Consider the following 57,671-nt stretch of genomic DNA (forward strand, 5'->3'; position numbering starts at 1 on the left):
GTCGATTATCCACATTTACGGCTGGGGCTTTTCTCGCCATATTGTTGTTATTGCTCAGTGGTGTGGTGAAAGAGGTGCCGATGGGTGCACTCGTAGGTGTCATGTTTATGGTGTGCATCGGTACGTTTGACTGGGGTTCTATCAAGAACATTGCGCGTGTGCCACGAGCGGAAGCCATTGTTATGGTAGTCACAGTTGCTATTGTGGTGTATACCCACGATCTGTCTATCGGTGTAATGGTCGGCGTTGTACTTAGTGTGCTTCATTTTGGTTGGAAACAGACCAAGATTCGTGTTCAGGCAAAGGAGGAGCAGGGGCAGAAGGTGTACCGTGTCCACGGACCGTTCTTCTTCGGTTCATCTTCCCGCTTCGTTGATGAGTTCAATGCGGAGACTGATCCGCAGGAAATCATGATTGATTTTGGCGGATCACATATTTGGGATAACACGGCGGTCGTCGCCATTGGTAAAGTGAAGTTCAAATATGCGAAGCTGGGAAAAACAGTGCATCTGCGTGGACTGAACGAGGAAAGCTCTCGTTTGCTTGAGAAGAGCGGATTTGCCACGGTGCAAGGGCACAGTTCGTAACTTGGTTGCAACGAAGTAGACCACATAAATAGTTATTCAACATAAATAGTTATTTTTTTATCAGCGGCGCATTGTTTTCCGGATTTAATTCGGGAGAGGGCGCCGCTGTTTTGATTAGATTAAATTCTAACGAACCTGGCATGTCTTATATGGGGTTATTTCATGTTTTCCCTATTCTAAAGAATCTCAGACATTTTATTTTGCTGATATCACCAATACTGCAGCCGTTCTGGGTGTATTTTTGAATAATAAAGTAGCTGGTGTTCGTTAGAAATTCCAAGCGGCTCTAATTGTCAGAATAGGGTGTCCTGGGTTCGTTAAAATTAGTGATAAGTGGTAGTCACCGTTCTCAGGCGAGCTTCTATACTTACTCTACTCTCAAAGCTATCCACAAACTCACTTGGTCGATACAAGTCACGCGGATCTTGGAATTTTGTGCTACAAGTTGAGGGTGTAATTCTTGATCCCCTTTTGTTTTGCTTGACTAACGTGTAAACTACAGGGTATGGAGAAGAAGAGCAACGGACCGATTGCTTTTTAAAAAATTCATTTCATAATCATGATTGATATACGGAAAACTAGTCTTGATTGAAGCCAAGTGAAAGCAATTATGAAATGGACTTATCTAAATGAATATACAGAGGTGTAACGATTGGCAAACTTTGAACAACTGGGCATTCGCCCGGAATGGTGCGAGATCCTGAAACATCAGGGCATCGCCGTGCCGACTCCGGTACAGGAGCGTTCGATTCCGGTATTGCTGGGTGGGCGTGATATTATTGCTGAGGCACAGACGGGTACAGGGAAAACGCTGGCTTTTTTGCTGCCGATTATTCAGAAAATTAACGTATCCGACCGCTCGCCGCAAGCACTGATTATTGCCCCTACGCGGGAGCTGGCGCTGCAAATTACGGAAGAAGCGAAGAAGCTGACTGCAAACGACGATAAGCTGCATGTTCTTGCGGTATACGGCGGACAAGATGTGGACAAGCAGCTCCGCAAACTGCAAAACGGTACACAGATCGTGATTGGTACGCCGGGACGTCTCCTGGACCATCTGCGTCGTGGCACGTTGAAGCTGGATAATGTGAAGAAACTTGTGTTGGATGAAGCTGACCAAATGCTGCACATGGGCTTCCTGGATGATGTGGAAACTATCCTTCGTGAACTGCCACACAAACGTCAGACGATGCTGTTCTCGGCAACGATGCCGAAAGGCATTCGCAACCTGGCGAAGAACTACATGAAAGACCCGGAAGATGTAAAAGTATCCTCCAAATCCGTGATTCCGATCAATCAGATTCGCCAGCAGGTGCTGGAGTGTACGGATCGTGGCAAACTTGAGGCACTTCGCGGCATGATTGATACGTATCGCCCGTACCTGGCGATTGTTTTCTGCCGGACCAAGCGCCGTGCATCCAAGCTGAATGAAGATCTGCGTGAAGCAGGTTATGCGAGCGATGAACTTCATGGGGACCTGTCCCAATCCAAGCGTGAGAATGTAATGAAAGCATTCCGCGACGCGAAATTGCAAATCCTCGTTGCTACGGATGTTGCTGCACGCGGACTGGATGTTGAAGGCGTAACGCATGTATTCAACTACGATATGCCGCATGATGCGGAAAGCTATATCCACCGGATCGGCCGTACGGGTCGTGCAGGCGGCACGGGCCTTGCCGTGACATTTGCAACACAGCACGACAGACCGGAGCTTGCTCGTATTGAGGAAGGCACCAATCAGAAGCTGTCCCGTATCCAGTGGACAAGTGAAGGTCCGGTAGCATCAACTGGAGCAAATAGACGTTCCATCAACAGTCAGGGTGATGAAGAACGTTCTGGCGGACGCTCCGCTGGGACAGGCAGTGCCCGTCGTGGTGCAGGTCGTACCGGCCGCAGCGAAGGCGGACGTGGCGGTCGTGGTGGTTCCCGTGGCGGCGAAGGTGGACGCAGCGGTGGTCGTAGTGGCGGCCGCAGTGGCGACGAGCGCAGCGCAGGCCGTGGTTCCGCGCGCAGCAGCGACAGCAGTCGCGGTGCAGCGGGTCAAGGCGGGCGTGGTGCAGGTCGCAGCGGCGATGAGCGCAGCAGCGGCTGGGGCGGCCGTAGCGCCGATAAGCGCAGCTCCGGGCGCGGCAGTGAAGGTTCACGCCGGACGGACTCCGTAGGACGCGGGCCGGCCAAGAGCGACCGCCGCGATTCTCGTCGCGGACGGTAAACGATCAAACCCATAACAAGTAGTTTGGAAGAACGCCATACATTTTCCAAATATCAAAACACCTCATCCTAGACCTAAGGATGGGGTGTTTTTTCGTTGAAGCTTATATGATAAAAACTATACAATGTCACGTGTAATTCCAGTACGCATGCAGGGGTAAACGAATTGTGGTTCGTCTATATACAGGGATTGAGTTTGCACTAATTTACATTTCGGTTCCATATACAACAGCTCTACACACGAACATCTGCGTATGAATCCCGATATTTCTCGTTATACACCCGAGTAACCGATTCCGCCAGACCTCCACGTGCCTTACCCGGATACAGCTCCAGAGTTCGATAGAGCCGCATAAACCGATCTTTGGGCATAAAGCGGGCGTAGCGGGTAATAAGACTGGGGAACAACTCAATATATTTACTTTTGCGTACAGCAGCGGCGGCTACTGCCGTCAGAATCTGAATCCCGTTGTGCAGCTGCAAAATATTCACTTCGTACGTGGCGACATATCGAATCGCATCTTCACGGACCAATTCGGGCTTCAGCCGTGCGATTTCACCGATATATTCAGCGAGCAGCCGCTCGAAGCTGTGCAGCAGCAGAGGTTTGAGCTGCAGGTCCATATCACTGCGCAGCACAAAGGATTGCAGCAGCGCAACCTGCTGCAGACGAATCCGGTCGTTATAGACGAGTGAGCCGATCTCCCGGAGCATTTCGTAGGCTAGCGCTTCATCCTGCTTGCGTGCTTCAGCGACAAGGGCCCAATTTCGGTTAATGCCCTGGCGAATTGCTTCCTCATCCTGATGCAGCATGCGTTTGAGTTCACGCTGCTGTTCGACCTGGAACGATCGCTTTTGCATGAAGATCAATCCAATCAGGAGCAGCAGTGAGATGCTGGCCGCCGCCATCGTTTGGTCTATGGTTTCACCAAAATAGGTGGCCGCTGCACCAAGGATTACCGTGATAAACAGGTCGCGTGCAATCCGACGTTTCACGCGGGAAGAGGCGCGTTCTTCCACTGTGGCAAGGGTGTCGCGCCCACAGGCAGTACAGTGATCCTCCCACAGGCAGGTATACTGGCCGCATCGTTTGCAGACACGCAACTTTTGAAACGCATGCGTTGTTCTTATAAAAGGTCTGATGGATACAACTTGTTTATTGCTCATGGTCAATCACGCTCGCCATTCAGAATAGTGTAGAGGGTTCGATCGGCATCTTCCCGAGAAACGGGTTTGCGCCGATGAAGCAGGAACGCAATCACCTTTATAATGACAAAAAGAAACAATATGGCGAGGCATCCGTATGTAACCATAATCCGTTCCTTTCTATGGCTTGATCATTTTGCTTATGTTGTAAGATGAACTATTGTTTGCACACCCGAGCCATTTCGATGGCAGAACAACCTTTCTGACCTCTCCGTTAGCGTGTGATTCTTATATTCATCTTATAAACGATAATGTTTACTGATCAAGCATCGTTATATTGCAGTTTGCTGGCAATAACTATATCATATTTCCATAGTTGGAACTTTCATGCCAGCTACTGACATGAATTCGTCGATTTTTGTCAGTCATTACAAAACTGTAACTGAAGATAGGGGTGCTTTTCAGAATTTATTAGTAGACTGTTAAGATTTCCTTAAGGCTTGACGCCTATAATAAACTATTCCCATTTTAATCTCAAACGTGAAGGAGTACACCCAATGCTGCGGACAAGCAAAATACGCTGGCTCAGCGGAACTCTGGTTCTGCTGGCATTTCTAACGCTGCTGCTACCTCAGGCGTTGCTGCCACATGCTGCAGCGGCTCAGGCACAGACAAGCGGAATCGATGCGGTACTTGTAGCCGATGTCAGTAATTCAATGAATACAAGTGACCGTGACAAGATCAGCAATGAAGCCATGAAAATGTTTATTGATATGCTGCCGGTCCAGGGGGACAAGGTAGGGATTGTTGCTTACACCGATCAGGTGGAGCGGGAAAAGGCATTGCTGGAGATTCAGTCCGATGCGGACAAGAGCAGCCTGAAAGATTTTATAGATCAGCTCGGCCGAGGGCCATATACCGATATCTCTGTCGGGGTGGCTGAAGCGGTGAATGTGCTGAACCATGGAGCAGACGCATCTCACTCGCCAATGATCGTGCTGCTGGCTGACGGCAACAACGATTTTAACAAAACTAAAGGTCGCACCCAGTCTCAGTCCGATGCGGATTTGGCAAAGGCCGTCAAGGAAGCACAAGATCAGGGGATTCCCGTCTATACGATTGGACTGAACGCAGACGGCAAACTGAACAAGGACGCACTTGCAGATCTGGCTCAGCAGACCGGAGGCAAGTCCTTTATCACAGATACACCGGATGATCTGCCACAGATTCTGAGTGAGATTTTCGCCGATCATGCCAAACTGAATGTCGTGAAGCTGCCCTCCATTACAGGAAACGGCAGTTATCAGGAAGTTACCGTGAACGTACCGAACGACAGTGTACTTGAAGCCAACATCTCGATTATGTCTTCAAAGCAAGTCCAGATTGAATTAACCGATCCTTCCGGCAAGGCCGTAGCCTTGAACTCTGACACTGCCAAGCTCTCGACTTCAAAGAGTTATTCCTTGGTGAAGCTGCTCAAGCCCCAGGAAGGCGACTGGAAACTTCGGGTAAAAGGGGCTCCGAAAGACAGCATCGATATCAACCTGTTGTTCAACTATGATCTCCAGCTCGTCGTGGACCCAATTAAGACCAAGTCCTATACGAAGGGTGACAAAGTCGATCTGACTGCCAAGCTGGAGAATGGGGGACAACCGCTGCAGGATAATGACCTGTATGCCGATATGAAGGCGACATTGGTCGTAAACGATCAGGATACAGGTAAAAGCACAGAACAGCCGCTTGAAAACACGGGTACCGGGTTCGCCGGAACGTTTGAAGTGCCGGACAACCATAACTACGAGCTTGTTATCCGTGCAGAAGAAGACAGCTTCTACCGGGAAAGTGCTCCAATTATGATCAATGCGGGCGGAGCAGCTGGTAGCGGAACTCAGCCAACGACGCCTGCGGGCGAGCAGGACAAGCCATTTCCATGGATACCTGTTATTTTGGGCGTGATCGCATTGATCGTGGTAGCTGTGGGTGTCTGGTTCCTGCTAGGCTGGTTGAAACGCAAAAACCGTGGATTTGTCGGACAGATGGTTGTCGAAATTCGTGATGAGAATACCGGGGACAAGTCGTACCCGCAATATAAAAAGCTGACATCCTTCCGGGGCAGATTCCATCTGCACCAGCTGTTACAGCTGGACCCTGAATTGAAGGAAACCGAGAAATATGTATTTACGCCCAGCAATGGGGATCGAATTATAATCCGCAACACTGCAGGTGGAACGCTGGAGAAATCCGGCCGTGCCGTTGATGCAAGCTCAGGCGTTGAACTGAAGAACGGTGACCGACTGAGCATCCCGCTGCAACAGGCGGACAAAACGATTTTGATCGAGTACTTGGTCTGAAAATGATTGCCAATAGAAGTTGGAATAACCGTTTACACAAGAACGTAGAGGGCAGAAAAAAGCTGAAGAAGCGAAGCGCTCGCCTTTATCACCAGATTTTCACCTTTGAAAAAGAGAATCAAAAAATCTGGGGATAACAGCGATCGGAAGGTTGTTCTGTCATCGGAGTGGCAAGTGTAATCATGTGTAGTTCCGACTGCGTTAACTAAAGGGAGGACAACGAATGAAACCGATTGTTAGAGAACATATTCAGCAACTGGATGTATCGCTTGGCGGAGGGATTGTCAGTGAGAAAATCAGAGTCGATACAATTGATAACCCGATTCTGATTATCGGTCTTGGAGGAACAGGTATTGATGCGCTGTTGCGTCTTAAATACCAGATTAACCGACGTTTCAAGCTGCCGCAGGACCCGGTATCTAAGAAAAAAATGGACAAACCGTCAAACGTGGAGTTTCTTGCTTTTGAAACGAATGAACAGGATCGCGCCAAAAAGTATAAAGGCATCGGACTTGATCCAATTAATGAATTCGTATTGCTGTCCAATGCCGAGATTGGGGGACTGCTTCAGAACCGCAGCGTATTGGAGCCGTACATTACGGACTGGCTGTCTCCGGAGCTGAGCATCACCGATGGCATGAACGGAGCCGCAGGGGTGCGTCAGGCTGGACGTCTGCTGCTGTTTACGAAGATTAACCAGGTCGTACAGGCGATCGACAAAAAGATCAAAACATTATCTGTAGGCACCAACAAAAAACTGATGGTGTTCCTGCTGACAGGTCTTTCCGGCGGTACAGGCAGTGGTTGTTTCCTCGATATCTCCTATATCGTGCGCGGGATTATCGAACGTGATCACGGCTCTGCCGGGATTGACCGCGTGAATACGCTTGGTTATCTGTTCACCCCAGACGTGAATCTGTCCAACAAAAGCTTGAGTGAACACACTCGTGAATATATCCGCAAGAATGGATACGCTGCGCTCAAGGAATTGGATTACTGGATGAACGTGGATAGCCGGGGAGAGCGTTTCTCTCAGAAATACGGCAATATTCTGACCGTAAATTCACCGCTGCCGCCTTTCAACCTGTGTCATCTGATTTCCGCAACCAACACGGAAGGCAAACTGCTGGAGAACGCCTATGATTACTGCATGAACGTCACCGCCGAGAACATCACTAACTTTATGGCGAGTGAGGAAAAGCAATCCGGCGAGGAGTTTGCCATCCACGATTATATTAGCAACATTCGCACGAACATTGCACAGATGAACAAAGCCTATCCGGCCAACTATGATTACAACATTATCGGTGCATCCTCAGCGGTACTGCCGATTGAAGAAATGACGACTTATCTGGCTTACCGCATGTTCGACAAAATGAACACCATGTTCTCCAAAGCGCCAAACCAGGAGGATACCGAGAAATTTGCCCGCAAGCTCGGCATTGATCTCGAAAGTGTGGTCAAGTCCTTTGAAGCCCGTGTGCCGGAGCCGCTCCCAGGTTATCAGAACAGCGAGCGTCTGTCCTATGGCAATGTGGTGAAATCACAGGTTGTGAACATGGATACCGAATTGGAGCAGAACTTCCTGGCTCGTGCCCGTGAGGAATATATCAAGGCGAAGAAACAGCTGCCGGGTGAGATTGCGGGTCAGTTCACCGAACAGATCCGCCGTATGTTTTTGCATCCTGAACAGGGTCCGTTCTATGTCTCCCGTCTGATCTACACGGAAAAAGGCTTCTGTGTACTGAAGATGATTCAGTCGTACATTGAAACCCTGCGTGAGAATGCCTTCCGCATTCCACGTGACATTGAGGCCGCTCAGGAGCAGTCCGAAGAGAAGCTGGGCGATGCGAAGAGTGCGTTTGTCTCCAAAGAGAAGAAGAAGAATGCTTATATTGAAGCAAAAATTCATGAGTACTGGCTGCATGCCGATGTGGAACGCAACGATCAGATGATCGAGTTCTACGAGGACCTGTACGAATTGCTGAACCAGGAGAACAGCCGCATTTATAACGTATTTACCGAAACGCTGAACGCACTCAGCTCGATCTTCTCCAAAAACGGGGATATCCTTACACGCGGCGAAGAACAGTCCGATCATAAAGGCAACAAAACGTATTACTGGAACGTTGTAAGTGTGCCGGATATCGTCAGTGTGGTGGATGGACTGCTGGACAAGCGCGATACGGATGACCTGATCCGCGACTTCTCGCGTGAATTGCTGGAGAACTCCAGCCAGTGGGTGAAAGAGAATGAGATCGATATCGTCAGCTCCATCTCTGATTTCCTGACCGAGAAGTTCGGAGATCTGATTACCCGCTCGATGGAGGACTTCCTGGTTATCAAATATGGACAGGACGAGTCGGTCGAGAAATTCGTGGAACGCTTCATTGCAGGCAAACTGGATGATGAGGCCGTTCCGGTGTTCAATCTGAGCAACAGCACAGGCAGTCTGCATTTCCCATCCTGGGGATTCGTATCTGTGCCGGCACAGGCGCCGGGCATTCTGAGAGGGATTCGCAATTATCAGAATAATGCGGTGGGCAAATCTCATTTTACCGTTAAGGAAAGTGAAGTGCGCAACCGGATCTTCTGGCTGAACACTCGCAACGGGGTACCATTGTTTGTGTACACACCACTCAAAGTATATGAGGAAAGTTATGAACGTACCATTTTGGACAAAGAAGGTATCGGACGCCATCTGGTGCAAACCGAAAAGAATAACTGGACCTATCTGCCGTCGCCAATTCCAGAAAAGTCATGGGGAGATGTGTACGAGAACGCCCGGGTGAAGCAGTACAACGCCCGTGTACGTACCGAATTCGAGCAGGCGCTTGGATACAACATTGTGACAGCCAAATCCATTGATGAGAATACAAGCAACCGCTATGCAATTGTGACAACAGAAACGTTTGACCTGTCTGCGAAGCTGGGTGCCTACGACATGCGCCTGACGTCCACCACGCCGAACCTGGGTGAAGTGAAGCGGGCAGTCATGGAATTGAAACGCCTGCAATCCGAAGGATTGCCACGGGTGTCGGTGAAGGACATTTTCGGAAGTATTAATGAAGATATGGCCAAAGAAAACCTGGTGCGTTCCCCGCAGCTGATCGCGCGGGTACGTGAAGAACTGGCGAAGATGAACGCCATCTCGGCCAAAGTCGCCGAGCTGGAAGGCATTCTCGCCCAGCATCAGGACGAGGAGCAGTGGTATGACCGCTTCATCGAAGCACTCTACACGGATACCATCGTGAAGAAGGGTGCGCTGTACGTCTATGACCGTGATCCGGAAGAAGATGCATGGGAGCCGTTTGCGAACCTGATGAAGAGCCGTAACTTTGCTGAATATGAAGTGTTTGGCAACTTCCGTGGATTGGCAGAGAAGGATCGCAGCACATTGCTGCGCAAAGCGTCCCGCCGTGATAACGACCTCACCGCTTCCGAAGATATCACGCCACTGCTTACGAAATTGGATGATCTGGCTGCATTGTTCATGGAGTCCCGTGATCGTCTGGAATACGAGCGAGTGGAACTGGCGAACGGGGAAGACATCTACCAGTTCTACAGAACGATGTCATCGAAACTGAATGACATTCGCAGAAGGCTGAAGTAAGGGTGGCGGCCGGGATGGAGTTCAGCTCGAACAATGCTCTGAAACGCAATCTGGAGAAGTATGCAGCACAGTATGCAGCAGAGCAGGAGCGTCAAGGCAGCCTGGGTGATGGTCGCAGCAGCATCCATTACCCCGCGTTGTTCCTGTTTGTGGGTGACCAGGTCGCTCCGGCAGTGTCTGCTGTCCAGGAAATCAACCGGCTGAAGTGGGATAACGGAGAAGGTGTAGTCTATGTACAGATTGGGACGGAAAATCAGGAAGATGCCCGTCATCGTGAGCATGACCCCGTGCAACCGAAGAAATACAGCGCTGGTGCTCATTCAGGATATGCACGTGTTAACGGCTTGAGTGATGCAAGGAATGGCAGCACTTCCGATGAGGGTCAGGTGACACGTCACGTGCTTCCCTTGTCCACCATACAGACAGATCGACCTTCCAAAACGCTTCGCAAGGACGTACATCGCAGTTTCCACGATTCAGATCAGGCACTCTTTGGTCTGAATCGTACCTTGCGGCGGGTGAGTAATCGTATTGCCGAATACGGACGCCTATATTCATCGTTCGATCGAATCTACGTGACTGTCGTGACCAGGGCAGATGATCCGTTGAATGTATTGTTGCCGGAGCTTACCAAGCTGACCGAAACAATATTGGCTCAATCCTTCAAGTCGGTACAGACCGATTTGCATGTGCTGGTCAGCGAGATGGAGCAGGTCGATTCCTTCGGTTATGCAAGCGCGGCGGGACTCGCTTTTCTGCGGGAATTGGATTACATGCAGGGGCTGGACTATACGTTCAGTGGCAATCTGTTGGTTACGGAGGACGGCATCTCCATTCCGGTTGTACATCCCGCTTCTCCGTTATTTGATCTCGTATATATTTTGTCAGACAAGAATGAGCGGGGAACTGGCGTACCCGGCGGGTGGATCGAAAATGCCGAGATCATCTGCCGAATCTGTCTGCTCAAGAACCGGAAGCAGGATGGGGATAGCTCTGGTTCCGTATTGAGCACAGGGGCCAACACGTATAACAATACGTCGTTCAAAAATAACATCCGTACGACCTCGGATCAGCATGGTTATGCCAGTGCAGGTTTTGCCGAGATTAGACGGCCGAACAAACCCATTGCACTCGCGGTGTTGTACCATCTGTATCGTTATTTGCTTGAACGGATGCGGCAGGAACCCGAGTGGAGCATCAAGGACAAGCTTGCCTTTTTCGGACTGGATGGAGCTTCGGTAGAGCGCAAAGTGGAAGGGATTCTTCCTGATGAGGATCTGGTGAGCGGTATGAGCGGCATTATGACGCATAACGTCAGCTTCACCGATCTGAAGCCGCTCTCGCTGCGTGAAGCGGAGAGAGCACTGTTCGGGCATGGGGCAGAGGCGTACTACCGTGATAACGTGGTCCGTCTTGCCGAGGAACGAGTACGCCAGCGCAGCACAGAAGGCTCCCTTCGTCGTAAGGCCGAGCAATCGCGCACGGAGCATCCTGAGGTTGGCTATTTTCAATGGGCCGCCTGGAGTGACAATGGGTTCGGCAGTGTGCGTGAGGCATTGCTTGGATTGATTCGTGATAAATCGGTGCAGCTTGAATCCGCACGGGCCTTACTGGAGCAGCGTCAGCAGGAGCGGGTAGAGGATCAGTCGTTCAAACGTGCCTTCTTCCGTGACAAACAGAACGTGCGCAATTTAATCGATTGTTTGCTGGAACGCGTGTATGTGCCCAAAGTTGAATTGTTGCGTCTTGAGAATGAATTGCAGCTGCTTCGTGTCTACGACACAGAGATGGAACAACTGCATACGTTCAGCCGCAGTGTAACGGAGACACTGGCAACGTTGGAACGTGTTTTACGTGAGACAGCGGTAGAGAGCATAGCGGCTGCAGATGAATATATCGGTCAGAACGTAATGGAGTACTACGGCAAAGTGACGGAAGCGTTGATCGCAGATTTGGAGGCGAAGCGTGGACGGGATGTCTGGTTCGAGGACCGCTATATGGGGGATATGAACCAGCTTGCCACAGAAGGAAACGAGCGGCTCCTGCAACGTCTGATGGAAGTATGTCATGTGATGCTGCTTACAGCAGAACCGCTCCGGGTACCTTTTGAGGAAGAATTGCTGTTACGAGCGAATGTTACCATTACCTATGGAGACAAAAATGTACTGACCCGTGATGATCTGTTCCGCCGATTGTATCGCACACTAGAGGAGCAGGCGGTCGTTCGGGTAAGAGTATTCGACTATACGCAGGAACATCGTTATGAAGAAAAATATTTCTTTGGTGATCACCATAGTGCCTTCATGGACTACGCGGCGCATGCCGAAGAAACGTCACGGATCTATAAGCTGGGTGTGGTATACGAAGAACGAAGCAGTGGTGTGGAGAAGCTGAATCTGATGGGGGGCTTCCATCTGGAAGACCTGATGGTGTATCGCAATGGTCGGTTGTATTACGATTCGTATACGGAGAATGGTTATGAACTCCATCCGTCCGGTCTGGCCGAGAAGCTGTCACCCATGCGTTAAAACATAAGGCTGTATCTCATATGGACGGAAGGGAGGGAGGTACAGATGGACGACGGAACCAGGGGCCTAAAGCCGGGCACAGTGCATCTCATTGGCTCGCTGTGTCCGGGAGTGGCTTGACGTCGTCGATCTGTTTTCCGTTCATGAACATGAAGATTCTTGTTTTTCTTCATCCGGTTTCGTATTAATTCAGCTGTTCAACGGCTGGTTTGGAAAGGATGCATGCAAACATGCAGCGAAAAATCAATCTTCTCCTGGTCCTGTTCAGCCTAATTGGCGGAGCTGTGGGCTTTGCGGCTGGAGAAATCATGCTGCGTCAGTGGCTCGGGGAAATGCCCCGTCTATTGCTGATGGGATTATACTTTGGCGTGTTGGCGCTTAGTGTTGGATTATTCTGTTTACTCGCAGAGATGATCTCGCCAAAGCTGAACGGAGCTTCCTGGAAGCTTCGATATCTAGGACTATCTTGGAAACTGCTTGTTCCAGCAACGCTGGCGCTGTTGTTTGTCGTTGGACTTGCCCTGCAATTGCTGTATCAGATTAACCCAGGCGGTGTGAAACAAGTCAAAGACATCGTACTGATGATTGATAACTCAGGCAGTATGAGTGAGACAGACCCGGATAACGGTCGCTTTGAAGCGGCCAAAACACTGATCAGCCAAATGGAAAGCGACAAACAGGTGGCGGTGATTACCTTTGATGATCACCCCGAGCTGCTTCAGCCGTTCACCCCGTTGGACAGCGAAGCTGCCAAAAATGAGGTGTACAGCAAAATAGACGGCATCGTGACGACCTCGGGCGGAACTAATTTCGATGCAGCACTGCGGGAAGCGATGGAACAGATTAAGGGCAAACAGGACCCGAAACGTGGAACGGTAGCGATCCTGTTATCCGATGGATTCAGTGATGCAGACACATCCGGCATTTTGTCTGAGTATGCGAATGAACAGATTGCCGTCAATACGGTGGGACTGAGTCTGGTGGACCCTTCCGGAACCGACTTGCTGCGTCATATCGCCCAGCAGACGGGCGGTATGTACTATGATGTACCAGATTCCGGTGGACTTAATCTGGCATTCCAGCAAATTTACGATACGATTGATGAACGAACGCTGGTGACCGAACGTACAGGCATGATGGAGCATAGTACGTATCTGGCTATCTTTAGAGTGGCTGCCTTACTGTTGATTGGTGTCGCACTAGGCGTGTCGCTTGGACTGGTATTCGATAACCGTCATCTTGCACTCAGTTTCGGAATTGGGGGTGCCGTGTCTGGTCTATTGGCTGGACTTCTGCTCGAATGGGGTCTGGACGGATCAACAGTTGGTGATACATTTGTGAGATTTGGAGCGATGCTCATCTTATCTGGTGTGTTAACCCTGTTCAGCTGGATCATTCCGATCAAGGAGAATACACCGCGGAAGACGCGTGGGCGCCGCGATGCTGGTGGAGGAACCAATTCGGTGGAAGGATTCGGTCAGCGGGCAAGAGATTCGCGCAGCAAAGGATTTTGACGTCTGGAGGTAGGCGATAGATGCGTTTTATGGATGCAGACCCTTCAGCGCCCCTGATTCGCAGACTGACACTTGCAGTGGACGAGAGCCAGTGTACACTTCGCTGGCTCTGGCCAGAGAGCGTGGAAGCTGTATATGTTGAACGGCTGGAGCTCGATATGATGGGTGATGATCGTACCGGGGAACAGGCTGCACAGGGCAAGCTGAAGTTATACACAAAAGAAGAATATAAGGCGAGCAATGGATATATGGATCGAATCACGGGTTTTGGTGCCATCCGTTATACAGTGTATGTGTGTCAGATGGAGGAGGACGGGCCAGTTCTGGTGCGTCAGCGTGATGGGGACAACACGGTCGTTGCCAGTGCAGGCAAGGCGGATATTCGCTTTTCGATCCGGTACAAGAGCGGTTTTTTTCAGAAACGAAAAAGTGTACTGATGACCGTCACAACGGAAGCACCTGTTCCGAAGGAAGCGCTCTGTTATGTCCGCAAGCAAGGCGGGGTTCCGTTGAATAAGGAAGATGGCACGGTGTACCCTTTTGTGAGTGATTTTGCTCCCGGGAGAAATGAGATGCCGCCCGTCGAGGTCGCCAAGGACGATTACGTAAGGTTGTTCTTCACGGATGGACCGAAATATGGAGCCGCCTATCGGCTTATATCAGACTAGATAGTTAGGCGAGTTCTTACACAGAAACTCTGTCATCGTAGTGCAAGTGTAAATCAACGTTGTCTAACGGATCAGGGGAGGGGAGTGGCTATGAGCTTTTTTAGTCGGTTTTTGAAGAGACAGCAGCCGGAAGAGCGGCCGTTGTTTTACGATATCGTATGTCCGTATTGTTTCAGCAAGTTTTCACCGGAGGAGGTTGTGTTCCGGGCTGCGCATCATCGCGACGACGATGAGGACTACGCACTTGGGGAAGATGCGAAGCTCAATCGATATCGCGAACGGTTTGGACTGGATACGGTGTTTGATATGGAGGCCGTGCTGGCTCCGCATGATGTACCGGAGGAACATCGCATCTATTCGGATAACATTGTAATGGGCCTGAACGACCGTTACGGTGTCGTTACGCGGCGTCGGCTATGTCCACAGTGCCACAACGAGCTGCCTGTCACAGCAGGCAAAGCACCAAGCAATATCATTTCCATTATCGGGGCATCCCAGGTGGGTAAATCCGTCTACATGACTTCATTAATTCATACATTGCAGCATTACACAGCCGATCATTTTGATGCGGCCTGCATGCCGCTGAATGCGGAGATTAGCCGCCGGTTCCGTGCCGATTATGAAGAACCATTATTCGAGCGGGGCGATTTGCTGGATTCAACGCAGAAGGAGAAGCTGCAGGAGCCGTTTATTTTCCAATTTGTATTCAAGGATGAAGATAAAGCTCCGCTGACACTGGTGTTCTTTGACGTCGCTGGTGAAGGTATGGTGGAGCAGGACTATCTGGGACTTCACGGGCAGCATATCAAGAACTCGGCAGGCATTCTGTTTATGGTGGACCCGCTTCAGATTCGTTCGATCCGGGACAAAATCCGCATCAACCTTGGCAACGAGCCAGGCGAGTGGACGCCAAGATACGATGAGCCGCGTGACGTGGTGTTAACGATGTTCGGTGACTTTATCGCGTACCAGGATAAAGCCAAGACGAATATTCCAACAGCCGTTGTACTCACCAAAAGTGACATGCTGCATTCCCTCAAGGACGAAGAGGGTGATTATATCAAATCCAACAGCAATGTGTTCCGCAACATGGTGCACCGCGACTGGTTTGATCTTACCGAATTCGAGAATATCGACGGGGAGATCCGGCGTTTTATCGAGAAGGTGGACCGTCCGTTTAAAGGCACGATGGATGTGTACTTTAAGGATACAGCTTACTTTGCGGTGTCTGCGCTGGGAAGCAATCCGGTGGATATGAAGCTGCAAGGTGTGGTCAGCCCAATCCGTGTCGATGAGCCATTCCTCTGGCTGCTGTACAAGCTGAAGTACATTGAGGGGAGAGTGGGATGATGCGTTCTTCCGTAACCCCGCCAATTGAACAACAGCTGTATACTCGAGAGCGGCGCGGGGTGTTCCGCACAACGGAGGGGTTCGATACGGTTGCCGCATCGCCGGGACTGGACCCTTCTTTTATCAAAAAAGTGCTTCATCCCTACTGCGTCTATGACGCTCCAGCGGAGCTGACGGGCCGGAGTGAGAAGGATGAGACGAAGTTTCCCCCGTCCATTCATCTGCTGCATCTGGAGAGTGGAGAGACGATCCTTGGGCAAAATGTGTACCAGTCTGCTGACTTTACTGGGCTGCGCAGTGCCTTTTTCGCTCATAACTATGTCTTGTCTCCTGAACGCTCGGAAGAGCAGATGAAGCAAGGCGGCTGGCTGGATGCTGTGTTCGCCACGTCATATGACATCGAACAAGGTACAGTGCTGCCATCGCTTAATGAATTACCACGAGCAGCTGGTGTTGGACAAAGCTCTCCAAGCCAGATTCTTAGCGCTCTGAAAATGGACGAGGTCGTATTCAAGCGTCTGCTCTACGCTGTCATGCAAGCTGTAGCGACACGTCGGAAGGTATATATTGCACTTGATGTGCCTGCTGAAGAAGTTACAACCGGAGCCAAGGGACTGCTGCGTTTGTTATATACGGCGCTGCCTTACGCGTTTCGGCGGCAGCTCGGCTTTATGACGTTTGCGAAGGAGCCGCAGGCGAAGAAAGGCATCCACCTCCAGTTTGTGGAGCGGGGTACGCTGCGTCCGAAAGATCGGAACACGGAGAAGGATTTCACCTTTGATCTGGTATCGGGCAGAGTTACCCATGCAGATGCATCTGTGGCGAAGCTTCCTTATGCCGAATTCGCCTGGTCACTGCTGCACGAACCTGCGGCCGGCGATTCATTTTATACTTTTGCGGATGAGATGCTGTCCGGAATGGAGCCTGGGCGGGAGCTCTCCATTGAAGCGTACGGGGAACTTTCTATGTTCTATCGTCTGGAGCAGGGTATGGAAGAGTTGTACCTGAATAACAAAAGCGAGATCCTGAGTGGCTTGCTCACCTACTTGAAACCGGAAGGTGGAGCGCAGCAACGTTCACGTTTGAATGAGTTGTTCCTGACGCTGCTCAGTCGTGAGCTGGACAGCGTCAAACGGGAGAATGTACCTGAAGAATCGGTTGCAGCACGCATCGGGGAGTATTTCCGGGTCGCTGCGCCACTCGTACAGTCCCGAATCGTGGATTATTTCATCTATGGCGTCAATAACGCCCGTTCGCAGAAACGTATGCGTGCTGTACAGGAACTGTATGGCTTGCTGGATCGGGACAGTCTGTTAAGCCGTGCTTTCTTCGACAAAGTGCTGGCGAACGACTCACTGACCAAGCTGCTGTTCGAGCCCTATCTGGATAATCAGTTGAAACGCACAGAATCAGCTGCCGACGTCGTGGAAGTGATCCAGAGATGGATTACATCTCACCCGTCTGCCATTCACAATAACTTCTTGCTGGAACGGACAGCAACCGAACTGCGTGAACGTTTGTGTTCGGCGCCCAACCCCGTTCAGTCTGCCAATGAGGCACTTAAGCGGGTTAGTATATTGGATCGTGTACCAGCTGCAGGCTCCTTAGATACAGGTATTACCGCCCGAATTGGGCAGTCTGGAGCTGCAGTACGCGCTAATCGGAAAGGTGGACCTGGGTCCGCTGTCCAACCACCGGCGTATCAGGAGGATTTAACCCGGCTCGCAGATAAGCTGGCTTACGTCATTAACTTATTTATGATCCAGGATCTCGATCTGGAGCGGGTTAACCGTGAGCAGCTGTTAAGCATTGATATTTTGCTGCACGGAAACGAGGTTCGGGACTGGGCTGCTCGCCAGGGCTCAGATGTATCTGCGCGTACAAACATGATGTTGGCAGCGAGAGCATGGCTTAGCGGTGAGGGGCGTGACGAAGAGGAACTGGAATCCCTCTCTTTGGCCGAACGTAATGAGCTCCAGCGCTGGACGCGTCGCTGGCTTGCCGGAGAGCTTCGCGATCGCCCAGATACGGCTTCATTTGAAGCACTGCCGCTGGCTTTCTATCGCGGTGGCAGTGGCAGCAACAGACTCGATTATCCAGGCCTGATTGAATTTATCTACAGTAGTTCAGGACGTACAGAAGTTTTGTATCAATTTATGGAGTGGTCAGGGAATCAACGCATGTTTATTCGCGGCTCCAACGCACATAAGGGATACGCGGATGCAATCGTGGCCTATTTCAAGGCCCATGATCGCGAAGCCTTTAAGTCAAAGGCAGCTTTCAAGCCCTATTATGCCAGAGCAAGCAAGACGATGAAGCCGGCCTACGACCGCGCCAAAACAGAGTTGTCTTCGCCGCTGGTGCGCATACTGACAGGTAAAAGGAAGAATCTTTTTCTAGGATTGGTCATTATCATCCTGATTCTTGGTATTGCAGGAGGCACGTATGCCTTGATAGGGGATAAGGCGGAGACACCTGCGGCATCACCTCCACCGACACAGGAGCCCGTTGTTCCTGCTGAACCTGAGGTGGAGCTCGCTGAACAGATCGCCTACCTCGTTCCGGCATCCGAAGGGGACGACGGTACACAAACACCTGCCCAGTTGGTGATCCGGTACAGAAATGAAACGGACAGCAATGCTTTGCAAACGGGCACTCTCCAATGGAACTTGAAAGATGGTACGACACAGGAGCTCCATGCTGAGGGTGAATGGGAGAGTTTCAACCGAAATGAGGAGCCGGATGGGGGAGCTACTGCTGGGAACAGCTCAGAAGGCACGCCTGAAGGCAGCTCTGCAGGTTCTTCTACCGATACTGCGGATGATACTCAGCCGAGCGGAGAAACCGAGCAAGGAGCAGATTCAGCCTCAACGGAGGGCAACACTTCAGATCCAGCAGCAGGGAGCACATCGACGGATGCAGGTACTGGCACAGCCTCTGACACTGCGGATGAAGGCACAGGACAGGGAGATGTAGATGGCACGCCTTCTGATTCGTCTCAGTCTACAGGAGCAGATTCATCTTCAGTGGAAAACCTGACTGTTGCCGAAGCAGATCGTCTGTATCCTTATGGGCACCAAGTCGAACTTCCGGCCGATTTTGATCTAAAGGACATCGTAAGTGTTCAGAGTGGAACGACTGTGATTAACCTAGTCCCGGAACCGAAGCTCTAAGCGGTATTACGTGAATATACTATTAATGTGAATACAGCCACCTCGAAGAATTTCGTAGGGGCTGTATTTTTTTGTTCAAGCGATGGATGTGAGTTTTACAAAATGAATCAATATAGGTCTATTTTTCACAATTCGGACACATTATTAAGATACTGGGTAAATTCGGCCAACGCAAAGCGATGAAATGCACGTACACGATGAGAAAAGCTCTCACATAAAGTGCGGACAATCTGATCGATTTCTAGTAAAACACCTCAAAAATAGCTCTTAACCGTCAAGGAATTTAGTATTTACTGTTGACAAATGATAATGATTATCAGTATCTTTAGAGTATAAGATCTTGTTGCGCCGGAAATACGCTGAACTACAATTTCGTTTTCGTTGTCATAGCCGGAATACATAACCGGGATAAATGAGAGAGGGATGATCGCATGTTTCGTCTGGAGACGTCCAAGTTGGATATCGCTTATGAGGAAAGACTGATTGTTGATAATCTGAATATTCAAATTCCCCAAGGAAAAATTACAGCACTTGTTGGAGCCAATGGTTCAGGGAAGTCTACGATCCTGAAAACGATGGCACGGATCATGAATCCAAAAGCAGGTAGTGTATTGCTCGACGGGAAGTCCATCCATAAGCAGTCCACGCGTGAAGTAGCCAAGCAGCTTGCGATTTTGCCACAAAATCCAACAGCGCCCGAAGGACTTACCGTAACCGAACTGGTGTCCTACGGACGTTTCCCTTATCAAAAAGGTTTTGGATCAATGCGTGCTGAAGACAAACGCATGATTGAGTGGGCTATTGAAGTGACAGGCATGACGGAGTTCCATGATCGTCCAATCGATCAACTGTCCGGTGGACAGCGTCAGCGTGCCTGGATCGCCATGGCTCTTGCACAGGAGACAGACATTCTGTTCCTGGACGAGCCGACAACGTTCCTGGATATGGCTCACCAGCTTGAAGTACTGCAATTGCTGGAGCAGCTGAACGCCACAGCAAACCGTACGATCGTAATGGTTGTGCATGACTTGAACCATGCTTCCCGTTATGCGCATCACATGATCGGTATCAAAAAAGGTAAAGCCATCGCTACAGGTTCACCTGTAGAGGTTATGAACTCCGATGTGCTTCGCGAAGTATTTAACATTGAAGCTGATATCGTGATTGATCCACGTTCCGGTGTACCGCTCTGCTTGCCTTACGCCCTTGCGGGTGAACGTCAGCAACCAGCACCTCCAGAACAAGTGGTCATGAACAGTGCAATGGTTCATGCTGGAGCACGGACAGAGCAACGCGTTCGTCACGCGACAGGAATTTAAATGAAACGGGCCGTATGTGGTCCTAAACGATAGAATGAAGCCGCTGTGCGTTATGCACGCGGCTCATTCGCATTCTAGGAGTTCTACAGGATGGGAGCAATCAGCTACACCTGGTTACGGGAATGTGGACGAGTAACAACCGGGATGATTGGCGAAAGGTCTGTCCATGTTGATGGAGGAATTGTGGTTCTGCAAATAAACTTGAGCAGGGTGTAATCAAAGATTTGGTAATTGATCGCCTCAGGTCTATAATATAGAGACAGGCTGTGTGCCGCATGATCATTCGGTACAGTACATACAGCAGCCCAACCTACATCATACTCATGGGAGGAATCAGTCATGTCCGTATATTCGTATCAGGCGGTAACGACCGCAAATCAGGAAGTTCCACTCGATCTGTATCAAGGCAAAGTGTTGGTGATCGCCAATACAGCCAGCAAGTGTGGACTGACTCCACAATACGGTGAATTGCAGAAGCTCTATGATCGCTATCGTGATCAAGGCTTGGTTGTACTGGGTTTCCCTTGTAACCAGTTTGGCGGCCAGGAGCCGGGTACCAGTGAGGAAGCAGAATCCTTCTGCCAAATCAACTATGGCGTTAATTTCCCGGTGTTTGCCAAGGTCGACGTAAATGGTGAAGATGCGCATCCATTATTCAAGTATCTGCGTGAGCAGCAACCTGGTGTTGGCGAAGACAACAGCATCCAATGGAATTTCACCAAGTTCCTCGTAAATCGTGATGGTGAAGTTGTAGGGCGTGTTGAACCAAAAGAATCCCCTGAAGCCATGTCTGCTGAGATTGAAAAGCTGCTTGGCGTATAAAATGAACGAGAAGCCTGCCTCCCGATTGGAGGACAGGCTTTTTTTTGAATTTATTTTGAAATGAAGGCTATGCTCTACCAAGCTTCATCACATCTCAACTTTTTGTTTGGCTGAGGGATTTGCAGACAATTCCTCCAGAATGCCATCCAGGATATCCGGTGACATCTGAAACATGCCATTTTCCCTAATCTCACGGAAGGAGGAAGTACGTACGATGTTATGGGTAGCTCCGGTCAATAACTGGGGCGCATGTCGTTCTACGACTTCTTTCGCATGAGGGTCCATAAGCAGCTCATTTAATCTTGTTTTTTCAGTGTAGCTTTCCACAAACAGGTCGCCGTACTCGTAAATAAAGGTGTAGCTTCCTGAGCCTGCAATCAGCTCTACACCGGAGGAGGTTTCTTTAGCGGAAGTGATGCCCTCCCTGCCTGTGACAGCTTTTCCGCCCTCTTGCAGGGAGGCGAGCTTTGCGCCATGGAGAATGATTCGGCCAGTTGTATTAACAGGCAGGGTGACGCTCACTTCCATTTCCTTGCCTCGGACGTGCCAACCTGACTCCAGCTTACCGTAAGGGGTCTGATGCCAGGCGCTGGCATGAGTGAGCAGATTCGCGCCGAATAACGGTTCAATCCGTACCTCCCTGAATCCGGGAGCAACCATGTCCAGACCGGCAATGCTGCGGATCATCCATTCGCCAACGGCTCCATAGGAATAGTGGTTAAAGGAATTCATGTCATCGCTCCAGAAGGAGCCGTCTTCCTTGATGCTGTCCCAATGCTCCCAGATCGTGGTTGCACCTTTGGAGACGGAGTACAGCCATCCAGGATAACTGTCCTGCATGAGCAATCGGACCGCTGTGCTATGGTAACCGTTGCCTGAGAGTGCAAAGCACAGATATGGTGTCCCGACGAACCCTGTCGTCAGATGGTAGTCATTTTGAATAATGAGATCGTTGAGGTCTGCGGCCACGCGCTGCTGTAATACCGGCTCTGCCAGATCAAACATCAGAGTGAGCACATGAGCTGTCTGCGTAGGAACGGCGACCCGACCTGTCGGCGTCATATACTCATCCCGATAGGCCTGAACAATATTCTCAAGCAACTCCCCGTATTGCCGTGCCTCTTCTTCATTACCAAGTATACTTGCCGTATCTCGTACCAGCCGTGTCGAATGGGCATAGAAAGCGGTGGCAATCAGATCTTCTGGTGTCGCCCCTTTATAGCTGTTCTCCTTCGCGTCCAGCCCCAGCCAGTCTCCGAAGTGAAATCCGGTATTCCACAGAAATTCGTTATCGCCCTGGACACGGATATAGTTGACCCAGCGTTTCATACTATCATACTGTTCTGCAAGAAGCCTCAGGTCACCGTAAAATTGATAGATGGTCCACGGACAGATGACGGCTGCATCTCCCCAGGCCGCCGAACTGGCTCCGCCAATAATGTCAGGCACGACAAAAGGAATACCACCATCCAAGTGCTGCTCTGCCTTTACATCTCGCAGCCATTTAGTAAAGAACGGTCCACCGTGATAATTGAACAGGGCGGTGCCGATGAACACCTGGGCATCACCAGTCCAGCCCAATCGTTCATCCCGCTGTGGACAATCGGTAGGCACATCGACGAAATTGCCTCTTTGCCCCCAGCGTATGTTGCTTTGAAGCTGATTAATCCGCTCATCCGAGCATGCAAAGTCCCCTGTTGAAGCCATATCCGAATGAATGACCTCTCCCTGAAATGCGTCCAAGGGCAGCCCCTGCTCCGAACCAGGGAACCCCTCAACCTTAACGTAACGGAATCCCTGGAAGGTAAAGTAGGGGGCATATGCTTCCGTACCTTCACCCTTGGTAATATAAGTAATCGTCTGTCTCGCCGGACGAAGGTTGCCAAAATAAATATTGCCATCCCGATCAAGTACTTCAGCATGTCGCAGTTCAATTTGCGTCCCGGCAGGGGCCTGAACTTTTAACCGAATGCGCCCAACCATGTTCTGTCCCATGTCGAGCACATGATCACCCGCAGGTGTTAACAGGTATTGAATCGGCTTCACGACCTCTGTAACGCGGGTGGGGACATTCTCTTGGGCAACCAGATGATCATAGGATAAATCCAGTTGCTCAGCCTCCACCCATTGCGAATCGTCAAAGGCAGGGTTCATCCAGCCACTTTGCTCCAGCCTTGCGTCATACGTTTCTCCATGGTAGATGTTGCTGTATAGGATCGGCGCCAGGCAGCATCGCCAATCGGCGTCGGAGATTACAACGGATTCCGTGCCATCCTCATGGCGGATATGCATTTGAATCAGTACGGCGCGATTCGGCCCGTACATATAGTTTCGCCCTTCAAATCCAAGCCCGCCCCGGTACCAGCCATCTCCCAGCATGACCCCTATTGCGTTGGCGTCCTGATGCAGCAGATGAGTCACGTCGTAGGTCTGGTACTGTTGTCGGTGATGGTAGCTTGTCCAGCCCGGTGTCAGCAGATCTGCGGATACTTTGGAACCGTTGAGGTACAGCTCGTATAGGCCGGCAGCAGTAGAATAGACCCGGGCAGACACGACAGGGGAGGATGAACGCAGGCCAAATTCACGTCGCAGAAGAAAGGCAGGGTGTGCATCAGCATCAATCCTTGATGTATCCGGCGTAATCCACTTCGCTTGCCAGGCATTCGAGCTGTATAGAGCTGTCTCCAATTGACCAGGCTCACTCCAATCCGACTCGCTTCCGTTGGTATCCCAGACTTGGACTCTGAACTGGTATGCGATTCGCGGCTGGAGTTCTGGACCAGCATATTCGATATGAACGGAATTCGACGAGATCACATGACCTGTATCCCATAAGGGAGCTTCGAAGTCATGCCCTGCTGTCAGCTGGATTCTGTAGCCTGATTGTACAACTCCTCGCCGACTTGACTGTGTGATCCAACTGAAACGTGGGCGACGGACATCTGTGCCTAGGCAATGCTCCCTGTACTCACAGGTTAAGGTTTCAATAAAAAGATCAGACATGAATAATTCCTCCCAGGACCCGTATCATTCGGGTATTTGTAGATTGAAGGTCAGCCCTTGACGGAGCCTGCCGTCATGCCTGATACAATCTGTCTATTGAAGAACAGAAACAGGACAAGCGGCGGCAGAGTAATAAGCAGAATATTGGTGAACAACAGGTTGTACTGCGTCACATACTGACTCTGGAAGTTGTACATGGTCAGCTGAACGGTCGCATTTTTGGAGCCAGGCAAGAAATAGAGTGGATTTGTAAAATCATTGAAAATGGTAACGGAGGACAGGACGATTACCGTGGCTGTTACCGGCTGAAGCAGGGGCAGAATGATGCTGAAGAACAGCCGTATGCCGCTGCATCCATCGATCACAGCCGCCTCATCCAATTCCCGCGGTATCGCCGACATAAAGCCACGGTACAGAATGATTGCAAATGGCAAACCCAGTGCAACCTCCACGAGAATCAGTCCCAGCAGTGTTTTGAACAGCCCCAGCCCATCCAGTACCCAGATTGTCGGTACGATGGCCGGAGGAATGATAAGTCCTGCGAGCACAAGGAAATTGAACAGCGGCGTAAGCCGGTCACGTCTGCGCTGAATAACGTATGCAGCCATGGCACACAAAACAATGATGAAGGCGATGGAAGCAACGGTTAATACAGTACTGTTAAAGAAGGCACGAATCAGCATGAAATCGCGGGCCGAAACCACGGTTTGTATGTTATCCCACAACTGGAACACGGTGGGCGGCGCCAGATTGAGCAGTGATGCTTCCTTCACGTCCTTGGCAGCGTTGGTGATGATGAAGTAGAACGGTATCCAGAAAGCAACGATAGTGAACAGCACTCCCGCTGCTTCCAATATCCAGTTGCGAGCGCGATGCAGCTTCACAGTTCGGCCTCCTTTCGATTCATATAGGAATACAGTGGTAAGGCGAGCAGTGTAACCAGGATGAAGAGAATCACATTGCCTGCCGTGGCAAGACCGTAAAAGCCTCCCTGGTACTGTTTATAGATAATGGATGCAATGAGGTCGGTGGTGAAGCCGGGGCCTCCCTTGGTCATCGTCCAGATCAGGTCGAAGGAACGCAATCCGCCAATAAAGGACAGGATAATGACCGAATGCGTAGCTGGGCGGCAAAGTGGGACAATAATGTTCCAAAATTTGTGCCAGCCGTTGCCGCCATCCATCTGCAGAGCTTCATAGTAATCTTCCGGGATACTGAGTATGCCTGCTATATAGATGACGGTCGCGAAGCCGAGGCCTTTCCACACATCTACAAAAGCTACCGAGAGCAGGGCGAGCCTGACGTCTCCCAGCCAATCTGGTCCCTCTATTCCGATCAAGGCGAGGCCTGAGTTAATGATCCCTTCTGTCGGATGCATCATAGCGCTAAAGGCAATGCCAACGGCTATCGTACTGATCAGGGTCGGGAAAAATATGACGGAGCGCAGATAGCTTTTGGAGCGAATTTTGGACGTCAGCACCACGCCGAGCAGCAGGCCGATGACCACTTTAAGAGCGCAGGTCACCACAGCGTAGATCAATGTATTTTTGAATCCGATGCTAAGGGATTGCTCTTGAAAGAAAGTAACAAAGTTCTCAAGCCCGATGAATTCCCATTCGGTCAGATTCCATCGTGTCAGACTGAAGAAGAAGGACAGGGCCGTCGGCAAAATAAAAATCACCAGATAGACGAGTGCCGCCGGCAGCAAAAACCAATAAGAATACGTCTGTTTGACGGTTTTATTCACATCGCTCTCTCCTCTGGGTTAACTGGATTTCTTATGATATGAATGTAGATCGAGGTTACCATCCATCCAATCCAAGCTGCTTGGCCTGCTTCTCAACATCCTTGTCATAGGCGGCAGCGCCTTCTGCAGCCGTTTTGATGCCTGAGCCAACCTCGACGGTAATCTGCTCCAGGCTTGGGCCTTTGACGGGTGAGAGGTATTCCAACGCTGGTGCCGTCTGGTTCGAATCGAAATACGGCAGCATTTCCTTAACAACGGTAGGTACACTATCGGGAATCGAGGCCCCCTGAATCAGAAAGGGTCCCGTAGGTGAGGATGCCGCAGCTACAGTCTTCGTTCCTTCGACCGATGCGATAAAGGCCAGAAACTTCTTGGCTTCCTCGATGTGCTCACTTTCTTTGTAGATGTATGCTCCACCTGGAAGCCAGATCGTCAGGCCGTTAGCTGATGCATCGTCCCCCGGCTGTGCGAAGAAACCGATATCCTCTATTTGATCGGGGAAGTTTTGAGCCACGGCTGGAATAGCGGAGGATAGCATTGGATATTGTGCTCCCTTGCCCTCGGCCAGCATTTTTAATCCGGAATCGTAAGTCGTTGCTAGGAAATCCTTGTTCATGAAGTTCTGGTCATGCAGTTCCTGAAGCTTCTCGAAGCTGCGCAGTGTGGCAGGTGTGCCTGCAATCGTCGCTTGATGGGATGTAAACTGATTAGCGAAATCCGGTACCTGGGTCTGGATGTTGTAATAATCCGCCAAAACGACCAGTTGAGAGGTCCAGGAATCCTTATAGGTGCCGATGACGGGGGTAATACCGGTGGCTTTGATTTTATTACTGTTCTCCATTAGCTCGTTCCATGTCTTGGGTACCGTCAGGTTGAGCTGACTGTAGATTTTTTTATTGTAGAACCAGCCTCCGGCTGTAGTGGAGCCCGAGGGTACACCATAAATGCGTCCTTTATAGGTTACCGCCGGTTTAAAGGCATCCATAATGTTGTCCATAAGTGGTTCATCCGTCAGGTCCAGCAGATTTTTCTCCGGGGATAGTGCCTGCATCAGAGAACCGGAGTTGTAGAAAAACACATCAGCCATATCTCCGGTGGCGAGCCGGGTTTTCACGGTGTTGTCCCCCTCTGAGCCGTTAGGACGGGTCTCCAGCTCGATTTTGATATCCGAATTCAGTTTTTGAAAAGCGCTGATGTAAGCATTGGCCTGGTTTACAGCATCCTGCGAATTATCGACAAGCAGGGTAAGTGTAACTTGCGCCTGTTGATTGCTCGAGCTTCCGCTTGAGGAGCTGGAACTACTCTCCGTTGTACCAGAGCAGGCGGACAGCACAGCTGCCAGCATGGCGATGGCACAGAACATAATAGTGGGCTTTGAACGCTGCCTGCTTCTCGGGAGGGCAGATGCGGACTCCGTTTTTCTCTTGAACATATTCTCATCCCCTTGTTGAGATTTTTGATAGCTGCCAAAAGGTAGGCGCTGCCGATGCTTATATGTTAAGGGAGCGATCATATATATGTAAGCGCTTTATTATTTGGATAAATGTCTGTTTTTTTTAGGTGGCGGGAAAGCGGAGGGTGACCCGGGTGCCCTGTCCCATTTCACTTTGCACCTGAAATGTACTGCTTGCACCATAGGTTAGATCCAGCCTCTCCTGCACATTGCGCAATCCGAAGCCTTGCTGAGTGCGGGATATATCCTTCATGCCGACACCGTTATCCTCCACTATAAACAGCATATATCCCTCATCCAGAATTCCCCTCAAACGCAAGGTGCCTTCACCCACCTGGGGCTCCAGGCCGTGATAAATTGCATTTTCCACCAGGGGTTGCAGCATAAGCTTCATCATGCTCATTCCCTTGATTGCTTCGTCCACCTCTTCAATGTAAGTGAACCGTTCACCAAAGCGAATGCGCTGAATATTCAAATAATGCTCAATATGCTTGAGCTCCATGTACACCGGAATGCGTTCCTGTCCTTTGTTCAGGCTGAGCTTAAAGCTTTCAGACAAGGATACCGCCATTTGGGCAATAGCTGTATCTTGCTTCAGCGTGGCCATCCAGTAGATCGAATCGAGGGTATTGTACAAAAAATGAGGCTTAATCTGTGATTGAAGAGCTCGAAGCTCTGCCTCACGCTCTTTAAGTTTCGATTGCAGGAGGCGTTCGTTCAGTTCGTCCCTTTCGAGGGCTACTCGCCTGAAGGTTTCCGCAATGACGCCCACTTCGTCCGGGGCAAATCGTTCAGGGAATTTGCTATGGCCAAGTGTCCAGTCCACCATCATTTTCTTTAACCGTAATAACGGCCGTGTAATGGTGCCTGAGAGGGTGTAGGAAGAGACAAGCGCTATTATACCGATGAAGGTGGCGATAAGTGTTGTTGCCCAGCCAATTGAACGGGATTGTTTCAACAGCTCGCTGGATTCGACCATGTGAATGAACGTCCAGCCCGTCACGCTATTGCGATAAGTGTTGACCAGGTATCCTTCATGCTCCAGACTTTGGATGACACTTGGCATGGTGCCTGAATCCGATTCCCATCCGGTGTTTGTACCATACACGGATTGAATCTTCGCTTGTGCAGTGTCCAGAGCCATGTAGGAGCCGTAGTGGCTGGTGCTGAAAATTTTGTTAAAGATCCCGTCCGAAATGTTGATAATAAGCAGTCCAATCGTCCTTCCCTCCGGGTCGTCCGCATCCCGGAATAGCTTGACAGTAGAGAAGGAGTCATCAGAGGTGCCAAACACATCAGAATGATAATATACAATTTTTCCTTTGGCTGTAACGGCACGTGAATACCAATCCGAAGCGGTAATGGCGCTAACTTTGTCTGGAATTTCGTAGATGCCTGCCTCATCCGATCTCCCCTCGCAATACGTGCGAAAATCTAGATCAAGCAGGCAGACGGATGAAATATATTTGCTGTCAATGGAGCTGCTGCTCAGAACGTTTTTTAGACGCTGGAGTGTTACGCCGTCCGCTGTTTGCTTCCCTCCTTGCGCATTGCTGCCGCGAAGAGCGTCCTTAATGCCATCATTCATGACAATGGATATGTGCAGATTGTTTATTGTTTTGAACAGCAGATCAGCTACTTCACCCGACATCTGCAGCTGCTCCAGGTTTGTCTGTGTGCTAATCTCCACCAGGGTTTGTTTGGCAACATTGTAGGAGATGAAGCCGAGCAAAAACAGGGAGGGCAGGGAGAGCATAATCATGGCGATCATTAAACGTGTACGGACACGTTTAATGCGTGGCATAGATAACGTATACATCCATTGCTTCATCATTTCTCACGCTCCTGATGAGATCTGTCTTCTTCACAACTGCTTCTGTACTGCCCAGGCGTTATGCCCGTAATTTTCTTGAAGGTGTCGGTGAAATGTCTGTAATTGGGGTACCCAACCCTTGTACCTGTTTCATGGACACGCAATCCTTGAGACAGCATGGACTTTGCAAGATCAATCCGCATATGGGTCAAATATTTAATATAGGATGTTCCCGTCTGTTCTTTGAAGAGAAGACTGAAATAAGTCGGATTCAATTCGGCATATTGTGCAACCTCCTGTAATGAAATATCTGAGGAGTAATGCTCGTTCATATAAGATAGCGCTTTCAAAATAGCAGGATGCCTAGATGTTACATTCGGTTCAGTGGAGATGGCCTGGAAAACGAGGTCCAATTGCTCGCGAAGCCAATCAAACATGGCATCGCGTGTATGTAAGCCATGAATCTGTTCAAGCACAGGAGAGAGGGCAACAGGGTCAACCCCTTGTTTACGGACAGCATCCAGCGCTGTGTAGATGAGTCGCAGCGATTCTTTTTCCAGCGGTTCGGGTCCAATCTTTGAAGTCTTGCTCCAGGCTTGGAATTGTTTCAAGGCGATCAGCAGCCCTCGGCGGTCACGGGTTCGCAGACATAGCTCGAGGTCGTTTCTATGCTGCGTCATAACATCCATGACAGACTGTTCCATCTGGACCATATCCGAATATGCGACCCAGGGCTGCCCGGTGAATTGAGCATGTCGTAACGCCTTGCGGGCCTCCTGGTAACTTTGCTGCGCCTGATGGAGCGAATACACATTGCCTAACCCGATAACGAGAGGGCTGTGATCAGACAAAGGTGACAGCGTGGAATGAATTTCATTGATGGTCACAGATACATCTCCTTCGACAGCAGGCATGACAGGGAACATAGCCAGCAAATAATCTCCTCCAGTTCCTGTATGTATGCATTGATAACCGGGACAATTCGGCTCAGAAGGGGAGAGCGGGGAACTCAGAGCGACTGCACGAATTTCTGTAATCTGGTCGGCCTCCGGGCCGAACAGTTCCTTCCATTTTGGGATAGCCTCAATTCCGAGAACCATGAGATCCATCGTTGCCTTTTCCAGCAGCTCCTGTTTCCCAGTTGACCACTGGCTTTGAAGTGTAACAAGAGTCTGATGACGCTGAAGCCGATCAACCGTTTTTACGAGTGCCTGTTCAACATGTTCAATCGTAATGGGTTTCTCCAGATAATCGATGACTCCCAAATGGATGGCACGCCTTACATAATCGAATTCATTAAAGCCACTGAAGACAATACAGGCAATATCGGGATGAATAGCGGTAAGCTTCTCGATCAATTCAAGTCCATTCAATCCGGGCATGCGAATATCGGTAAGAATAATGTCAGGCTGAAGCTCCTGGACTATATGGAGTGCAGATAGCCCGTCCCCAGCGGTCCCAACTAACTCAATTCCGTACCTTGTCCAGTCAATCATTCCTTGCAGACCCTGAATAACGATGGATTCATCATCACATACAACGGCTCTCAGCATGGTGTAATCCTTCCTTTCGGGAGAAGACTCATTGAAATGTACATTAGCGTTACCGTCTCCGGTGGTACTAGTATAACAGCGTTTGGCAGCGGTGGAAGCTGCTCGAATACACTTTTTTATTCCTGTCTGCAAGAGCGTCAAAAAGGCATAATCCCCGACAAATGCGGGCATACTTTGCTTCATGCGATGAATGATGAGTAGGGCATAGGTGTTACAAATAGATTAAAATTTAAATTTATTTGAGAAAAGACTTGAAATGTGAAAAAGTTCACATTATAATGAGTACATGAAGTGAAATTAATCACAAAGATGACAGATTGGTAGTGAATATTTTCACAATACTTTGCTAAATTGTTTAGTGAATATATTCACAACTGTTAAAGCAAGTGCCGCAGCCTATTTTCAGTTATTCAGGAACTAATGATAGATGAAGAAAATGCTTATATTTATATACTCCAAGGGGGAACCTTATCATGAAAATCGCAGTTATCGGATGTACACACGCAGGAACCGCAGCCATCGTTAACACCGCCAAATTGTACCCGGATGCTACCATTACAGTGTATGAGCGCAATGACAATATTTCCTTCTTATCCTGTGGGATTGCGCTTTATGTAGGTGGCGTGGTGAAAGATCCGGACGGACTGTTCTATTCTTCGCCAAATCAACTGGCTGAGCTCGGTGTCGTTACCAAAATGCTTCACGAAGTGACGTCAGTAGATGCTGCAGGTCACAAACTTCAGGCTAAAAACTTGAAAACAGGGGAAGAATTCGAAGATACCTTCGACAAGCTGATCGTGACCACAGGTTCATGGCCTGTCGTACCGAAGCTGGAAGGCATCGAGATGGACAACATTTTATTATGCAAAAACTACAACCATTCCAACACGATCATTGAGAAAGCCAAACATGCCAAACGCATTACCGTGGTAGGGGCAGGATATATCGGGATCGAGCTGGTGGAGGCTTTCCAAATGAACGGCAAGGAAGTTACACTGATCGATAGCGTAGACCGGATCTTGAATAAATATCTCGACCCCGAGTTCACGGATGCCATTGAAGAGACGTTGACTGGACACGGCATCAAGCTGGCGCTGGGCCAAACCGTTCAGAAATTTACCGGAGAGAATGGCAAAGTGAACAAGGTCATTACATCCAAAGGAGAGTTCGAAACGGACCTCGTTATTCTGTGCATTGGTTTCCGTCCAAATACGGAGCTGCTCAAAGGCCAAGTGGATATGCTGCCGAACGGCGCAATCATCGTCGATAAATATATGCAAACCAGCCAAAAAGACGTCTTCGCTGCTGGAGACAGCTGTGCGATTCATTACAACCCAACCGACAAGGCAGCGTACATTCCTCTGGCAACCAACGCCGTGCGGATGGGCACACTCGTAGCACGGAACCTGGTTCGTCCTACGACACCGTATATGGGTACACAAGGCACATCAGGTATCAAAATTTATGAGCAAAATATTGCAGGTACAGGTCTGACGGAAGCATCTGCTGCGGATGAGGGCCTGGTCGTTGAAGCTGTAACGCTTGAAGATGCTTACCGTCCGGAGTTCATGCCAACGGCAGAGAAGCTGCTGCTCAAAGTAATCTATGAACAGGCTACACGCCGCATTGTTGGTGCGCAGGTGATGTCACAGGCTGATCTGACACAGTCGATCAATACGATCTCTGTCTGCATCCAGAACAACATGACGGTAGATGAGCTGGCCTTCGTCGACTTCTTCTTCCAGCCACATTACAACAAACCTTGGAACTTCCTGAACTCGGCTGGTCTGCAAGCACTGCCACCAGTAGAAGTAAAAGCACCAGCGATGGTGTAACCATAATATCTGAGAACTGCCGCATTCATTCTGCGGCAGTTCTTTTTTACTTTTTCTGCACATCAAGCAACATACAAAGGAAATATTAAAATGTAGTTTTTAGACTTTGTGATAAAAGTAACAAACCTCACGAAACCTTCGCGATACAATGAACATATCAACCAAACAAGTTGAATTAGATGTTCATGAACTGTGAAGGAGAGGATCGTTATGGCAGCAAAAACACCTCTTGAGGTTGCACAATATACGGCGCATACGGGGATGAAGAAAGCCCGGAATCCGGTGTCCTCCGTACTGATACTCAGTTTTCTGGCAGGCGCTTTTATTGCGCTCGGATTTCTGCTGGATGTTCGGGTCATTGCCTCTGCTCCGGCCGAGTGGGGCAGCTTGGTTAACCTGATTGGTGCAGCAGTGTTCCCGGTAGGTTTAATATTGGTGCTGATTGGCGGCGGGGAACTGCTGACAGGTAATATGATGGCTGTTCCACTCGCGACGATTGCACGCAAACTGTCCGCAGGCAACATGCTGAAGAATCTCACCTTAGTCACAATAGGTAATTTCCTTGGGGCGATCTTTGTAGCCTATGCGTTTGGGCATGTGCTCGGTCTGACGGCAGAGGGGGCTTATTTGACCAAAGTGGTTGATATGGCTGGACACAAGCTGGACGACAGCTTCCTTCAGGCTTTTATATCCGGGATCGGGTGTAACTGGCTGGTAGCTCTCGCGGTTTGGCTGTCTTATGCATCGGATACGATGAGCGGAAAAGTATTGGGCATTTGGTTCCCAACGATGGCCTTTGTGGCTATTGGATTCCAGCACGTTGTCGCCAACATGTTCCTGATTCCTGCGGCGATCTTCGAAGGGCATTATTCGTGGGGGCAATACATCATGAATTTCATTCCGGTATGGCTTGGCAACCTGACGGGCGGGGCGCTGTTTGTGGCGGCTGCTTACTGGATGGTGTACCTGCGCAAGCATGAGCCGGAAGTGAAGCCTGAGGTGGCCATGGCGGCGGCCCAGCCTGTGGAGACGGAAGCCAGACCGATGTGGAGCAAGCAGGCGTAGCGGCATTTTCCGAGTTATCGAGTAGCGTTGTAACCGTGGTACAACAAGTGCAAAAACGAGTGGAAAGGCGAGTGCAAAATTTAACAGGAGAGGCGATTCTGATCTCGTTCAAGTCATGGCTGTCTGCTGTGATGGGCGGGAGAGGAATCGCTTTTTTTTAATGTACAAATATCCACGCAAAATAAATTCGCCATGACAAGGTTCGGGGGAACGAAACCTGTTCATGGCGAATTTCGGGAGTGGTCCATGATATGGCATGAGGAGGAAGTGGGGAAACACTAGCCTAATGCCTTATTTTTAATTTACCCCTAGATTTCGAGATTGAATCAAGGGGAAAAAAGATTTTTTGAAAAGAATGTGGAGCGGTTGTGGCGGTAAAAAAGACTGTTCTCTTTACGCGATTACCAGGAAGAGGATATGATATAAGGATAGCTTTGAAGGGGGAGGAACTTGTATATGATCGATCAGGAGAATGGCGTATTCCCGGCGGTTTGCCCGCTCGATTGTCCGGATACTTGCGGCCTGCTGCTTCATAAGGAGAACGGTAAGATTGTGAAGGTAGCGGGCAATCCGGACCATCCGATTACAAAAGGCGCCATCTGTAACAAGGTTCGAAATATGACGGAGCGGGTGTATCATCCCGAGCGGCTGCAATATCCGCTGCGACGCATCGGAGCCAAGGGCGAAGGCCAGTTCGAGCGAATCAGTTGGGACGAAGCCATCGGCGAGATTACGGCGAAATTCAGTTCACTGGCAGATACTTACGGACCAGAAAGCATCCTGCCCTACAGCTTCTATGGAAACATGGGCATTCTTGGTGTGGACGGCATGGATCGTCGATTTTTCAATGCGCTAGGTGCGAGCATGCTAGAACAGACCATCTGTAATGCAGCGGGAAATACCGGGTGGAAATATACGATGGGTGCGAACCGGGGAACCTTGCCCGAGGATACAGAGCATGCGGATGTCATTCTGGTATGGGGAGGCAACATCGTCAGCACCAATATGCATCAGGTTGTTCTGGCCGAGAAAGCCCGCAAAAAGGGAGCCCAAATCGTCGTCATCGACGTCCATCGCAATCGGACCGCCCAATGGGGAGACTGGTTCATTCCACTCTACCCCGGTACAGACAGTGCATTGGCACTCGGATTAATGCATGTACTGTTCGAGCAGGGACTGACGGATGAGGCTTTTATGCAAAAGTATACGGTCGGCCATGAGGCACTGCGTGATCATGTCCGCAGCTACACCCCGGAGCGCGTTGCACGTATTACAGGCGTGCCGGAAGCAGACATCGTGAAGCTGGCTGAGCTGTATGGCAACGCACAGGCAGCCCATATTCATATCGGCAATGGCCTCCAGCATCACGACAACGGTGGCATGAACGTCCGCAGCGTAGCCTGTCTGCCTGCCATTACAGGGCAGTGGATGAAGCGCGGCGGTGGCGCCATTCGTACCAACAGCTACGCGAGCACCAATAGCGATGCGCTGGAGCGTCCGGAGCTGCGGCAGAACCCGGAGCCGCGCGTAGTGAACATGAACCGGATTGGCGAAGCGCTGCTGGAGGCGGAGCAGCCGATCCGGGCGTTGATGGTCTACTGCAGCAATCCACTGGTGGTGGCACCGGATACCGAGCGGGTGGAGCGAGGTTTTGCACGGGAGGATCTGTTCACGGTTGTCCATGACCTGTTCATGACGGATACGGCGAAATACGCGGATATTGTGCTGCCTGCGACGTCTTCATTTGAAACGACGGATCTGTATACGTCCTACTGGCATCAGTATGTTCATTTGCAAGAGCCCGTCATTGCGCCTTTGGGTGAGAGCAAGAGCAATGTTGAATTGTTCTCTTTGCTTGGACAGGCGATGGGGTATGACCCAGAGATTTTCGGTGAGACACCGGAACAGATGATTGAGGAAGCACTTCAGGGTACGGGTAATCCCTACATGAACGGAGTAACCTTGGAGGGGCTGAAGCAGCACCATTTTGTCAAGCTGGATATGTCTGCACATGACTCCTATTTGGATCAGTTGCCCACGCCTTCGGGGAAAATCGAGCTGTATTCGGAAACGATGGCACAGAAGGGATTGCCTCCTTTGCCTACGTATAGTGCTCTCGTGGAGGGGTATGACGGGGAAAACCCAGCTGGACCTGGAGATGTTTATCCGCTGATGTTTCTGTCGCCGCCAAATCATAATTTCCTGAATTCCACCTTTGCCAATTCGCCCAAACATCAACGTCTGGAGAAGATGCCATTATTGCAAATGCATCCGGAGGACGCAGCCCGCAGACAGGTGGAAGACGGGGATGCGGTGGTCGTATGGAACGACCGTGGCCGGATCGAATTAACCGCCAAGGTGAGTGAATCCATGCTGCCAGGAACGGTGATCAGTCAAGGCTTATGGTGGGATGGCAATGGCAAAAAACAGCGGGCGAATTCGCTCACGTCCAATCGTCTGTCTGACATGGGGAACGGGGCCACATTCTTCTCGGCCACTGTCGAAGTGAAGCGTCAATGAATGTGCTTGCAGATCGGATCTTTTCAGGTAAGATGAACAAAGGATAGATCGTAAGCAGAATGATAAAGAGCAAAATTCGGAATTCAAAGTACTACATTCTAAATTTCTAAGTTCAAATGGCCTTCGCTCTGGCTAATCATGCTGTCAGGGCAAGGGTCTATTTTTTATGGCAATATGCTTTTTGAAGGTACTAAGGAGAATAAACACAATGATGAGATGGCTGGATACGTATCCAAAAGAAGTAAAAATATTTTTGCTGGCAAGTTTGGTCAATGCGACAGGCAGTGCCTTGATGTGGCCGCTGACCACGATGTATGTATTTGACGAGCTTGGACGCACGATGGCGAACGCGGGGTTTGTTATTCTGATCCAGTCCCTGGGCGGCATCTTCGGGCAATTGCTCGGCGGTGCATTGTACCACCGGGTGGGGGTCAAGAAGCTGATCATCGGATCACTGGCATTGAACGCTCTAGGGCTGTTTGCTCTGCCGTGGATTAGCGCGTATTGGGTTGTATTTATATGTGCCATGGGCTGGATCGGCCTTTTTAGTTCATTGTCGTTACCAGCGATTCAAGCCTTTATCGGTTTCCGGTTTGCGGAGCGACGCGGGGAATTGTTCAATGTAATCTATGTCGCCAACAATATCGGTGTGGCGATTGGTACAGCGCTCAGTGGTTTCCTGGCTGACTTTTCCTATCACCTCAGCTTTGTACTGAACGGAGTGACCTCCGCCGGGTTTGCGATTTTCTTCTGGTATTATCTGTCGCGGGCAGAACCGGATCAGGGCGAAGTACATCTGACCAAACGCAAAACAGTTCCCGATGGGCCGGGCGTCTGGGCGCTGCTGGGCAACACCAGATTATATCTGTTCATGAGCCTGGGCGTGCTGTTCCTGCTGTTCGGTAATTCCATCTGGAATACGGGTGTGTCTCCGTATATTATTTCCGAGGGTATGGAGAAAAGAATGTACGGTCTGCTCTGGACCCTGAATGGGGTGCTGATCTTTGTAGGACAACCCTTTACCAGCTGGGTTAAGCGCACGATGGCCCGTACATCGACTGCTCAGATGACTGCAAGTGCCGTGTTCTACGGCATGGCATACATCGTCATGATCACCATGTATAGCTATCCGGGCATGGTGCTTGCAATGGTACTGGCTACCTTTGGGGAAATGCTGATCTCACCTGCTACGCCTGCATTCATCTCAGAGCATGCCGGAAGAGCGGCACCTTTCTACATCGGGATCTCCGGTGGTATCGGTGCGGTTGGACGGGTTATCGGGCCGTATGCAATGGGGGTCATGTATGACAAACAGGGATTGATCCCTGTAGCGTGGCTGGCGACTGGCACGGCGGGTATTGCGGTGCTTGGCTTTGTACTGCATGCGGTGCTGAACCGCAACCGTGAAGTGAAGGAGTACGGATTGGACGCTTAGCCTTTTCGGGTTGAGTGGTATGAAGGAGTGAGAGGGCAGATTGGAGTGGAGGGGCAAAGAAAGCCACTTAAATCTGTCGGATCATCCCGTAAATTAAGATTGACAAAATAATCTTTTTATGCTATAATTTACATATAAAAATATTCCGTATATACTAAGGTTCTCCTGGCCAGGGGGAATCTTATTTTTGTTTGTACGGGAGGATGAAATATGAAGCAAAATCAGTCCAGCATTACATCCTTGATATCGGCTTTTGGTCGAGCCTATCACTGCCAATACGATACACCGCTTATTTTTAATGATTATTTAGCCAAAGCGCTTATCACTCCTCAAGAGTTTGCGGATATCCGCGAGAACATGATTCAAGGCATCCATTTTTTCAACCCGGACATGGCTCATCTGATCAAGGACGACCCGGACAAAATATTGAGGTGGATTGTACAGACCCAGCTTGCTCCAACCCCCTTGGCCCGTGCTGCATATTGTGAAAGGGTGTTGCTTCATGAACTGGCATTGGGAAGCACACAATATGTGATTCTTGGAGCCGGTCTCGATACGTTTGCGCTGCGGCATATGGAATTAAAGAATAGCCTGAGGATTATTGAGGTGGACGCCCCGCCCACACAGCAATTCAAGCTCAGTCGGCTGGCGTCCTTAAAACAGCCTGTTCCATTGAATCTGCGCTTTGTGGCCATGGATTTAACCAATAAGGATTCTCTTCCAACGTTGGACGAAGAGTTAAGTGGGGAGAAGTCCTTTTTGAGTCTACTTGGCGTCTCTTTTTACTGGACCAAAGAAGACCTGTCCGAGCTGTTGCGAGTGTTGTTTACGAATCTACCGTCCGGGAGTTCAATTGTTTTTGACTACGCTGACGAGCATCTTTTTGAAACGAAGGGCATATATAATCGTGTGGACCATATGGTCCAGATGGCTGCCGCTGGCGGTGAGCCGATGAAATCTGGGTACGCCTATGTGGAGATGGAGGCCTTGCTTGATGAAGCAGGACTGCTTATATATGAGCATTTGACTCCAGAAGCGATCCATGAACAGTTTTTCCAGAATCGAACCGATCATCTGATGGCATTTGAAACGATACATTTTATTCACGCGGTAAAAAAATAAATTGTTCCTGCAAGTGTTGACGCTTGTATAGTTAGCGTTAACGATCAGACCTGTTTAGCTTCAAAACCTTGCCATTCGGCTGGCTACCCTCCATTTGTGCATAATGCTCATATAATAGAATGGATCTGGTTAAAGGCAGGAGGAGGGGGACGATGTACAAAATATTGCTTGTCGATGATGAATTTATCATCTCAGATGGGATCTCCAGTGTCGTGAACTGGTCCCAATTGGGGACAGAGCTGATCGGCATTGCGCAGGAAGGATTGGAAGCGTTATCTTTTATAGAACAGCAGCGTCCAGATATTATCATTTCGGACATTCGCATGCCGGGAATGGATGGGTTACAGCTGATTGAAGCTGTGGCGGAGAAGTATCCAGATGTCTCGTTTATCCTGCTCACAGGGTTCACGGAATTCGAATATGCGAAGACAGCGATGCAGTATGGCGTGAAGCATTATCTGCTCAAGCCCTGCAGTGAGGAGCATCTCGTACAGGCCATTGGTGAACTGGTTAGTGAGAAGCGGGAGTGGACGGATCAGGAGCGTTTTGTACAATCGATCCAATATAATTTGGAGCGTGTACTACCGCATGCCAAGGAATATTTTCTAAAGGAGCTGGTCAGTAACAGAACTTATGGGGTCAAGGAATGGAAGTATTTCGGAGAGCTGTTCGATGTAAAAATTCAGGATCAGCGTGTGCGGTTGCTGTTGGTAGAGATTGAGGGAGATCATGAGTATTTGCACTTGTTCGCGGTCAAGAACATCGCCGAGGATATTTTTCATAATCCGATCTTAAGTACCACGGTTGGAGGTCATGTGCTACTGATGATGGAGGACAAGTTGTCTGAAACGCAGTTGTTCCATAATATTGATGAGATCCGCGCCACATTTACCCGATACTATCATGATGATCTCACAATTGCTCTTAGCGAACCAGGAGATCTTCCACAGGCACGGCAATTGTACATGCAGACGCTAGTCTATCTCAATTACCGCTTTTACCTCGGTGAAGGCAGTCTTATTATGAAGCGGGATGTCTACTCGCCAGGCGAGCGGACTCTTCCTGAATTCGAATATGATCCAGAGCGGATGGCTACGGCGATCAAGGCTGGACACTGGCAAGAAGCCGGAACAGAGCTGAACAGAGTGTTTCAGCTGCTCGCTGACTTGCGATACGATATATCTCAAACGAAGTCCTATCTTATTCAAATATTTATGGAAATGATTCGGCTCAGCGGCTCTACCGAGATGAAAAGGTATATGGACCAATTGCCAGGTATGATTGAATCCAGCACGTTGCATTCCTTTCAACAGTTTCTGCTTGCCGTTGCCAAGGAAATTACGCTTCGCCGCTACGAACAACACCGCTCCAGACAATCACAGATGGTGGGCAGTGTGAAGCAGATCGTAGAGAAGCGCTACAGGGACGAAACACTGACGCTCCAGTCCATCGCCGGAGAAATATATATGAATCCGGACTACATTGGTAAAATGTTCAAAAAAGAAACAGGTGAGAAATTCACCAATTATGTGTTAAGTTACCGCATCCAAAGAGCATTGGAGCTGCTGGAGCAGGACGGAAACTGTACCGTATCCTGGCTTGCCGAACAGACGGGCTTTGGCTCCAATTGGCCGTATTTTAGCAAAATGTTCAAAAAATACACGGGTTTCTCCCCTTCCGAGTACAAGAAAGTGCCCTAGAACAGCGTTACTGTCGCATGAACATATCTCACTGGCATATTTCACTTGTACCTTATCTACATACCTCGCCCTGTTTGCCTTCATCGGCAGCAGGGTCTTTTTTTGTCGGACGGAACTCGGTTTTGAACATCCATTTAACGGAAATGAGCATGGGAAGAAAAGGCGCTCGCTTCTATTATTAGAGGTGTCATGTTAGTGAATGAACATCGAGAGTGGAGGTTGAGTGGATGGAGCTGAATCGAAGCCGGGGGATCGAACCTGGGCGTTTGAAGCCAGCTGGCAAATGGAGTTCGATGAAAAAGGAGCTTGTCCGCAACAGATACGTGTATCTGATGCTCGTTCCGGTTGTAGCCTACTATCTGATTTTCAGCTATGGGCCGATGTACGGGCTGCTGATGGCATTTCAGGAATCCTACAGCCCGGTCAAAGGAATCCTGGCAGGCGAATGGGTTGGTTTTGATAATTTCACCATGTTTTTTGAAAGTTATTATTTCTGGCGACTGATCAAGAACACGCTGATTTTGAGTTTTTACAGCATTGTGTTTGGTTTCCCCGCTCCAATCATCCTGGCCCTGTTACTGAACGAAGTACGGAAAAAGTGGTTCAGAAGCACGGTGCAGACGATTAGTTACATGCCACATTTCATCTCGGTTGTCGTCGTGGTCGGAATGTTGAAAACGTTCTCCGCATTGGATGGCGGACTATTTAACGTCATTCGTGACTTTTTCGACCTGCAACCCATCATGTTTCTGGCGGAGAAGGATATGTTCCGTCCGATGTACATCCTGTCCAACATCTGGCAGGGGGCGGGCTGGGCATCGATTATCTTTTTGGCAGCGCTCAGCGGGATTGATCCACAGCTGTATGAGGCTTCCAAAATTGATGGCGCAGGCCGCTGGAGACAGCTGCTTCATATTACACTGCCGGGAATCATGCCAACGATTGTGATCATGTTGATTTTGCGCATGGGGGCGGTGATGAACGCTGATTTTCAGAAAATATTGCTGATGCAAACGGCACCGACCTATGAGACATCGGATGTCATCTCCACCTTTGTTTATCGATCCGGTATTTTGGAGGGCAATTATACGTATTCCACGGCCATCGGACTTTTCAATGGCGTCATTAATTTCGCACTGCTTATTATGGCCAATGCGATTAGCAGAAAGCTTAACTCAACCAGTCTCTGGTAATTGGAAGGTGAAGCGATGAAACAGTCTATAGGGGAACGACTTTTTGATGCATTCAATACATTGCTGCTCGTGGTGATCATGATTTTATCCTTTTACCCGATGCTGTACGTGTTCAATTCTTCGATTAGTGATCCGGATCAGATGCTGCGTTCCCGGTCACTGATGCTCATTCCTGAAGGCTTCCAGCTGGGAGCGTACAAGTCGGTATTTCAGGATACTCGCATCTATACCGGATATATGAACACCTTGTTCTATGTTGTGGTCGGCACGGCCATCAATCTGCTCATGACTTCGCTGGCAGCCTATGGCTTATCACGCAGTGATCTGATGGGCAGAAAAACGTTGATGAAATTAATTACGTTCACGATGTTTTTTGGCGGGGGCATGATCCCGACTTTTCTGCTGATTCAAAATCTGGGCATGGTGGATACCCGTTTCGCGCTTATTATTCCGGGTGCCATCAGTACATTCTATTTTCTCATTATGAAAACAAACTTTGAGGGCATTCCGATCAGTCTGATCGAATCAGCGAAGCTTGATGGTGCCAATGACTTTCTGATTTTGTTCCGAATCGTACTGCCTTTGTCAAAGCCAATCCTGGCGGTCATGATGCTGTATTATGCGGTGGACCATTGGAATGATTATGTCGGGCCGATGCTCTATCTACGCAGTCAGGAGTTATATCCGATTCAGATTATTATGCGTGATATTCTGATCAGCAGCAGTACGGAGGCCATGGGTGCTGGCGCCGATACCGGCTTTGCCATTGGGGAGAACATCAAATATGCGACCATTATTATCTCCACGCTGCCGATTATGCTGGTATATCCATTCATCCAACGTTATTTTGTTCAGGGCGCTCTAATCGGTGCTGTGAAACAATAAAAATGTATCCTATGGAGGCGAATTACGTGAAAAAAAGAATGGGGTCCATCCTGTTGTCATCACTACTTAGCATGTCTTTGCTGGCGGGCTGTACGGGGGATAATGAACCAGGTAACGCAGAGCCGGCAGAAGGAACAGAACCTGCGGTTCAGGCGTTGACGGAGATACCGCTACCGATTACAAGTGAGCCATTTACCATTGACTACTGGCGCGCCAATGACGCCAAACTGACAGCTTCCTTGAACAATTTTGGCGATATGGCCGCTTACAAGGAAAAGGAGAAGTTGACGGGCATTCAAGTGAAGTTCACACATCCTCCGCTTGGACAACAGCGTGACCAATTCAATCTGTTAATCTCCACAAAGGAGCTGCCGGACGTTATTTATTATAACTGGGCCGATGCGGTTGGCGGACCGGAAAAAATGATCAAGGACGGCCGGATCATCCGGTTAAATGAATTGATCGACAGTTATGCACCGAACCTGAAGCGGATCATTGAATCGGATCCGGATGTGAAGAAGCAGATTGCACTTGACGATGGAACGATCTATATGTTCCCGCTGCTGAAGCTGGATGCATTGAAATTGAATGCCACTTCCGGTTTGATTATGCGCCAGGATTGGCTCGATAAACTGAATCTCAAGGTACCTACCAACATCGATGAGTGGTATACGGTACTCAAGGCATTCAAGGAACAGGACCCTAACGGCAATGGCAAGCCAGATGAGCTGCCATTCACCGGCAACTGGGGACCGGGCAACCTGACCAAGCTCCATGATTTTGCGGCGGCCTTTGGTGTCATTGGTGGCTTCCAGTTGAATGGAGACAAGGTGGAGTTTGGACCGATTCAGCCGGGTTACCGGGATTTCCTGGAGACCATGGCCAAGTGGTACAAGGAAGGGCTGATTGATCCCGAGATCATGACCAATGACGGCAAAGCGTTTGACTATAAGGTTACCAGCAATCTGGCAGGCGCATATCAGGGCGGTGTATTCAGTGGTATGGGAAAATACTTCAATCTGATGAGAGATACCGATCCGAACTTTAATGTGACCGGCGTACCGTGGCCTGTATCTCCCGATGGAACTTCTTATGCCACCTTCAATCTGGAGAATAAGGTCCTAAGTTATGGTGAGGCTATTACGGCTTCTGCAGACGAAGAGAAACTGAAATATATTGTGCAGTGGATGGACTATAACTATAGCGAAGAGGGTAGCGACCTGTTCAACTTTGGTATCGAAAATGACAGTTATGTTCGGGACGGAGAAGGTGTGAAATTCACAGATACCATCATTGATAATCCGAACGGTCTGACGTATGATCAGGCACTGGCATCCTATGCCTTATCCATTATGGACGGTCCGATCAATCAGGATAGCCGTTACCTGGATGCATTATTATTTGACGATGGACAGCGTGCAGCGAATGCGGAATGGATGAAAGCAAGCTCGGCCTTAACACTTCCCCCAATTCGCTTGTCCACAGAAGAGGTAACCACTAGTACGTCCATCATGAGCCAGGTGAATACGTATTTAAATGAGACGATGACAGCCATCATTAGCGGACAGAAACCAATCACCGAATTCGACACGATGGCCGAAACCATCAAGAGCATGGACATTGAGCGTGCGATTGAGGTTCATCAGGCGGCCTATGACCGATATCAGTCCAAATAAACCGTGAGAAATCGAGCGCTAAAACTTTGGGAAAACCTTCCTGCATGTGATATACCTAGTAGTATCACGTGGTTCAAAGGAGCGCTTTGGTCATGAAAGCCTACCGCAAACTCAGCATCAAAATGAAAATGTTTCTGATGATCATGGTCATGATGGCGTTTATCATCATCCTTGCGTTTGGTTCCTTGTATTATACGTACTCGGTGTATGACAAACAGCTGTTTGATAAGTCTTCCCGTCTTCTGAACCTTTCCTCGTCTACAGTGGATGTTGAACTTCAGAAGTTGGAAGCGTTATCATTAAACATGATCTCTGATACGCAGATTCAAAGGGCTTTGAAGTCATTGCTGGATGACGATAGCGCATATTCAAGCTTTATTGAACGGAAGAAGATCACAGATCGGCTATGGGAGCATATTAGTGGGGCTGCACGATATGTGCAGTCCGTTCATCTGATTGATTCCAGGGGAAGAGTGAATAAATATGGCGAAACACTAACCGTATCTCCTGAGAAATATGATCGGATGATTGCGGCTGCGGAGCAGGCCAATGGTGCAGTGCGCTGGCTATACCCGGATGACGATGACCCGATGCTGGTTATGGTGCGTCAGGTGCGGGCCTACGAACCGATGACCCTGGAACCGGTAGGCATACTGTTTCTGCGTATTAATATTGAGCGACTCGTTGAGGAGTATGCGGGCATGGATAGCCGGGACAGTGACATTATTTTAAAAGCAGGCAGTGAGGTGGTCTATCCTTATCGTCAGCTTCCAGAAGCGGTGTCCGCGGGGCTCAATCCACTTCCAGGCAGTGGGGGATATGAGATTAAAAATCTGGATGGGAGGGAGATATTCCTTTCTCAGAAAAAATCCGCCTACACCGGCTGGGTTTATTATAATATGGCCTCTTATGATGAGATTTTTGAACGTATCATATGGCTGAAAAATAGTTTGATTGTCGTTTATCTTATCGCCATTCTGGTTGTTCTCGCGCTTGGTATGGTGTTCGCACGCAGTCTGACAAGGCCGATCAGGCAGCTTATCAGTCAGATGAAGGAGGTTCAGTATGGGGATCTGGAGAACATAGACGCCAATCTGTCCATTCCAACCCACCAGCACATGGATGAATTGGGGTTGCTACAGCGTACGTATCGACTGATGATTACACATATTAATACATTGATCAAAGAAAATTATGCAAGTCAGCTGGTCATTAAAGAAACGGAGTTTAAGGCGCTTCAGGCGCAGATCAATCCACACTTTTTGTATAATGCGCTGGATTCAATCCATTGGCTTGCCAAAAAGAACAGGCAGGAGCAAATCTCCAGTATGGTGCTGTCACTCGGGTATTTGCTGCGTTCCTCCATCAGCTTCAAGCAAAATATCATCACCCTTGCCGAAGAGCTGGAGATCGTCAGCCATTACATCACCATTCAGACCTACCGTTTCCGGCAGCGGCTGGATTTCCGCTTGGATGTGCCCGCTCCTTATCTGGAATGTGCCATTCCCAAGTTAACCCTACAGCCATTACTGGAGAATGCCATTCAATACGGATTGGAACCACAGGTTGGTTCATGTCTAATTCGAGTGTATGCCGAGATATCAGGTGGCAAGCTGGCCCTTATCGTGGAGGATCACGGTCCCGGCATGGAACCCGAATATGTGGAACAGGTACTGCGCGGTGAAGTGAAAACGAGAGGAACAGGTATTGGCCTCCTGAATATCAGGGAGCGAGTACGTCTGGCTTTTGGCGAAGAATATGATGTTCTGCTGGAGAGCAGGCCGGGGCTTGGAACGAGAGTGACGGTGCTGCTGCCACCCCCATCACCAGGTAAGGAGGATAGGCCATGAGAAGATTGTTGCGAATCATAGGCATGATCTGTCTTCTGCTGACTCTTCCTGGCTGTGTGAGCCAACTGGATAAAAGGCCAGGCATGATCGTTGACGAAGAACCGATAACGCTGCGCATCGCTTGGTGGGGTGGGGAGTTTCGCAACAATGCAACGATTGCCGTTATCGATCTGTATGAGAAGTTGAACCCACATGTAAACATTGAATACGAATATAGCAGTTTCAACGAATACTGGAGAAAACTTGCCCCACATGCAGCAGGCAATGCGTTGCCCGACATCATCCAGATGGACATCTCCTATCTGTCCCAGTACAGTTCGTTGCAACTGTTGGAGGATATGACGCCGTACATGCAGAGCGGACTGATTGACACGACAGATATTGAGAAGCAACAGCTGGAGAGTGGAAGCCTGAATGGCAAAACCTATGGTCTCAGTTTGGGGGTTAACGCCATGCTCAGCATCTATGATCCGGAAGTGTTGAAGGCCAATGATATTGAATTGCCAACGGATATGTGGACATGGGCGGATTTTGACCGCATGGGCGAGCAATTGCTGGGGAAAGGCATCTATCTGGGAACCTACTTCACGCCGGAACAGTTTTTCGCGTATTACTTGAGACAGTATGGTTCCAAGCTATACGCCGAGGATGGCAGAAGATTGGGTTATGAGGATGATGGATTGTTTATTGATTACTTTGGCAGGATGCAGCAGCTCGCGGAGAAGAAACTTATTTTTGCACCGGATATCTGGACATCCGATATTGGCAAACCCGACAATGACCCGTTTTATCTGGGAGAGGCTTTGTTTAGCTGGGGGTATTCCAACCAATTTATCAGTACCGCTCAGCGTTATGGCAAACCCCTAACTATATCCCCGATGCCTGGGCCAAACAGCCAGGAGGGGTTGTTTTTGAAGCCAGGCATGTTTTTCTCCATCGCGGGCAATTCCAGACATAAGGAAGAAGCTGCCAAGTTCATCAACTTTTTTGTGAATGATTTGGATGCCAATCTGTTGCTCAAAGGGGAGCGGGGGGTGCCTGTCTCGTCCCGTGTCAAAGAGCGGATGAAGCTGGTGGTTGAACCGGAGCTGGCGCAGGTGTTTGATTATATTGATTGGGTTGCCGATCACAGCACCCAGATGGACCCGCCTGATCCTGTAGGTGCACCCGAGGTCACTGCGGTGCTGCGGGAGCTGTATGATCTGCTGTTGTTTGGCAAAATTACGCCTGAACAGGCGGCGAAGCATTTCCGTGAGCGGGCAAACGCAATTCTGGGTGGGAAGTTATAAGAATGAACTAGATCATATATGTATTTAATGGGCTTGGGGCTGTTGTCGTTCACAAGCTCAACCTTCATTCTACTCGGGTGAGGGTTTTTGTTATGGAATGGTGTATATTTCCTCTAGTATAATAAAAATGGGTAGTCGTCCTATCTGTAGATTAGATAGATTCTATCCATATATTATTGGATGAGGAGTGTCAGGACATGTCCATACATCAGATAGGTCACAAGGTTTCTTTTGCAGATATACAAACGAAGTTGCCTCAGGAAAGTTGGATGTACACTCATAATGAAGCGCACAACGGTGAATTTGAAGCCGAGGAAGTATGGTTACATTCTGGTGACCTTCATATCGGTGAACTGTTGTTGGATGAAGGACCTTTCTTGATCTTGGTTGAAGGAAATCTGACAGTGGATCGTTATATTGGAAATACAAGTTCCGACGCGACCAGTTCAAATCTGGTTGTACTTGGGAATCTTGTGACTCCCTATATGATCGTGGGTGGGCAGGAAATATATATTACAGGTAATCTCTATGTGGAGGATATGTTCTGGGGGGATTATAACCATGGAGAATTGACAGTGAGAGGGAATGTAGAAGGTGGATTGCTAATAAGTACTGAGCAATATACGATTCAGGTTCAAGGACAGCGTAATGTGAAGCGTCAGCTTGAAGAATGGGAGGATCTCGGACCATGGCGGGGCTTTGACATGTTGGCGTTATTGGTTCCTGAATGTGTGATTGATGAAGATACAGAGCCGTTTCCTTGGCGAGAAGAAATGTTAAGGAGGCTGCAGCAAGGACAACCTGTAATCAACCGAAACTACATTCATGCTGATGAATCAGAGCCAGATGTGCCGGATTGGTTCGAAGATCATCGGGTTACCGCTGAGAACATAGAGCGTCTTACTCACCCATCTTTGTTACCTGTAAGAGAGGACGATGAGTTACTGAACAGCTATGAATTTTGGTTGGATGAGCAATTTTGCCGAGTATCGGTCTATGGAGATGAGCATACGGAGGGGTATTTCCGCAGTCTGTATTTTCAGGATGACCACAATTGTGCATTGTTGCTTAAGATGGAGCCATCAGATCAAGGTTCCAACTCTCCTGATAAACATATCGTACAATCGGGTAAACCTGTCTGGATGATCTCAGGAGCATATCGTTATCTGCACAATGAGAATTCGGAATGGAGCGTATTCTCGGAGAACTCACCTGCTGATATTCAGCAGTTAAGCGAGCAAGGATGGAGCACCTTGTTGCAGTCTGTATCGAATTATCAGTATGCCCGTTCCTTAATTTCGCAACAACTGATCCATGATTTATTAGCACTGCCTGTCGTGGAGCCATATGACGATTATTATGATGATGATCGGCACGGACTGTGGATTGGAGAGTTATATTATGCATTTCGACAAGCAGGTCAGATGTTTAATGGTGTTCCCCAGCCAGCCATGCTACGTATTGGAAGAGAGTATGTGGATGCTCAAGGGGAGACGCAGGTGGAGAAATACTATTATACCCTGCACCAACATGCGGACGGCTCGGAAAGTGTGTTGATCGAATACTCGGCTCAGAAGAACGAGGATGAAGAAGAAGAATCGTTGTTGCTTGAACTTCATTATATTGGCGGCTCTCAATTACTACATGCCGTTCAATTGCTCGAACGTGGACGCCAAGTGCTCATTCAAGCAAATGAGGATCTACTGAATGGGGAGCTGCCTTACGCTGCTGAATCATTTGCAAAACGATTTTGGAAATCCAAAGGATACCTGAAATGAATAAAACAACCTTCACCTCGTTTGCAGAGGGAAGGTTGTTTTCATTCCGTATTTGCTTTTTTCGATGGTTGCTATGTTAGTTTATCCAAACTGGGCTTGATGCAGTCGGCTGTACGAGCCTTTGCGCGCGAGTAGCTCTTCATGACTTCCTTGTTCAGTGACGCTGCCATTCTCCACGACTACGATGCGATCCGCGTGTCTAATGGTCGCCAGTCGATGGGCAATTACTAATGTTGTACGTCCCTGCGCCAGCTCGGATAAGGCCAGCTGAATGGCGGCTTCCGTCTCGGTATCGAGTGCGGAAGTGGCTTCATCCAATATTAGAATAGGCGGGTTTTTCAGGATCATTCTTGCGATGGATAGACGCTGCTTCTGTCCACCCGACAATTTCACGCCACGTTCACCGATCATGGTGTCCAGTCCATCTGGTTGGGATTGTACCAGCTCTTCCAATTGGGCCCGGCGAATGGCTTGCCAGATTTCTTCATCGGAAGCATTTAGCTTGCCGTATGCAATATTTTCACGAATCGTTCCGTCAAACAGGAAAATATCCTGCTGCACAATCCCGATATGGGAGCGCAGTGATTCCAGGGTCATGTCCTTCACTGGAATACCATCGATGGAGATATGTCCCGCATCCACATCGTAGAAACGTGGGATCAGACTGCATAGCGTCGTTTTACCTCCGCCCGAAGGTCCAACCAGAGCAACCGTCTGGCCTGCCTGAACATCCAGATTGACCTGAGACAGCGTACGTTTGTGTTCTCCATAAGAAAAGGTAACGTTATGGAAGGTAATATCGCCTTTGACATTCGTAATCGGTTTCGCCTGAGGAGTATCTTCTACATCCGGTACAGCCTCAAGCAACTCCAGATAACGTCTGAAACCGGCGATGCCTTTGGGATAAGTCTCAATGACGGAGTTAATCTTTTCGATCGGTCCGAGGAATACATTGGACAGCATTACAAAAGCGATGAACTCCCCGTAAGTCATACTTCCTTGAATGACAAACCAGGTTCCACATACCAGTACAAACAGGGATACAAATTTCATCAGAATGAAGCTAAGTGAAGAGTTCCAGGCCATAATGCGGTAGGTGATCAGTTTGGTGAGTCTGAAACGTTCGTTGTTCTCAACGAAACGGCCTACTTCATGCTTTTCATTGGCAAAAGCCTGTACCACACGGATGCCGCTCACATTGTTCTCTACCCGTGCATTATAATCGGCGATATCTGCAAACATACGTTTGAATGCCTTGGACATTTTGCGACTGAAGTACAGTGACAGGTAGATCATCAGCGGCACAATGATAAACGTCATCACAGCCAGTTGCCAGTTGATGCCCAGCATAATGCCGAAGGCTCCGGCCAGCGTCATCAGGGCAATGAACAGATCCTCGGGTCCATGATGCGCAATCTCACCAATATCCATCAGATCATTGGTCATGCGTGATACAAGGTGTCCCGTCTTGTTGTTATCGAAAAAGCGGAAGGATTGCTTCTGCACACGCTGGAACAGTTCCCGCCGCATATCGGATTCGATGTTAATACCCAGCTTATGCCCCCAGTAGGTGACTGCATAGTGGAAAAAGGAACTGAGCAGATAGATGCCCAGCAGTCCGGCACAGGCTGATAAAATCATGGACCAGTTGCCTGCGGGAAGCAGCTGATCGACAACTTTGTTTACAGCCAAGGGAAACGCAAGCTCCAGCAGTGCAGCCAGAATGGCACAGGAGAAGTCCAATATAAAGAGTCCCCGATAAGGACGATAATAAGCCATGAAACGGCGAAGCATATGTAGCCACTCCTCTCTAACGCAAAAGCCCAGGCAGGCTCATCGGCCTGTCCGGACATTACGTTTCTTCCTATGAAATGATCATTGAATCCATCCTCTTATTTACGATTTTGCTGTGCACGTTCTACGATCATATCGGCAAATTCTTCAGCCTGACCCTGAATCGCAATCGGGTCGAAGTACCAGTAACGGTCCTCCAGCAATTCATACACTTGATTGTTTTTCACAGCCGGGAGTGATTTCCAGATGGCGTCACCTTGGTAATTTTTATTGTTCTCCCCTACCGTCAGGAAGATATGGTCTCCTGCATAATCACCAACGACTTCACGCGAAATCTCTTTCCACTGGGTATCACCCATCAGTTCTTTCTTCGTAATTTCGAGTGGTGTAAGTTCCAAAGCGCGATAAACGGCCTGTCCACCGCGACCAAAGTTGTCTCCATAACCATAATAGCTCTTGTCTGATACTTCGAGGATGGAGAAGGTTTCCTCGGGTTTAATGACTGCTTTTACTTTGGTGCGAGCGGCTTCAATACGTTCGTCGTACGTTTTCAGCCAGGTTTCGGCTTCTTCCGATTTGTTCATGAGTTCACCGAATCCCCGGATCTCATCATGTACGTTTGTAAATGTACCGTAGGGGATGACAACAGTAGGTGCGATTTTTTGATAACTCTCGATCTCTTCGGCTTGATCAGAGTAGGTAATGATCAGATCCGGGTCCAACGCGATGACCTTCTCCAGAGATACAGCACCCCGATCACCAATATTTTCTATACCCTCTACCTGATCTGCGTAGAATGGATTTTCCAGATAATATTGAATAGATCCAACGGGCTTTATACCGAGTGCGAGCAGATCACTAACGTACATATCCGTAACAATCCGTTTCGGTTCAGCCGGAATTTCCACATCTCCACTTAATGACTTGTAGATCCGCGTAGCACCCGAAGAGTCGGTATTTGTTTCGGTCGAACTTGTTGTCGCTTCTGAACCCGCTGCTGTGGGTTCCGTTGTGCCGGAACCCGTACCGCTGTTACAGGCAGCCAGGATCATGATGACGGCGAGCATGAGCAGCAAGCCGGAAAAGCGTTTTTTTGCAGTAAACATATGATTGTTCCCCCTGTGTATGTAATCAATAATGATTATTATTCTCATTACTAACATAGAGGATGACGTAACATTTGTACATGGACATCTATGATGACTATTGCATGGACAGATGTGATGTCAGCTTGTGCATGATGTGCTGTAATTGCTCCATAACCGAGATGGGGTCGAATCCATAAAACATATCCGCATCAATCTCGTACAGTCGCCCTTCCCTTACAGCACTCAAGGTGTTCCAGGAGTCCTGAGCGAACAGCTTGTCCACAGGCTGCTCTGATGATTCCCTGTCATAATCAATAAAAATATGATCTGCAGCGTACAAATGAATCTCATTTAGAGGAACATGGATGTAGCCTGTGAGCAGTTGGCCATCCTTTTTCATCCGTGCAGGAGGCGTGAAGCCCAACGATTGATATAAAATATGAGAAGCTCTGCCCCATCCATGACCATAGATGTACGCTCCACTCTCACCAATCATGAATATACATACTGCTGAACCACGTTCACCCATGATCTGATCAAGTGTACGATTGGCCTCTTGCTGAAGCGTATCATAGTGGTCTAACAGCGCACGAGCTTTGGCTTCCAGGCCTGTGATGCGTCCTAAATGAATGAATTGCTCCTGCCAGTCAAGTTCTTCAAAAGGCATTAAAATAGTTGGGGCAATCTGCCTTAATTCATCCATGCCGGAATGAGGTGCATATCCAAGGATGAGGTCGGGGCGGGATTCTGAAATCAGATCCGGATGATTCATAAGATCATGCTCATAACACTGATCAAATTGGTCTTGTCCATTTTCAATAAGTCTACTTTTCATCCATCCTGCAACGGCACCCAGATGCGGGATATGGCCCAGTGCCAGCAAGGAAGCCGTGTAGTTGTATGTAAGACTTACGATTTTTTTTGGCATTTTTCGATAGAGGGTCGGTGCGCAACCTACCGTTTGTTTAAATTTTCGACTTAGATAAAAAGTGTCCCTGTATCCAGTCAATTGCGCAAGTTCCTGCAATGTGGGATTGTCAAATAGCAGGTGTTCCTGGGCAATTCGAATTCTTAGTCGGGTGACATACTCCACAAACGTAAGTCCGGTGTACTTCTTGAATTCTCTTGAAAAATGCTCTGGACTCACATTAGCCTCTCTCGCTAATTGCTCCCGAGTGAGGGAATGAGTAACCATCTTATGGATGTGCGTGATAACGAGATCCAGCCAGGAATGATCCTCATGAGCCAAACGCACAGCATGATCTCGCAACGTTTCCAGCAGTTGATAAAACAGCATATGAGGTTTGAATGGTCCTGACTCATCGCTTTTGGAACAGGCCAGAAATAAGTCGGAGACCAGTTCGGCAATGACGCGGCTCGTAATAGGAACGGAAGGTCCGAACGGCCAGATTGGTTGGCTGTTATCGGTGTAATCAAAGGCAACGGCTATGCCCTGGACGGGAGATAGCGAGCCTCGTCTATTTTCATGCTGAAGCAGGGTTCCAGCTTGGCGTACAACAGCGGAGCCGGTATTTACCATCAATTGACCATTCGGACTGATCAGTCTTGACTGACCAGAGGTGATGACATAAAGAACATGCTTGCTGCTCCACAGTTCATCGATACGGGAGAAGGCTTCCCGATCATGGAGCTGCACCAGATGACAAAGTCTGAACATTGCCGGAGGCACGGTTGTGATTTGATGCAAGCGGCCGAGCTTGTTCAGGGATGATTTATGAAAGGTTAGATCCAGATTGCTCATAACATAACGGACTCCTTATAGAGGATTGGACTATTAAGCAGTATAATACCACAAAGGTGGAATGGGGACCTTGGAATCATTCCCTTCATATATTTCTGCGGAAAATGGATAAAGAGGTTGAAATCGCTATCAACACCGACTATAATGAAAATGTCGAAACGTTTCAATCTATGGTTTACAGGCATGTTCATTGTGATTTATAATGAATTCTCCCTCTAGTCTAATATTGAAATGTTGTCAATCGACCAAGCTATATGTACAATTAAAGGGTGTATGATTCAGCACTGATGCTTAAAAGACGTGAAGAGAGATTTTTTTTGAAAATACTTCGAAACGTTTCGATAGATGAGGGATTGATGTCACTCCTATTGAATTAATGAATAGGAATGGGTGGTTGTTGCAACCATTTACAGTATAAAATGATAGGTAACAAGAAAGTTAGAAGGAGCGAACGTGGAATGGCAACGATTAAGGATGTGGCAAAGCTGGCAGGCGTGGCGCTCTCGACCGCTTCCTATGCACTGAATGGGGACAGCAAGGTAAGTGCCAAGACCAAGGCTAAAGTGCTGGCGGCAGCACGAGAACTGAATTATCGCAAAAACGGCTTTGCCATGGACCTGAAACGGAGCCGGACGAACACGATTGCATTGATTCTTACAGATCTGTCGGGTCCGTATTACTCCGAATTGATTCGCAGCGTACAGGACGTAGCGCTGGCTAACGGATATGATCTGATTGCTTGCAGTTCTATGGGAGGACGCGACTCTACAGCAGTTCGTTTCTTGCGAGAGAAAAGGGTAGATGGCGCTATTATCCTGGCTCATAACATCCATGATGATATTCTGGTTGAATCTGCAGGTGAACGTTTCCCTATCATTGTGATGGATCGGCAGCTGTCGAGCAGCCATCTGGTCAACGTGCTGGTAGATGGGGAGCAGGGTGGATACCTGGCTACACGTCACCTCATTCAGAAGGGGCATAAGACCATCGCCTATATCAGCGGGCCATCCAATTCTTATGATAATGCTCTGCGTTATCAAGGATATTTGCGAGCGATGCAGGAGGCAGGCCTGGAAGAGAAGTCCAAATGGCGCCTAAGCGGTAACTTTGTACGTGAGGGCGGGTATAGTGCAACCAAGATGATGGTTATGCAGGGCGAGCTTCCATCAGCCGTATTTTACGGGAATGACGAAATGGCGATTGGTGGACTAAAGGCATTTGAAGAGAGCGGTATTTCGGTACCAAAAAACATTTCGGTCATCGGATTTGATGATATTCAACTGTCGGAATATGTTCATCCTCCGCTTACGACGGTACGGCAGCCCAAGCATGAAGCAGGATCATTGGCAGGGCATTTGCTCTTCCAGATGCTGAACGGCGAAGCTGTGAATCCATCGTATACGTTAACCATTGATCTGGTGGAGCGCGAGTCTGTACGATCGGTACAGGCAGAGTCAGGAAACCAGCCGGCCTAAGAAGTAACTCTTCAGATGGGATATGGTTTGGATACTGCTTACAGAAGTCATACCATATCCGATCTGTCTAAATTTGTGAAGTTGTTCTTTTCCAACTCACATGGTTGTAAAAGGGATTAGCCCTCTTTGAATGGAGAGTTGAATGATGGGGATCACCGTCCGAATTGGCCAGACAAAGGTCATTTCGCAGAGGACCCCTATTCTTTTTCAGATTTATCGAAACGTTTCGATTTTATACTAATTGAAGGAGTGAATTGCATGACAACGATGATTAATGAACCAATCCGGCTGACTGCCGGGGATTTAGACTTTACCTTTTTGAACAGTGGGGACCTGTACCAAGCTAAATCCGGTACGACCATGTTGAATCAATTGCTCAGCAACCAGATTGATGGATCTTTGAATAACCTGTATCTGCGTGTACACGAGGGAGAGAAAATCAGCTCGTTCCCACTGCTGGGTGTGCGTTCGAACAGCAAAGTGATCACAAGCAAAGCGCAATCCGGAAATCAACTGATCTGGGAAGGTACAGTACAGCTTGAAGGCAAAGAACAAGGCATTGGCTATCAGGTTGTGTTTACAGCCACAACGCAAGGCGTCTGGTTCTGGGATGTGAAGCTTACAGGACAGCAACATCACGTTGACGTGGTATATGGACAAGATGTAGGTCTTGCTGATCCAGGTGCAGTACGCAGCAATGAAGCCTATCTGTCGCAGTATATTGACCATACGGTGTTCGAGGATGAAGCGAAGGGATATGTGGTATGTTCCCGTCAAAACCAGCCTCAGGGTGGTGCTTTCCCTTACATGCAACAAGGTTCTTTGACTAAGGCAGTTGGTTACTCTACAGACGGATTCCAATTCTTCGGTCTGTCCTACAAGGAAACGAACCAGCCTGAGAGCCTGAGCCATAATACACTGGCAAATGAGACATACCAGTATGAATTTGCCTACACAGCATTGCAATCGGAGCGCGTAAACCTGGATGGGGAAGCCCAAGTGGTCTTCTACGGACTGGCCAAAGCAGATCATCCGTCCGGAATTTCCGCTCTGGAATTCGGGGATGAAGTGACTGCAGCATGGAACGAAGTACAAGCATTGACTGCTCAGCAAGGCGAGACGTTGGAACAGGTGAAACTGTCATCCTTCTTGGGTGAACCGCTTGCTGCGCTTGATTTGACGCAAGATGAAATTAATGATCTGTTCCCTGACCGTCATCAGGAAGAACGTAGCGGTGATTCGCTGTTATCCTTCTTCACAGGCAGTTATGAACATATTGTCCTGAAAGCGAAAGAATTGCTCGTAGAGCGTCCGCACGGCCATATCCTGATGAGTGGTGGCAATGTGCAGCTTGGTGCGCAGGTTATTACGACGACATCGTATATGTACGGTATTTTCAACTCACAACTCGTAATTGGTAACACCAATTTTAATAAAATGATCAGTAATGCCCGCAACGCATTGAACGTGCCGAAGACGGCTGGACAACGCATTTATGTGGAAATGGACTCACAATATCGTCTGCTGACGATGCCTTCCCTGTTCGAGATTGGCTTCAACTATGTACGTTGGATCTACAAAACCGAATCGGATACCATTATCGTGACCAACTACACCGGAGCACACACCACTGAAGTGAGCATGAACGTACGCTCGACAAGTGGCAAAGCATATCGTTACCTGGTAACCAACCAAATTACGATGAATGTAAATGAATACGAGTACCCGCTGCATATGACGCAAGATGGCAACACGCTGATCTTCAAGGCTGATCCGCAAGCGATTAGTGCCGGAACGTATCCTGACCTGCAATACCGCATGTCGGTGGATGGCGCAGCCGTAAATGTTGGAGACGAAACGTTGCTGGCGAGTGGCATCCGCAGTGGATCTGCATCGCTGGTTACACTTAGTCTGGAAGAAAGTGCAGAATGGACGCTGAAGGTACAAGGCGTATTGGAAGGTCAAGCTAAAGAAGCAGAAGGTTCTGTAGCAGCAGGCTCCAGCCTTACTTTTGAAGAGGAAGTTCAGGCGTACCGCGAATTCTTCGCAGGCGTAATGAACGGTTTCCGTTTGTCTCGTGGTGAAGGGCAAAGTGCAGAGGATCTGTTCAAAGTAAATGCGCTGGCTTGGTGGTACACACACAACATGCTGGTTCACTACTCCGTGCCTCACGGATTGGAACAGTATGGCGGCGCGGCATGGGGTACACGGGATGTGTGCCAAGGTCCGGTTGAATACTTCATGGCAACGCAAAAATATGAGCAGGTTCGCGATATCATCAAAATGGTATATACCCACCAATATGAAGATGATGGCAACTGGCCGCAATGGTTCATGTTTGATAAGTATTTTG

General features: G+C 49.0%; 37 protein-coding genes (2 of these 37 running past the window's edge). 26 read left to right on the plus strand and 11 right to left on the minus strand.

Annotated features, from left to right (window positions below; all coding sequences use genetic code 11):
• Together HW560_RS07955 and HW560_RS07960 are read left to right on the plus strand one after the other, a co-directional pair.
• Positions 1 to 587: the final stretch of a SulP family inorganic anion transporter gene (locus HW560_RS07955; protein ID WP_179262687.1), read on the plus strand. Its footprint begins 865 nt before the window's first position; the window shows 587 of its 1,452 coding nt (coding positions 866-1,452); the start codon falls outside the window, past its left edge; it ends in the stop codon at positions 585 to 587.
• A gap of 652 nt (positions 588 to 1,239) precedes the next feature.
• Positions 1,240 to 2,799, plus strand: a complete 1,560-nt coding sequence (locus tag HW560_RS07960; protein WP_090903423.1) for a DEAD/DEAH box helicase — start codon at positions 1,240 to 1,242, stop codon at positions 2,797 to 2,799.
• A gap of 233 nt (positions 2,800 to 3,032) precedes the next feature.
• On the opposite strand, the gene HW560_RS07965 is transcribed toward HW560_RS07960, so the two are convergent.
• Complete coding sequence (locus HW560_RS07965) at positions 3,033 to 3,965, minus strand: hypothetical protein (RefSeq protein WP_179262689.1); 933 nt, start codon at positions 3,963 to 3,965, stop codon at positions 3,033 to 3,035.
• A gap of 536 nt (positions 3,966 to 4,501) precedes the next feature.
• Between HW560_RS07965 and HW560_RS07970 the strand changes: the two genes are divergently transcribed.
• The 8 genes from HW560_RS07970 to HW560_RS08005 all read left to right on the plus strand — a co-directional run bounded on the left by HW560_RS07970 (position 4,502) and on the right by HW560_RS08005 (position 20,460).
• Complete coding sequence (locus HW560_RS07970) at positions 4,502 to 6,295, plus strand: vWA domain-containing protein (protein ID WP_179262691.1); 1,794 nt, start codon at positions 4,502 to 4,504, stop codon at positions 6,293 to 6,295.
• A gap of 223 nt (positions 6,296 to 6,518) precedes the next feature.
• Positions 6,519 to 9,908: a tubulin-like doman-containing protein gene (locus tag HW560_RS07975; RefSeq protein ID WP_179262693.1), complete on the plus strand. Its 3,390-nt coding sequence runs from the start codon at positions 6,519 to 6,521 to the stop codon at positions 9,906 to 9,908.
• Positions 9,909 to 9,922: 14 nt separating this feature from the next.
• Complete coding sequence (locus HW560_RS07980; protein WP_256222254.1) at positions 9,923 to 12,436, plus strand: transcription initiation factor TFIID; 2,514 nt, start codon at positions 9,923 to 9,925, stop codon at positions 12,434 to 12,436.
• Between the two features lie 230 nt (positions 12,437 to 12,666).
• Positions 12,667 to 13,950 carry a vWA domain-containing protein gene (locus HW560_RS07985; RefSeq protein WP_090903428.1) on the plus strand — a complete coding sequence of 428 codons (1,284 nt, stop codon included), beginning with the start codon at positions 12,667 to 12,669 and terminating at the stop codon, positions 13,948 to 13,950.
• A 20-nt stretch (positions 13,951 to 13,970) separates the two neighbouring features.
• Positions 13,971 to 14,618 carry a beta-mannanase gene (locus tag HW560_RS07990; RefSeq protein WP_090903429.1) on the plus strand — a complete coding sequence of 216 codons (648 nt, stop codon included), beginning with the start codon at positions 13,971 to 13,973 and terminating at the stop codon, positions 14,616 to 14,618.
• Positions 14,619 to 14,708: 90 nt separating this feature from the next.
• On the plus strand, positions 14,709 to 15,968 hold the full coding sequence (locus tag HW560_RS07995; RefSeq protein ID WP_024632789.1) for a TRAFAC clade GTPase domain-containing protein: 1,260 nt from the start codon (positions 14,709 to 14,711) through the stop codon (positions 15,966 to 15,968).
• A complete protein-coding gene (locus HW560_RS08000; protein ID WP_143067065.1) occupies positions 15,965 to 19,141 on the plus strand; it encodes a GAP1-N2 domain-containing protein in 3,177 nt (1,058 codons plus the stop codon). Before HW560_RS07995 ends, HW560_RS08000 begins: the two co-directional genes overlap by 4 nt.
• A gap of 431 nt (positions 19,142 to 19,572) precedes the next feature.
• Entirely contained in the window at positions 19,573 to 20,460 is an 888-nt protein-coding gene (locus HW560_RS08005; protein ID WP_090903431.1) for an ABC transporter ATP-binding protein, read from the plus strand.
• Between the two features lie 104 nt (positions 20,461 to 20,564).
• Here the strand turns inward: HW560_RS08005 and HW560_RS08010 are convergent, their stop codons facing one another.
• Positions 20,565 to 20,801, minus strand: a complete 237-nt coding sequence (locus HW560_RS08010) for a hypothetical protein (RefSeq protein WP_143067066.1) — start codon at positions 20,799 to 20,801, stop codon at positions 20,565 to 20,567.
• Between HW560_RS08010 and HW560_RS08015 the strand changes: the two genes are divergently transcribed.
• A complete protein-coding gene (locus tag HW560_RS08015; protein WP_090903432.1) occupies positions 20,800 to 21,282 on the plus strand; it encodes a glutathione peroxidase in 483 nt (160 codons plus the stop codon). The genes HW560_RS08010 and HW560_RS08015 overlap by 2 nt on opposite strands.
• Positions 21,283 to 21,369: 87 nt before the next feature.
• On the opposite strand, the gene HW560_RS08020 is transcribed toward HW560_RS08015, so the two are convergent.
• The 6 genes from HW560_RS08020 to HW560_RS08045 form a co-directional block, all read right to left on the minus strand.
• Positions 21,370 to 24,285, minus strand: a complete 2,916-nt coding sequence (locus tag HW560_RS08020) for an alpha-L-rhamnosidase (protein WP_090903433.1) — start codon at positions 24,283 to 24,285, stop codon at positions 21,370 to 21,372.
• A 50-nt stretch (positions 24,286 to 24,335) separates the two neighbouring features.
• On the minus strand, positions 24,336 to 25,169 hold the full coding sequence (locus HW560_RS08025) for a carbohydrate ABC transporter permease (protein WP_371129180.1): 834 nt from the start codon (positions 25,167 to 25,169) through the stop codon (positions 24,336 to 24,338).
• Positions 25,166 to 26,032: a carbohydrate ABC transporter permease gene (locus tag HW560_RS08030; RefSeq protein ID WP_179262695.1), complete on the minus strand. Its 867-nt coding sequence runs from the start codon at positions 26,030 to 26,032 to the stop codon at positions 25,166 to 25,168. The genes HW560_RS08025 and HW560_RS08030 overlap by 4 nt, the downstream gene beginning before the upstream one ends.
• 55 nt (positions 26,033 to 26,087) lie before the next feature.
• Positions 26,088 to 27,464, minus strand: a complete 1,377-nt coding sequence (locus tag HW560_RS08035; RefSeq protein WP_257031804.1) for an ABC transporter substrate-binding protein — start codon at positions 27,462 to 27,464, stop codon at positions 26,088 to 26,090.
• Between the two features lie 124 nt (positions 27,465 to 27,588).
• Complete coding sequence (locus HW560_RS08040) at positions 27,589 to 29,319, minus strand: cache domain-containing sensor histidine kinase (protein ID WP_257031805.1); 1,731 nt, start codon at positions 29,317 to 29,319, stop codon at positions 27,589 to 27,591.
• Positions 29,316 to 30,851: a response regulator gene (locus tag HW560_RS08045; RefSeq protein WP_177185833.1), complete on the minus strand. Its 1,536-nt coding sequence runs from the start codon at positions 30,849 to 30,851 to the stop codon at positions 29,316 to 29,318. The genes HW560_RS08040 and HW560_RS08045 overlap by 4 nt, the downstream gene beginning before the upstream one ends.
• A 473-nt stretch (positions 30,852 to 31,324) precedes the next feature.
• Between HW560_RS08045 and HW560_RS08050 the strand changes: the two genes are divergently transcribed.
• The 13 genes from HW560_RS08050 to HW560_RS08110 all read left to right on the plus strand — a co-directional run bounded on the left by HW560_RS08050 (position 31,325) and on the right by HW560_RS08110 (position 49,199).
• Positions 31,325 to 32,686, plus strand: a complete 1,362-nt coding sequence (locus HW560_RS08050; protein WP_179262697.1) for an FAD-dependent oxidoreductase — start codon at positions 31,325 to 31,327, stop codon at positions 32,684 to 32,686.
• Between the two features lie 210 nt (positions 32,687 to 32,896).
• Positions 32,897 to 33,751, plus strand: a complete 855-nt coding sequence (locus HW560_RS08055; protein WP_090903437.1) for a formate/nitrite transporter family protein — start codon at positions 32,897 to 32,899, stop codon at positions 33,749 to 33,751.
• Positions 33,733 to 33,912: a hypothetical protein gene (locus HW560_RS08060; protein WP_143067067.1), complete on the plus strand. Its 180-nt coding sequence runs from the start codon at positions 33,733 to 33,735 to the stop codon at positions 33,910 to 33,912. Before HW560_RS08055 ends, HW560_RS08060 begins: the two co-directional genes overlap by 19 nt.
• A 295-nt stretch (positions 33,913 to 34,207) precedes the next feature.
• Positions 34,208 to 36,271, plus strand: coding sequence for a molybdopterin-containing oxidoreductase family protein (locus tag HW560_RS08065; RefSeq protein WP_179262699.1), 2,064 nt, complete (start codon positions 34,208 to 34,210; stop codon positions 36,269 to 36,271).
• 211 nt (positions 36,272 to 36,482) lie between these two features.
• Entirely contained in the window at positions 36,483 to 37,706 is a 1,224-nt protein-coding gene (locus HW560_RS08070) for an MFS transporter (protein ID WP_179265758.1), read from the plus strand.
• A gap of 210 nt (positions 37,707 to 37,916) precedes the next feature.
• Positions 37,917 to 38,828: a class I SAM-dependent methyltransferase gene (locus HW560_RS08075; protein WP_090903439.1), complete on the plus strand. Its 912-nt coding sequence runs from the start codon at positions 37,917 to 37,919 to the stop codon at positions 38,826 to 38,828.
• A gap of 152 nt (positions 38,829 to 38,980) precedes the next feature.
• Positions 38,981 to 40,528, plus strand: a complete 1,548-nt coding sequence (locus HW560_RS08080) for a response regulator (protein ID WP_090903440.1) — start codon at positions 38,981 to 38,983, stop codon at positions 40,526 to 40,528.
• 293 nt (positions 40,529 to 40,821) lie between these two features.
• The gene (locus HW560_RS08085; protein WP_371129185.1) at positions 40,822 to 41,721 is read left to right on the plus strand and encodes an ABC transporter permease; all 900 of its coding nucleotides are present in this window, start codon (positions 40,822 to 40,824) and stop codon (positions 41,719 to 41,721) included.
• A gap of 15 nt (positions 41,722 to 41,736) precedes the next feature.
• Positions 41,737 to 42,606 carry a carbohydrate ABC transporter permease gene (locus HW560_RS08090; RefSeq protein WP_179262701.1) on the plus strand — a complete coding sequence of 290 codons (870 nt, stop codon included), beginning with the start codon at positions 41,737 to 41,739 and terminating at the stop codon, positions 42,604 to 42,606.
• A gap of 26 nt (positions 42,607 to 42,632) precedes the next feature.
• A complete protein-coding gene (locus HW560_RS08095; protein ID WP_179262703.1) occupies positions 42,633 to 44,282 on the plus strand; it encodes a type 2 periplasmic-binding domain-containing protein in 1,650 nt (549 codons plus the stop codon).
• Positions 44,283 to 44,374: 92 nt separating this feature from the next.
• Positions 44,375 to 46,132, plus strand: a complete 1,758-nt coding sequence (locus HW560_RS08100) for a sensor histidine kinase (RefSeq protein WP_179262705.1) — start codon at positions 44,375 to 44,377, stop codon at positions 46,130 to 46,132.
• On the plus strand, positions 46,129 to 47,421 hold the full coding sequence (locus HW560_RS08105) for an ABC transporter substrate-binding protein (RefSeq protein ID WP_090903445.1): 1,293 nt from the start codon (positions 46,129 to 46,131) through the stop codon (positions 47,419 to 47,421). Before HW560_RS08100 ends, HW560_RS08105 begins: the two co-directional genes overlap by 4 nt.
• Before the next feature lie 197 nt (positions 47,422 to 47,618).
• Complete coding sequence (locus HW560_RS08110; protein WP_179262707.1) at positions 47,619 to 49,199, plus strand: hypothetical protein; 1,581 nt, start codon at positions 47,619 to 47,621, stop codon at positions 49,197 to 49,199.
• An 81-nt stretch (positions 49,200 to 49,280) separates the two neighbouring features.
• Here the strand turns inward: HW560_RS08110 and HW560_RS08115 are convergent, their stop codons facing one another.
• The 3 genes from HW560_RS08115 to HW560_RS08125 form a co-directional block, all read right to left on the minus strand.
• On the minus strand, positions 49,281 to 50,993 hold the full coding sequence (locus tag HW560_RS08115) for an ABC transporter ATP-binding protein (RefSeq protein ID WP_090903447.1): 1,713 nt from the start codon (positions 50,991 to 50,993) through the stop codon (positions 49,281 to 49,283).
• 98 nt (positions 50,994 to 51,091) lie between these two features.
• Positions 51,092 to 52,099: an ABC transporter substrate-binding protein gene (locus HW560_RS08120; RefSeq protein ID WP_179262715.1), complete on the minus strand. Its 1,008-nt coding sequence runs from the start codon at positions 52,097 to 52,099 to the stop codon at positions 51,092 to 51,094.
• A gap of 97 nt (positions 52,100 to 52,196) precedes the next feature.
• Complete coding sequence (locus HW560_RS08125) at positions 52,197 to 53,843, minus strand: ABC transporter substrate-binding protein (RefSeq protein WP_090903449.1); 1,647 nt, start codon at positions 53,841 to 53,843, stop codon at positions 52,197 to 52,199.
• Positions 53,844 to 54,301: 458 nt separating this feature from the next.
• Here HW560_RS08125 and HW560_RS08130 point away from each other — a divergent pair, with 458 nt between their 5' ends.
• Positions 54,302 to 55,318 (plus strand): LacI family DNA-binding transcriptional regulator, encoded by a 1,017-nt coding sequence (locus HW560_RS08130; protein ID WP_179262717.1) that lies wholly within the window; start codon positions 54,302 to 54,304, stop codon positions 55,316 to 55,318.
• A gap of 258 nt (positions 55,319 to 55,576) precedes the next feature.
• Positions 55,577 to 57,671 carry the 5' portion of a GH36-type glycosyl hydrolase domain-containing protein gene (locus HW560_RS08135; RefSeq protein WP_179262719.1) on the plus strand. Its footprint extends 1,307 nt past the window's final position, so only the first 2,095 of its 3,402 coding nucleotides appear in the window; the start codon lies at positions 55,577 to 55,579; its stop codon lies off the right edge, out of view.

The sequence above is a fragment of the Paenibacillus sp. E222 genome (assembly GCF_013401555.1).
In the GTDB taxonomy this organism is placed as follows: domain Bacteria; phylum Bacillota; class Bacilli; order Paenibacillales; family Paenibacillaceae; genus Paenibacillus.

What these genes read in the sequence shown, in the direction of transcription:
- HW560_RS08125 (WP_090903449.1), bottom strand. Translation starts at nt 53,843, where the DNA reads ATGAGCAATCTGGATCTAACCTTTCATAAATCATCCCTGAACAAGCTC.
- HW560_RS07970 (WP_179262691.1), top strand. Translation starts at nt 4,502, where the DNA reads ATGCTGCGGACAAGCAAAATACGCTGGCTCAGCGGAACTCTGGTTCTG.
- HW560_RS08015 (WP_090903432.1), top strand. Translation starts at nt 20,800, where the DNA reads ATGTCCGTATATTCGTATCAGGCGGTAACGACCGCAAATCAGGAAGTT.
- HW560_RS08050 (WP_179262697.1), top strand. Translation starts at nt 31,325, where the DNA reads ATGAAAATCGCAGTTATCGGATGTACACACGCAGGAACCGCAGCCATC.
- HW560_RS08105 (WP_090903445.1), top strand. Translation starts at nt 46,129, where the DNA reads ATGAGAAGATTGTTGCGAATCATAGGCATGATCTGTCTTCTGCTGACT.
- HW560_RS08035 (WP_257031804.1), bottom strand. Translation starts at nt 27,464, where the DNA reads ATGTTCAAGAGAAAAACGGAGTCCGCATCTGCCCTCCCGAGAAGCAGG.
- HW560_RS07990 (WP_090903429.1), top strand. Translation starts at nt 13,971, where the DNA reads ATGCGTTTTATGGATGCAGACCCTTCAGCGCCCCTGATTCGCAGACTG.
- HW560_RS08010 (WP_143067066.1), bottom strand. Translation starts at nt 20,801, where the DNA reads ATGACTGATTCCTCCCATGAGTATGATGTAGGTTGGGCTGCTGTATGT.
- HW560_RS08045 (WP_177185833.1), bottom strand. Translation starts at nt 30,851, where the DNA reads ATGCTGAGAGCCGTTGTATGTGATGATGAATCCATCGTTATTCAGGGT.
- HW560_RS08075 (WP_090903439.1), top strand. Translation starts at nt 37,917, where the DNA reads ATGAAGCAAAATCAGTCCAGCATTACATCCTTGATATCGGCTTTTGGT.
- HW560_RS07985 (WP_090903428.1), top strand. Translation starts at nt 12,667, where the DNA reads ATGCAGCGAAAAATCAATCTTCTCCTGGTCCTGTTCAGCCTAATTGGC.
- HW560_RS08080 (WP_090903440.1), top strand. Translation starts at nt 38,981, where the DNA reads ATGTACAAAATATTGCTTGTCGATGATGAATTTATCATCTCAGATGGG.
- HW560_RS08040 (WP_257031805.1), bottom strand. Translation starts at nt 29,319, where the DNA reads ATGATGAAGCAATGGATGTATACGTTATCTATGCCACGCATTAAACGT.
- HW560_RS08005 (WP_090903431.1), top strand. Translation starts at nt 19,573, where the DNA reads ATGTTTCGTCTGGAGACGTCCAAGTTGGATATCGCTTATGAGGAAAGA.
- HW560_RS08090 (WP_179262701.1), top strand. Translation starts at nt 41,737, where the DNA reads ATGAAACAGTCTATAGGGGAACGACTTTTTGATGCATTCAATACATTG.
- HW560_RS08100 (WP_179262705.1), top strand. Translation starts at nt 44,375, where the DNA reads ATGAAAGCCTACCGCAAACTCAGCATCAAAATGAAAATGTTTCTGATG.
- HW560_RS08130 (WP_179262717.1), top strand. Translation starts at nt 54,302, where the DNA reads ATGGCAACGATTAAGGATGTGGCAAAGCTGGCAGGCGTGGCGCTCTCG.
- HW560_RS08070 (WP_179265758.1), top strand. Translation starts at nt 36,483, where the DNA reads ATGAGATGGCTGGATACGTATCCAAAAGAAGTAAAAATATTTTTGCTG.
- HW560_RS07975 (WP_179262693.1), top strand. Translation starts at nt 6,519, where the DNA reads ATGAAACCGATTGTTAGAGAACATATTCAGCAACTGGATGTATCGCTT.
- HW560_RS08055 (WP_090903437.1), top strand. Translation starts at nt 32,897, where the DNA reads ATGGCAGCAAAAACACCTCTTGAGGTTGCACAATATACGGCGCATACG.
- HW560_RS08085 (WP_371129185.1), top strand. Translation starts at nt 40,822, where the DNA reads ATGAAAAAGGAGCTTGTCCGCAACAGATACGTGTATCTGATGCTCGTT.
- HW560_RS08115 (WP_090903447.1), bottom strand. Translation starts at nt 50,993, where the DNA reads ATGCTTCGCCGTTTCATGGCTTATTATCGTCCTTATCGGGGACTCTTT.
- HW560_RS08065 (WP_179262699.1), top strand. Translation starts at nt 34,208, where the DNA reads ATGATCGATCAGGAGAATGGCGTATTCCCGGCGGTTTGCCCGCTCGAT.
- HW560_RS08020 (WP_090903433.1), bottom strand. Translation starts at nt 24,285, where the DNA reads ATGTCTGATCTTTTTATTGAAACCTTAACCTGTGAGTACAGGGAGCAT.
- HW560_RS08120 (WP_179262715.1), bottom strand. Translation starts at nt 52,099, where the DNA reads ATGTTTACTGCAAAAAAACGCTTTTCCGGCTTGCTGCTCATGCTCGCC.
- HW560_RS07995 (WP_024632789.1), top strand. Translation starts at nt 14,709, where the DNA reads ATGAGCTTTTTTAGTCGGTTTTTGAAGAGACAGCAGCCGGAAGAGCGG.
- HW560_RS08110 (WP_179262707.1), top strand. Translation starts at nt 47,619, where the DNA reads ATGTCCATACATCAGATAGGTCACAAGGTTTCTTTTGCAGATATACAA.
- HW560_RS08000 (WP_143067065.1), top strand. Translation starts at nt 15,965, where the DNA reads ATGATGCGTTCTTCCGTAACCCCGCCAATTGAACAACAGCTGTATACT.
- HW560_RS07965 (WP_179262689.1), bottom strand. Translation starts at nt 3,965, where the DNA reads ATGAGCAATAAACAAGTTGTATCCATCAGACCTTTTATAAGAACAACG.
- HW560_RS07980 (WP_256222254.1), top strand. Translation starts at nt 9,923, where the DNA reads ATGGAGTTCAGCTCGAACAATGCTCTGAAACGCAATCTGGAGAAGTAT.